Here is a 54,780-nt window from a genome sequence, read left to right as displayed (position 1 = left end):
CAGCGCCGGGGGAGGATTCAGTGAGGTCCGCTTGCCTTTTTCTCTATGATATGCTATAGTTTGTGTCAAATAAGCTCGAAAGGGCTGAACAGAGAAAGAGAGGCGTAAATATTGACCATTCGATACACACCCAGGGGGGTCTGCTCCCGGGCATTTGAGATCGAGGTGGAGGACGATACCATCCAATCCATCCAGGTGACCGGGGGCTGCGACGGCAACCTGAAGGGGCTGTCCTCCCTGCTGAAGGGGATGAGGGTGGAGGAGGCCATCCAGCGCATGGAGGGCATCCGCTGCGGCGGCAAGCCCACCTCCTGCCCCGACCAGCTGGCCCAGGCCCTGAAAACTGCCCTGTAAACGCAAAAAGCCCGGAACCAAGCGGTTCCGGGCTTAATTTTTATGCTTTTTTTCCGGCGGAAATATCTGGTCATACATGAGGGAGGTAACGACGAGGGCGATGAATCCGATCAGATCCAGAAGGGTCAGAAAGCCTGCCGGGAGATACTCCTCAATGTCGCCGTTGACGTAGCCGAGGACGCAGGAGAGCGGGAACATCGGATCCTCCTGGGCAAGGAGGTAGAGTGCCAGGCTAATGCAGACCACCCAGCCGCAGCACAGGAACAGGAGCGGCTTTTTGTGCAGGAGGAAGCACAGCCCGCCGCAGGCCAGGAAGGGGATAGCCAACAGCACGCCGGCGATGACATCGTTCCGGGCGGCGGCCATAACGATCAGTGCGAACAGTCCCAGAGCGGCCAGGGCCGTGCCGGCAGTCTGCCGGGAGAGGGACGGGAGCTGGGCCGGGGCAGGCAGAGGAGCGTCAGGCGGCGGTTCGGGCGCTTTTCCCAGCACCAGCCAGTCCAGCGACACCCCAAAGACCTTACACATCTTTACCAGCTTGTCCAAATCGGGCACCGAGGCGTCGGTCTCCCATTTGGACACCGACTGGCGAGAGACCTCCAGCAGGTCGGCCAGGTCCACCTGAGACAGGCTGTGGGCGGTGCGCTGCTCATAGATTCGGGAACCCAGAGACATAGGGTCACGTCCTTTCCGTTGGGATGCTGTCAGGATAGCAGACCAGCCTTAGAAAGTCTACCAAGCCGCCTTGGAACATGAGCAACCGCCGGTTGCGTCTAGGTCAACCGTGACCCCGCCCCGGGGATAAGGCTGATGAGCCAGGCGAAGGGGAGGGAGAGGAGGAAGAACACCAGGGCGAAGAGGGGGACGGAGAGCACCGGGGACAGGGAGAGGAGGGAGACCCCCAGCTTGGCAAAGATCAGCACCCACAGCTGATGGATGAGGTAGACGCCGAAGGCGCAGGTCCCCAGGCTGTAGACGGCCTTGCGGCGGGAGCGCTCCTCGCTGATGCCCAGCACGTAGCGGAACAGGGCGCAGAGGGCGGCGGCGGTGAGGAGGACGTTGGGGCTGGCATACTGCCGCAGGGAGGGGGCGCTGAAGGGGTCCGCCACGGACAGCACCAGCCCCAGGACCCCCAGGATGTAGAGGATGTACTCAGCGATCCGGCTGATCTCGAAGTGCCGGAGGTACCAGCCCCCCACATAGCACCCCACCCAGCCCAGCACCAGGTGGACCCGCAGCCGCTCCAGCAGGCCGGCGAGGGTGCTGTCGGGAAAGAAGGCGGACCAGGTGGGGAGCAGGGAGCCGAACAGCAGGCACAGCCCCAAAAAGTAGCGCAGCTCCCCCCGGCTGGCGGAGGCGGTGAAGCGGTGGATCACCGGGTGAACCAGATAGAGACCGATGAGGGGGTAGAGGACCCACAGGTGGAAGTAGGTGTCCCCCTTGACCGCCGATACCAGCAGGTCGGCCAGCCCGGCCAGAGTGAAGTTGCCGCCCCGCCCTGCCAGCAGGGGCGGAACGATGGCATACACCACCCCCCAGAAGATCAGCAGTCCGAAGGCGGGCAGGGCCAGCCCTGTCAGGGCGGCGGAAACCTGGGGCTTGCCCTCCTCCAGGGCGAACATCCCCCAGAGCATGAACAGAGCGGGGACGGTCCAGAGGGTGAGTCCCTCATAGACGGCCAGCACCTGCCAGCTGCCGGAGCGGGCCTCCGTCAGCTGTTGGCCCTGTTGAGCCAGCAGGAGCATGATGGCGCACAGCACCGTAAAGACCCGGAAAAAGCCGGGCCAGCCGGAATTTCGGTCTCCTTTAGCCATATCTCAATTCTCCTTAAACAGTTTTCCAAAGGCTCCCCCTCCGGGGGAGCTGAGAAGCTGTACCAAAAGCCTTCCCCTCATCCGCCCCCTGCGCTGACTGAGGATTGTCTCCTAATGCGCTTTTTTGTCGATCCACTCGGGGCGGAATTTGGAGTAGATGATCTTCTGCTCGCTGTACAGCCCGTAGTAGCCGGAGAGCATGAAGGAGATGCCGCAGGCCAGGGCATAGAGGGGCAGGCCCTGTCCGCCGAAGAGCTCAAAGGCCAGCAGGGTGGAGCTGAGGGGGCAGTTGGTGGCCCCGCAGAACACCGCCGCCATGCCCAGCGCCCCGGAGAAGCCGTGGGGCAGGCCCAGCAGGGGGCCGGCCCAGGTGCCGAAGGCGCAGCCGGTGAACAGGACGGGGACAATCTCGCCCCCCCGGAAGCCGGCCCCCAGAGTGAGGGCAGTGAACAGGACCTTCAGCAGGAAGGCCTCCGGAATGGTGTCTCCGGCCAGCAGCTGGCGGATGATGCCGTCCCCCGCCCCGTTGTAGGTCTGCTCCCCCACCAGCAGGGTGAGCCCCAGCACCAGGGCGCCCCCCGCCGCCCCGCGGATCAGGGGGTCGGGCAGGTATTTGGCGTAGAGCTTGGGGGCGGCGTGGATGACCGAGCAGAAGAAGATGGACAGCACCGCGCACAGCACCCCCATGGCGGAGACCTGGAGGATGGGCAGCGGCGCCAGCTCCAGGGCGTCGTGGACCGGGTAGCCGTGGATGGCGTGGATGTCGAAGGCGTGGGCCGTCAGGGCCGCCGAGTAGGAGGACAGCAGGCAGGGCACCAGGGCGGCATAGTACATCCGGCCCACTGTGACCACCTCCATAGCGAAGAGGGCGGCGGTGAGGGGAGTACCGAAGAGGGCGGAGAAGGCGGCGGCCATGCCGCACATGACGATAATCCGCTCGTCCTTCTCGTCCAGCCGCAGCTTCTTGCCCAGGTAGGCGGACAGGGAGCCGCCCAGCTGGAGGGCGGCCCCCTCCCGTCCGGCGGAGCCACCCGTCAGGTGGGTGAGAATGGTGGACAGGAAGATCAGCGGGGCGGTGCGCAGCTTAAGCCGCTCCGCGTCCCGCACCGCCACCAGTACCAGATTGGTCCCCCGGTCCTTCTCCATGCCGCAGGCCCGGTAGAGCAGAACAATGGCCGGCCCGGCCAGGGGCAGCAGCCAGATGATCCGGGGATGCTCTCCCCGCAGCTCAGTGGCCAGGTCGATGCCCAGGTGGAAGGCCACCGCCACCAGTCCCACAGCCACGCCCGCAAAACAGGAGTATAACAGCCATTTGACAAAGGCCTGACATGCGTCTAAGGTCTTTTCCAGCTTGCCGCTCTGCTTCAGCACAGCAAGTCCCCCTCTCCCCGGAGCCCGCCAGCTCCGTCTCTTGGAACAGGAGAATTATAACATATCCTCCGCCTCTTTGCACTCCCAAATTGCATTTATGCTGAAAACCGCGCCGACCCCTTGCTATTCCGGAGGTTTTATGCTATGATGCAGGCGTATCTGTGTATTTTCAGCCTTTAAAGGAGGTCATTTTCGTGGAGGACGGCCATTTATGGCTCATACTTTTTTTGGTCAGCCTGTGTATCAACATTGTACAGCTGCTGTGGCGGCCGGTTCTGAAGCTGCTGCACCGGAAGGACACGGTGTCGGAGGACAACATCATGGCCGTGGTGGAGGAGGGTGAGGAGTCAGGCGCCATCCAGAGCAAAGAGAAGGAATTTATTGAAAATGTCCTGGAGTTTGACAACATCACCGCCAAAGATGTAATGGTCCACCGCACCGACATGGTCACCCTCCCCCGGGACGCGGGGGAGGAGGAGGCTCTGGAGGCCATCCGGCAGTCGGGCCTGTCCCGGTTCCCGGTGTACGGAGAGGACGTGGACGATATTGTGGGCATTCTGTCCACCCGGGAGTACCTGCTCAACTTCCGGGAGAGCGCCCCCAAGCCCCTGAGCGAGCTGCTCCGCCCCGCCTACTTTGTCCCGGAGACGGTGGCCGCCGACGTGCTCTTCCGGGATATGCAGGGGAAAAAGACCCATCTGGCCCTGGTGGTGGACGAGTACGGCGGCACCAGCGGCCTGGTCACCCTGGAGGACCTCCTCGAGGAGCTGGTGGGCAATATCTATGACGAGTTCGACCCCCAGGAGGAGCAGGAGATCATCAAGCTGGAGGACGGCCGCTGGCGTGTTTCGGGCTCCGCCGACCTGGAGGAGCTGGCCGAGATGATGGAGCTGGAGCTCCCCGAGGACGAGGAGCGGGACTACGACACCCTGGGCGGGCTGGTATTCTCCCAGCTGTCCGTCATTCCAGAGGACGGCAGCCGCCCGGCGGTGGACGCCCTGGGCCTGCACATCCAGGTGGAGGAGCTGTGCGACCGCCGGGTGGAGTGGGCCCTGGTGGAGAAGCTGTCCCCCGAGCCAGAGAAAGAGAGCGAATAGGTACATAAAAAACCGCCCCCGCTGTGTTTTCCGGCGGGGGCGGTTTCTGTAGGGGCGGACATTGTCCGCCCGTCCTGTGGGGTACGGGCATTTTGCAGGGGCCTGGCAGGTCAACGGCGGGCGCGGTGGATTTGAGGCTGTAGGGCGCGACGACCCCGGCGCGCCGTCTTTGACAGAGACCTGGGCCGCGGGCCGCCGAGGTCGTCGGCCCCTACATGTGCGCTACCCCACCTCGATGGCGCTCACAGGGCAGGTGTCGGCGGCCTGCTGGACCACGTCCTCCAGCTCCGGGGGGACCTGGCGGGAGCAGACCCCGGCGGTGCCCCCCTCGGTGATGTGAAAGACGTCGGGGCAGGTGCTGACGCACAGCCCGCAGCTGATGCAGTCGGCGTTGACATGGACATTCATGGGGATACCTCCTAAAAATAAGCTGGCCTCCCTAGTGTGTCCATATCTGGCGGACATTACTCATAGGTCCCCAGGAACAGGGGCACGCCGGTGTCCAGGTCCACGATGCCGTAGAGGAAGGGCCGGTCCAGCACCAGGGTGACCCCCTCCTGGGGCGGCATACTGCCCCCGGAGGCGGCCACCACCGTGGCGGCGGCGGCCTTGGCGCCCTTCTCGTTTACCTCAATTTTTGTGGCGTGAATCACCTGAGAAATGTAATATCCGTCGGGCTTATCCCCCATTTTGGCAAAGTTGGCGGTTCCGGGGACAAAGGCGTCCTCCAGACCCAGTGCGGGCAGGATTTTTTCCAGGTTCCCCTTCCACTCCGACGTAAATTTGGGCATGGCGAAGTGGAGAAACAGGGCGTCCTCCCGGCTGTTGAGGAGCTGGGCCAGGGTATTCCCCTCCAAATTGTTCAGCCATTCTCCTAAATCCGGGGAATCCGGGTGCAAATCGGGCATGATTGCCACAAAGGCCAGCCGCCCGTCGTCATAGGGCAGGACCACCCCCTGGGCCCCCTTGTCCTGAATATAGGACAGCTCGGTGGAGCTCATGCTTAAGAAGTCCATCCGGCTGCCGGAGCCGTCAGCGTGGTAAAAATCCCGCTCATGGGTGGCGTGGGGGCTGAACTGGTGGAGCCATTTGTTTTTAAGATAGAGGGCGTTGACCAGCAAAAGGGCGGTATTTTCGTCAAAGGGCTGGTCAATTATGGAGGGAATCATCTTGTTGGTGTGCTTCGACACCCAGCGGTTCAGCTCCTTGACGATGGCGGGGTCGGACAACTGGGCGGCGAAGGCCTGAGCGTCAAAAATCCCCCGGCATTTGCCCACAAACTCATCCTTGATCTGGCCCTCCGGGTCCGCCCACAGGCTGTTGGCGATGGTGCATTTGGTGAAGCCGCCCAGGCCCTGATAGTCCTGGATCAGCTGAACGCAGGCCCCGTTCAGCTCGATCAGGTCCGTACCGCCCCCCAGGACCTCCTCAAACTGGGCCAGGGTGTTCCCGTCCGCCCCGTTGGCCGCCATGGACAGGGCCAGGGCCACGGAGAGCGGGGAGACCAGGGTGGAGGTCTTGTCCGCCTCCCGTGTCTTTTGCAGCAGAGCCAGGCCAAAGGCGGCCAGGGCCCCGTTGACCTCCTCGCTGTCGGAGGGGCTGGCGGACAGCTTGGACGCGGTGAGCTCCCTGGCGGCGGAGGACTGGGCGCAGCCGGACAGCAGGCCGAGGCCCAGAGTGCAGGCCAAAAGCAGAGACATGGTTCGTTTCATACAAAATTCCTCCTTATTTATTCATAGGTCCCCAGAAACAGGGGTACGCCGGTGTCCAGGTCCACAATGCCGTAGAGGAAGGGCCGGTCCAGAATCAGGGTGACCCCCTCCGGGGGCGGCGGAGCCGCGCTGGGGGTCATGGGCGCCACCGTGGCGGCGGCGGCCTCGGTGCCCTTCTCGTTTACCTCAATTTTTGCGGCGTGAATCACCTGAGAAATGTAATATCCGTCGGGATTATCCCCCATTTTGGCAAAGTTGGCGGCTTCGGGGACAAAGGCGTCCTCCAGGCCCAGGGCGGGCAGAATCTCTTCCAGATTGCCCTTCCACTCCGCCGTAAATTTGGGCATGGCGAAGTGGAGAAACAGGGCGTCCTCCCGGCTGTTGAGGAGCTGGGTCAGGGTATTCCCCTCCAAATTGTTCAGCCATTCCCCTAAATCCGGGGAATCCGGGTACAAATCGGGCATGATTGCCACAAAGGCCAGCCGCCCGTCGTCATAGGGCAGGACCACCCCCTGGGCCCCCTCGCCGCTGAGCCAGGACAATTCGGCGTCAAATTTTTGCAGGTACTCCACCCGGCTGTCGGGGCCGCCGGCGTGATGGAAGTCCATCTCGCGGGTGGAGAGAGGGCCGAACTCACTGAGCCACTTATTTTTAAGGTACAGGGCGTTCACCAGCAGGAGGGCGGTGTCCTGGTCGAAGGGCTCGGTGATGATCTGGGGGATCATCTTGTTGGTGTGCTCCGACACCCAGCCGTTGACGTCATCCACAGTCCGCGAATCAGACAGATCCGCCTCGTAGAGCTGGGCGCCGTAGCCCCCTCGGCATTTGGAGAGGAACTCCTCATAGATGCCGCCGTTATGGTCTTTCCACAGACTGTTGGCGATGTTAAACTGGGTGGAGCCGCCCAGAGCGTGGTAGTCTCCCACAAGCTGGGCCCAGGCGGCGTTGATCTCGTCTATGTCTGCCCCGCCGCCCAGCACCTCCTGGAACTGGGATAAGGTGTCCCCCTCCGCCCCGTTGGCCGCCATGGACAGGGTTAGAGCTACGGAGAGAGGGGAGACCAGAGTGGAGAGGGGGACGTGGTCCATCTCGCTCTCCATCGCCTTTACTCCGTTGGCCGCCCGGGTCTGCTTCAGCAGTTCCAGGCCGAAATCCGTCAGCGCTTCCTCCACCTGTGGGCTGGAGGCGGGAAGGAACGCCTGACTTACCAGATCAGCAAAGGGCTCCAGGGGCGGTGGGGTGAAGGAGCTGTCGCCAGGGCCGTGGGCGGGGTCAGGCATTTCGGAGCACCCGGACAGCAGGCCGAAACCTAGGGCGCAGACCAGGAGCAGAGACATGGTTCGTTTCATGGAAAATCCTCCTTTTCTAATGTGCCCCCTCCGGCCCTTCGGGCCACCTCCCCCACAAGGGGGGAGGCAGGCGCTCGGCGCCCCCCTTGCGGGGGAGCTGTCAGCCGCAGGTTGACTGAGGGGGCTCTACCATTATAGACGAAAAGAAAACCCTCTGGTTGCGCATTTTTGAAGAAAATTTGAAAATAATCGGGAGAATTTTTCTTGACGGCGGGAAATGGGGATGGTATAATATTGCTTCGTGGCGGTAGGGGCATTGCGCCCTTTTACCCGATGAAAATCCCCGGAGCGGGGAAGGAGGGGGAGCCAAAATGATTTCAGAACTGGGCGGCTCCAACAAGGTTGTGGGAGCCAAGCAGGCCAAACGGGCCCTGCGGGACGGCCGGGCCGGGCGGCTGTTTGTGGCTATGGACGCCGACCCCCGCCTGCTCCAGCCCCTGGTCCAGGAGGCGGTGAACCGGCAGGTGCCGGTGAGCCAGGTGTCCTCTATGAAGGAGCTGGGCGCCTCCTGCGGCATCGCCGTGGGGGCCGCGGTGGCGGTTTTATTGCGGTAGGAGCGGCCCGCGGGCGCACAATGTGCGCCCCTACAGACAGGAGCCTTATGTAGGGGCGGACATTGTCCGCCCGCACGATACACGCAGGAGGCCCAGGGAAACGGGCGGATGATATCCGCCCCTACAGACTGCCTCCGCAGATTTTTGGTTTTAACAAAAGAGGGATAATAAATCCCAAATTTGTTAAAATATATATTACGCCCCAAAACGGGGCAGAATTGAGGAAAGGAGGAAACCCATTCATGCCTACTTTTAACCAGCTGGTGCGCAAGGGCCGCACGATGGCGGCGTACAAGTCCACCTCCCCCGCTCTTCAGCACGGCCTGAACACCCTGAAGAACCGGAGCACCGACCTGCCCTCCCCCCAGAAGAGAGGCGTCTGCACCGCCGTGCGTACTTCCACCCCTAAGAAGCCCAACTCGGCTCTGCGTAAGATCGCCCGTGTGAAGCTGACCAACGGGATGGAGGTCACCGCCTATATCCCCGGCGTGGGCCACAATCTCCAGGAGCACAGCGTCGTGATGATCCGCGGCGGCCGTGTGAAGGACCTGCCCGGCGTGCGCTACCACATCATCCGCGGCACTCTGGACACCCAGGGCGTCAACGGCCGTATGCAGGCCCGCTCCAAGTACGGCGCCAAGCGGCCCAAAGGAGCCAAGAAGAAGTAATTTTTCTTCAAAAAATTATTTCTTGCAGGGCGGGACGACCCGGCCCGCCGTCCCACAGGCCATTGCCTGCCGGGAAAACCAAGCTTGCATTGTGCGTTTGCGCAAGGCAAAAGCCTTGCCCGACGTTTTACCATATATACACCCGTAGCGTTTTTGCAGGGCGGACACTGTCCGCCCGCAGACAGAGAGCGCTGGAGATGGACGGGCGCACAATGTGCGCCCAGCGGGTGCGATGGGGAAACCTCGGACAGGCATTACACGCAGTCCAAACGGAAAACCGTTTGGGGTACGAGTACCTATGATTTCTATTTTATAAGAAGGAGGGAAGCAAAGTGCCCAGAAGAGGAAATGTGCCCAAGCGGGAGATTTTACCTGACCCGCTTTACAACTCCGTCCTGGTTACCAAGCTCGTCAACAGCATCATGCTGGACGGCAAGAAGGGCGTCGCCCAGAAGGTCGTCTACGGGGCCTTTGACATCATCAAGGAAAAGACCGACAAGGAGCCTATGGAGGTCTATACTCAGGCCCTTGAGAACATCATGCCCTCCCTGGAAGTGAAGGCCCGCCGTGTGGGCGGCGCCACTTACCAGGTGCCTATCGAGGTCCGGCCCGAGCGCCGGCAGACCCTGGGTCTGCGCTGGCTGACCACCTACGCCCGTAACCGGGGCGAGAAGACCATGAAGGAGCGGCTGGCCGGCGAGATTATGGACGCCGCCAACAACACCGGCTCCGCCGTGAAGAAGCGCGAGGACACCCACAAGATGGCCGAGTCCAACAAGGCGTTTGCTCACTACCGCTGGTAATAAAGGAGATTCCGTATGCCTAGAAAAGTTTCTCTGGAGAATACCCGGAATATCGGTATTATGGCCCACATCGACGCGGGCAAGACGACTACCACCGAGCGTATCCTCTACTACACCGGCGTCAACTACAAGATCGGCGAGACCCACGAGGGCACCGCCACCATGGACTGGATGGCCCAGGAGCAGGAGCGGGGCATCACCATCACCTCCGCCGCCACCACCTGCTACTGGACGGGCACCAAGACCCAGTTCCCCCAGACCCGGATCAACATCATCGACACCCCAGGCCACGTGGACTTCACCGTTGAGGTGGAGCGCTCCCTGCGGGTGCTGGACGGCAGTGTGACCGTCATGTGCGCGAAGGGGGGCGTGGAGCCTCAGTCTGAGACAGTTTGGCGCCAGGCTGACCACTACAAGGTTCCCCGGATGATCTATGTCAACAAGATGGACATCATGGGCGCCGATTTCTTCCATGTGCTGGATATGATTCACGACCGGCTGAAGGCCAACGCCGTACCCATCCAGCTGCCCATCGGCTCCGAGGAGACCTTCAAGGGCATCATCGACCTGGTGGAGATGAAGGCTGATATCTACTACGACGACCTGGGCAAGGACCTGCGGGTGGAGCCCATCCCCGAGGATATGATGGAGCTGGCCCAGGAGTACCGCACCAAGCTGCTGGACGCCTGCGCCGACATCGACGAGGAGATCATGGAGCTGGTGCTGGAGGAGAAGGATGTCCCCCAGGATATGATCCGCCGGGCCATCCGCAGGGGCACCATCGACAACCTGATGGTTCCCGTGGTGTGCGGCACGTCCTATAAGAACAAGGGGGTCCAGAAGCTGCTGGACGCCATTGTGGACTATATGCCCTCCCCCACCGACATCCCCGCCATCCAGGGCGTCAACCCTGACACCGACGAGGAGGACTCCCGTCCCGCCGACGACAGCGCCCCCTTCTCCGCCCTGGCCTTCAAGATCGCTACCGACCCCTATGTGGGCCGTCTGTCCTTCGTCCGGGTCTACTCCGGCATGCTGAACACCGGCACCTCCGTGCTGAACAGCACCAAGAAGCAGAAGGAGCGCATCGGCCGTATCCTCCAGATGCACGCCAACCACCGGGAGGATATCGAGACCGTCTACTCCGGCGACATCGCCGCCGTCATCGGTCTGAAGAACTCCACCACCGGCGACACCCTCTGCGACGAGAAGCACCCCATTATCCTGGAGTCCATGGAGTTCCCAGAGCCCGTCATCCGGGTGGCTATCGAGCCCAAAACCAAGGCCGGCCAGGAGAAGATGGGCGTTGCCCTGATGAAGCTGGCCGAGGAGGACCCCACCTTCAAGACCTACACCGACGAGGAGACCGGCCAGACCATCATCGCCGGCATGGGCGAGCTCCATCTGGAGATCATCGTGGACCGGCTGCTCCGTGAGTACAAGGTGGAGGCCAACGTGGGCGCGCCTCAGGTGGCCTACAAGGAGACCATCACCAAGCAGGTGGAGCAGGACACCAAGTACGCCCGCCAGTCGGGCGGCAAGGGCCAGTACGGCCATGTCAAGATCCGTGTGGAGCCCAACGAGTCGGGTGCGGGCTACGTGTTCGAGAACGCCATCGTGGGCGGCGCCATCCCCAAGGAGTATATCCCCGCCGTGGATCAGGGCATCCAGGGGGCTATGCAGGCCGGCGTGCTGGCCGGCTACCCCGTGGTGGACGTGAAGGTCACCCTCTACGACGGCTCCTTCCACGAGGTGGACTCCTCTGAGATGGCCTTCAAAATCGCCGGGTCCATGGCCTTTAAGGAGGCCTGCCGCAAGGCCGGCCCCGTGCTGCTGGAGCCCATCATGAAGGTGGACGTCATCGTCCCGGACGACTATCTGGGCAACGTCATCGGCGACCTGAACAGCCGCCGGGGACAGATCCAGGGTCAGGAGAACCGCACCGGCGCCGTCCAGGTGGACAGCCTGGTGCCGCTGGCCAACATGTTCGGCTACGCCACCGACCTGCGGTCCTCTACTCAGGGCCGGGGCCAGTACTCCATGGAGCCCCACAGCTACGTGCAGATCCCCAAGAACATCGCCGAGAAGATTGTGGCCGAGCGCGGCCGCAATCAGGATTGATGCCTGTAGGGCGCGACGACCCCGGCGCGCCGCTCAGGCGGAGAGTGAGGCGGGCCGAGTCGTCCCGCCCTACGGCGGGGAATTCCCGCGCCTATGAAAAAATAGGGTTGCAATTACAGACGAAATAGGATAAAATATCCACAACACGTCTGTACCCCCCAACGAGCAAAGCATTAACTGAAATATAAGGAGGAAAATTCCAATGGCTAAGGCAAAATTTGAACGTACCAAGCCCCATGTAAACATCGGCACCATCGGCCACGTCGACCACGGCAAGACCACCCTGACTGCCGCCATCACCAAGTATCTGGCTCTGAAGGGCCAGGCCCAGTATGAGGACTACTCCAGCATCGACAAGGCTCCCGAGGAGCGCGAGCGCGGCATCACCATCAACACCGCCCACGTGGAGTATGAGACCGACGCCCGGCACTATGCCCACGTGGACTGCCCGGGCCACGCCGACTATATCAAGAACATGATCACCGGCGCCGCTCAGATGGACGGCGCGATCCTGGTCATCTCCGCCACTGACGGCGTTATGGCTCAGACCAAGGAGCACATCCTGCTGGCCCGCCAGGTGGGCGTGCCCGCCATCGTGGTCTTCCTGAACAAGTGCGACCAGATGGACGACCCCGACCTGCTGGAGCTGGTGGAGATGGAGGTCCGCGAGATCCTCAGCTTCTACGAGTTCCCCGGCGACGACATCCCCATCATCAAGGGCTCCGCCCTGAACGCCCTGACCTGCGAGTCCGGCGACGTGAACGACGCCGACTTCGCCTGCATCAAGGAGCTGATGGATAGCGTTGACAGCTATATCCCCAATCCTCCCCGCGACGACTCTATGCCCTTCCTTATGCCTGTGGAGGACGTGTTCACCATCTCCGGCCGCGGCACCGTGGCCACCGGCCGTGTGGAGCGCGGCCAGCTGAAGGCCGGCGAGACCGTCGACATCGTGGGCCTGCAGGAGGAGAAGAAGTCCACCGTCGTCACCTCCATGGAGATGTTCCGCAAGACTCTGGACTTCATCGAGGCTGGTGATAACGCCGGCTGCCTGCTGCGCGGCATTGCCAAGACCGACATCGAGCGCGGCCAGGTGCTGTGCAAGCCCGGCTCCATTAACCCCCACACCAAGTTTGTCGGCCAGGTTTACGTCCTGTCCAAGGACGAGGGCGGCCGTCACACCCCCTTCTTCAATAACTATCGTCCCCAGTTCTACTTCCGTACCACCGACGTGACCGGCATCATCTCCCTGCCCGAGGGCACTGAGATGTGCATGCCCGGCGACAACGTGGACATGAAGGTGGAGCTGATCACCCCCATCGCCATCGAGAAGGGCCTGCGCTTCGCCATCCGTGAGGGCGGCCGTACCGTGGGTTCCGGCGTCGTCATCGAGATCGACGAGTAATTTTACCCAATCAGAAAAGGACGGGCTTTGGCCCGTCCTTTTTCTGCGCCTGAGCCGTTGTAATATTTTACAAAAAAATATAGACAAAGTCTGCCGAATATGGTATATTTGAGAAGGGACATTAAGAGGACGTTAAGAAAAAGGAGGAATTACGATGGAGCCCAGGTTTTATAAGATCCCTGTCTGCGTAGGCGACGTATCACTGAATGTGGCCAAGGGCCACTTTGCCACCCGGAACAGCCATACAAACTACTTCATTGACGTAACCAGCCAGCAGTCCAGCATCCGTGACGCGGATGCTGTGGCCCAGCAGCTGGCCCAGCGCAGCCAGACCCAGTTCCTTATGGTGGATACCATCCTCTGCATGGACGGCACCAGAGTGATCGGGACCTGCCTGGCCCAGAAGCTGACTCAGGGCGGCTTCCGCTCCATCAACGCGGGGAAGGAAATCTACGTCCTCCGGGAAAATGTGGGCACCAGCGGAAAGCTCATCTTCCGGGACAACGCCCGCTTCATGCTGGAGGGGAAGAATGTGCTTCTCCTGCTGGCCTCCGTCACCACCGGCGGCACGGTGCGCAGGGGCATCGACTGCGTGAAGTATTACCAGGGCCAGGTGGCGGGCATCGCCGCTGTTTACAGCCACCAGAAGGAGATTGACGGCATCCCGGTGGTCTCGCTGTTCAATACCAACGATATCCCCGACTACGCCAGCTACCTGCCTGAGGAGTGCCCCATGTGCAGGGAAAAGCGGGAGTTGGACGCCGTGGTGGACAAATACGGATATTCCGCACTCTGATTAAACGGCAAGGGGCCCGCTGAGGCGGGCCCCTTGTTACGCATATTTGGATAAGTTGTCCCAATCAATATCGGCGTCGTCAATAAAACCGCTCTCTTCGGCGTCTTGAATTTCCCGCGCCTCCTCCGGTGTGACTTTAGTATAGTCAGGGTCCCAGGCGCGCACCAGCTTTTTGATAAACTCATAGGCAAAGCGCTGGTCACTTTCCGGCAGAATGTCCATCATGCGGGCCGCTTCCAATGTAAGATCAGACATATTAGGTTCACCTCACTTATAGATATCCCCGCGATTTCCAATTTCTATAATAAAAAGAATTTCAATTTCGTCCTGCGCGCTGTATCGGAAGAGTACACGCCATTCTCCGACACGCAGCCGCTTGCGGCCATCAGAATAGCCCTGCATGGGCTTCACGTCTCCCTCCGGAGGGGTGTGGGTCAGGCCCTGGATTGCGGAGCGGATGCGGGTCACCGATCTGCCGTCGAGCCTGCTCAAAAATTTTAAGGATTTTTTTGAGTATTTGATGATCATAAGGGACCTCCCACAGATGCTTTTCTTCATTTTAACAGATAGAGAGGCAAACTGCAAATAGATTTTGGCGAAGTGAGACCCCAAAATTTTCTTTAGCCAGGTAAAATTTAGGGGTTGACAACCGGAGGGGGAGCCGCTATAATAACCACAACAACCGAAGAGCAAGAAACCTGTGAGAAAGAGTAGTAGCCGGCGCGGCAAACCTGTCCCCTGCGGGGAACGTGAAGAGAGCCTTGGGTGGTGGGATCAAGGCGGGGAGCGGTCGGGCGAATGGACTTTCGAGGGCGGCTTGAACGGAGCGATCCAAGTAGATGCCGACGGGAACCCACCCGTTATCCACCGGGCACGCGTGATGGCGCGTGAAGCGAGCGGACGTTTTCCAAAACGTCAATTTGGGTGGTATCGCAGGAGTGCAGCTCTTGTCCCAGAAAATGGGATGAGGGGCTGTTTTTTTATTGCTCCAAATAAAAAAACGGCCTTGCGCTGAAACTCCAACAAGCCCGGGCCAACGGCAAGGCCCCACATCTGCCGCCTAAATAAAATGAATTGGAGGAACCCAAAATGAAAAAGACTAACAAAATGAACCGTATTCTGACCCTGGCCCTGTCTCTGGCAATGACCCTCTCCCTGGCCGCCTGCGGCGGGAACGGCACTACCACCACGCAAAAGCCCTCCATCGGCAATTCCGGCTCCGGCAGCGCGGCCCAGAGCGGAAGCGGTCTCCCCGCTGACGGCCTGCTGGGAGACCCCGGGTCCGACACTATTTACCATGTCGGCATCTGCAACTATGTGGACGATGCCTCTCTGAACCAGATCAACGAGAACATCCAGGCCCGCCTGGACGAGATCGGACAGGAGAAGAACGTGGCCTTTCAGGTTGACTACGACAACCCCAACGCCGACGCCGCCGTGATGAACCAGATCATCGCCAACTTCCAGGCCGACAAGGTGGACCTTATGGTAGGCATCGCCACCCCTGTGGCCATGGCCATGCAGGCCGCCACCGAGGACAGCGATATCCCCGTGGTATTCTCCGCCGTCTCCGACCCGGTGAGCGCCGAGCTGGTGGCCTCCCTGGACGCCCCCGGCGGCAACATCACCGGCACCTCCGACTATCTGGATACCAACTCCGTCATGAATCTGATCTTCGCCGTCAACCCGGATACGAAAAAGATCGGCCTGCTGTATAACGTGGGACAGGACTCCTCCGCCACCCCCATCGCCCACGCCAAGGAGTATTTGGATGCCAAGGGCATCGAGTATGTGGAGCGCACCGGCACCAACGCCGCCGAGGTCAAGCAGGCCGCCCAGGCCCTGGCGGCCGACGGGGTGGACGCCGTCTTTACCCCCACCGACAACACCATCATGGAGCACTATCTGTCCATCTATGAGATTTTTGTGGACGCGGGCATCCCCCACTACACCGGGGCCGACTCCTTCGCCCTCAATGGCGCTTTCCTGGGCTACGGCGTGGACTATGCCAACCTGGGCCGGGAGACCGCCGACATGATCGCCGAGATTCTCATTGACGGCAAGGAGCCCGGCGCCCTGGCCGTCAAGACCTTCGACAACGGCACCGCCACCGTCAACACCGAGACCTGCGAGGCCCTGGGCCTGGACTACGACGAGATTGCCAGGATTTTTGCCCCCCTGTGTACCAAGGTCCAGCCCATTACCACCGCGGAGGAGTTCGGGGATTTGCAGGGGTGAGGGCGCGTGTTCCTTTTTCTTGAAAGAAAAAGGAACCGAAAAAGAACTTTGCCTGCCTGCTCCTGAGATATGGAGCAGGCAGAAGCCCTGTGCAGCCAAGAGGAAAAATGAAATTTTTCCCAACGCTCTTTTTGCTTCTTTTTCTCACGAGAAAAAGAAGAGAATGAAAAAGGAGGAACCGCCATGAACCCATCCGCCCTGCTGGCTGTGAGCCAGACCGCCCTGGAGCTGGGGCTGATCTGCTCCCTCACCGTGTTGGCCCTGTTTTTGAGCTACTCCATGCTCAACGTCTGCGACCTGTCCACCGACGGCTGCTTCACCCTGGGGGCCGCCGTGGGGGCCGTGGTGGCCGCCTCCGGCCATCCCCTGCTGTCTATTCCCGCCGCCATGCTGGCGGGGATGGCCTCCGGCTTTGTCACCGCGATTCTTCAGACGAAAATGGGCATCGACAGCCTGCTGGCGGGCATTATTGTCAACACCGGGCTGTACTCGATCAATATTATGGTGATGGCGGGGGCCCCCAACATCAACCTGAACAAGAAGGACACCATATTCACCATGGCGAAGGACCTGCTGGCCGGGACTCCCCTGGCCGGCCAGCAGAATACCGTGATAGCCGCCGTCGCGGCGGCGCTGACGGTCCTCTTCCTGACCGTCTTTCTCAACACCCGGCTGGGGCTGGCAATCCGGGCCACCGGCAACAACCCGGACATGGTCCGCTCCTCCTCCATCAATCCGGCGTTCACCACTATTGTAGGCCTGTGCGTGGCCAACGCCTTTACCGGCCTGTCCGGCTGCCTGATGGCCCAGTCCCAGAAGCAGGCCGAGATTAACATCGGCACCGGCATGGTCACCATCGCCCTGGCCTCTCTGCTCATCGGCGCCACCCTCCTGGGCCGGGGGGGCATCTTCACCCGGGCGGCGGGCATGGTGCTGGGGGCGTTCATTTTCCGCTTCGTCTACGCCGTGGCCCTGCGGCTGGATATGCCCGCCTTCATGCTCAAGCTGGTGTCGTCGGTGATTGTGGCTCTGGCTATCGCGGCGCCCTATCTGAAGCAGCAATGGCCCACGATCCGCCGCCGGCTGTCCTACCGGCAGACCGCCGCCAGAAGGGGGGAGAACTGACATGCTGAACATCTCCCACATCTCCAAGACCTTCAACCCGGGCACCGTGAACGAGAAGCGGGCCATCTCGGACCTGTCCCTCCACCTGAACGCCGGCGACTTTGTCACCATCATCGGCTCCAACGGGGCGGGCAAATCCACCCTGTTCAACGCCGTCTGCGGGGACTTTCTCACCGACGCGGGCTCCATCGTCCTCAACGGCCAGGACATCACCTTTATGCCGGCCTTCCGGCGGGCCAAGCGCATCGGCCGGCTCTTTCAGGACCCCATGCGGGGCAGCGCCCCCGGCATGACCATCGAGGAGAACCTGGCCCTGGCCGCGGGGAGCGGTGGCTGGCTGTCCCACGTGACGGCGGGGGAGAAGAAGCGCTTCCGGGACCGGCTGGCCCTCCTTGATATGGGGCTGGAGGACCGGATGAAGCAGCCGGTGGGCCTGCTGTCCGGCGGACAGCGCCAGGCGCTCACCCTGCTCATGTCCACCATGAACCCGCCCAGGCTGCTGCTGCTGGACGAGCACACCGCCGCCCTGGACCCGGGCACGGCGGAGAAGGTGCTCAAGCTCACCCGGGACATCGTCTCTGAGCACAAAATCACCACCATGATGGTGACCCACAACATGAACCAGGCCCTGGAGCTGGGCAACCGCACCCTGATGATGGACGGCGGCAATATCGTGCTGGACATCAGCGGCAGGGAGCGGGAGGGCCTCACCGTGGTGGATCTGCTGAAAAAATTCAGGGCCGGCGCGGGTAAGGACCTGGACAACGACCGGATTCTGCTGTCGTGACCGGGATGTAGGGGCGGATATTATCCGCCCGTTCTTACAAAGTGCGTTTCGTAATTGTTCGGGCGGACAATGTCCGCCCCTGCAAGAAAAGCCGCCGCGAGCAAATCGCGGCGGCTTTTCTTCACTGGGCGGCGGGCTGCTGGTTGGAGAATCTGGTGTAGGCCTGGCTCACCTTGCTCTGAGGGGCCTGCTCCACCTGATACCAGCCCTTGGACTGGGACATCTTGAAAAGGTCGGTCTGAATCTGGTGGCTCTGGTTGAAGATTTTCAGAAAGTCATCCCGCAGGGGCAGGCTGACGCACTCCGAGGCGAAGGTGTCGTAGTTGGCGGACATCTTCTTCTCACTGCAAATAAAGTCGGTCATTCTCTCCTGATCGTTCATAGCGGCTCCTCCTTTTTTCAGCGCAGATGATTCAGCAGGGTGTTGTAATTCTGCAAATGCAGGCTGGCGCAGGACTGGAACTTGTTTTTCAGTTCCGGGTCCTGGCTCTCCTGGGCGGCGGACAGGTACTTGCAGTGGAGCACCTTCTCAAAGTCCAGCTGGTCGGACAGAGCGGACAGCTCCTTGGTGGTCAGATTGGGCATGACGATTACCTCCTTTTTGAAAGCGGGCAGGGCCCGCCGTTGGTGGATAGTCTGTCCCCGCCCCCAAAATTTATGAGAAAAATTTCTCTTCCTCTGAGATTTTACCCCCCTGTCATGGATATTACTTGATGAAAGGCCTTTCAAAACAGATTTCCAAGGAGGTGAGCGGCCTTGACAGACGAGGCATTTGCCCAGGCGGCCCGGACCCACGGCGACACTGTCTACCGCGTCGCCCTCCACGCCCTGAACAACCCCCACGACGCCGAGGACGTGATGCAGACCGTGCTTTTGAAGCTGTACGAGTGCAAAAAAGAGTTTGAGTCCGAGGAGCACATGAAGCACTGGCTGCTGCGGGTGGCGGTGAACGAGAGCCGGAGGGTGCTGCGGTCTCTGTGGCGGAGGAGCTCCGTCCCCCTGGAGGAGCGGCACGACACCGCCGCCCCGGAGGACCCGGCCAGGGCCGAGATGCTGGAGGCGGTGATGGCTCTGGAGCCCAAGTACCGGCTGGCCGTCTATCTCTACTACTACGAGGGGCTGTCCGTGGCCGAGACGGCCGCCGCCATGCGGGCCAACGTGTCTACCGTACAGACCTGGCTGCTCCGGGCAAGAGAGCGGCTGCGGAAGGAGCTTACCGAGAAAAAGGAGGAATCTGTCTATGTTCGACCCGAAATTGTACCGTGAAGCCTGCCGGGAGCTCACTGCTCCCGAGGATAAAATTGAGGAGATTATCGCTATGACTGAGAAAACCAATAAGAGACGCATCCGCCCCCTGCGCACCGCCCTCATCACCGCCGCCGCCGTCGCCATGATGGTGGTCAGCGTGGCCGCCGCTGATCCGGAGGGATTTGAGTCCTTCATTTTAGATATCGGCTCGATTGTCCGGGTGGACCGCTACCGCTCCGATGTGACCACCGAGGACGGCGAGACATTCTCCATGGTGGCGTCCCCCGATGCCAAGGTGGAGAATCGGGACGGCAGGGCCATTCTGGTGGTCAACGGCGAGGACGCGGCCGACATCACCGACGCCCTGGCCCAGGACCAGCACTATGTCTTTGAGGACTTTACCGAGGATACCAGAATTACCATCACTGTGGACGGCACCATTGAAAAGTGGACCCTGGTGAAGGAAGTGGGCATCGTGAAAGCGGACGGCAGCTATCACTGGTTTGGCAGCGATACCGTCACCAGCGAGGACGTGGACACCAATATGAACGGCGGCGTATTTTTCAACGCCGACATTTTCAAGGACAGTTCTGTGGATGTTGCAGATGTGGAAGTGACCACCGGCATGTATGTGACCGTGGACAAGGACTGTGAGAACAAGTAAAGAGGCAATGCGGGCCGGGTGACCGGCCCGCTGTTTTATCACAAAAGCCTTGACTATAATATATATCGTGGTATATACTATATACAAGGAGGTGGCTGATATGGAGACAGCAAAGATTTTTGAGAATGGAAGAAGTCAGGCGGTGCGCCTGCCTAAAAAGTATCGTTTTAGTGTAGACGAGGTTGTGGTTCAGCAGTTGGGGGACGCGATTCTCCTGGTCCCCAAGGAATCCCTGTGGAAGACTTTTTTGGAGGGGCTGGATGGATTCACCGGCGATATCTTTGAAAATGGACGCAATCAGGGGGCACAGAAGGAGAGAGAACCGCTGTGACTTATATGCTGGACACAAATATCTGCATTTATGTGATGAAGAAGAGACCGGAAAATGTGCTGCGGCGGTTTCAGAAAGAGCTTTACAGCGGATTGTGCATCTCTTCGATTACGCTGGCTGAGCTGGAATACGGTATGAAGCACAGCTCAGACCCCGTGAGAAATGAGCAGGCACTGCTTCGCTTTTTGGCTCCCATGAATATTCTGCCCTTTGGACTGGCGGCGGCATCGGAGTATGGGGAGATCAGAGCTTATTTGCAGAGTCAGGGGACGCCAATCGGACCGCTGGATATGCTGATTGCCGGACACGCCAGATCGGAGGGGATGATTCTGGTAACAAACAATGGAAAAGAATTTGAGCGGGTGCCTGACCTGGTACTTGAGAACTGGGCAGAATAGATTGACAGCGGTGGGCCGGGGGACCGTCCCGCCGCTTTTTCGTCCCGCCGCAGAGAAAAGGCCCCTTGGCCCTGCGGGGGGCGACGGGAGTTTGCTGTTCTTGATGAGTGAATATACTTGAACAGAAAGCAGAAATGTGCTATTCTAAAATACAGGAAAGAATGATTTTTCAGCGCTGACAAGCAGCAGCGGTCAGCCCTCATGACAGAGGGCAGCTCCTTGCCCTCTGATCTTCGGAAAGGGGGGCTGCCTGATGAGTACATCCGAAGTGTTACAGCTTTGTTTGGTTATCATTGGTATTTGCGGCCTGTTTATTCAGGGCAAAAAGAAGTGACCGCCGGCACCCTGACAAGTACGGCGATCACTTTCGTCAACTCTAAGGGCTGACCGTGTTTTGGCAGAGCCCTTTCTATGTCTTATTATAGCCGCCTGCGGGTTTGTTGTCAATATCTCCATTTCCTAAGCCGTTCTCTATTTCCGTACAGCCTTCCGCAGTATTTCTCCTTGTAATTTTTGAGCGGCTGTCTTATAATAGGGGCAGTGTGAAATTACCACCGGCGACAAATCTTACCGCAAAGGAGAATACTATGACAGCCAATGAAAAAAAGCAGCTAATGGCGATGGCCTGCAAGGTGCGCATGGGCGTCATCGAGGGCACCCATGGGGCCAAGGCCGGCCATCCCGGCGGGAGTCTTTCCGCCTCTGACCTGTTTGCCTACCTCTACTTCAAGGAACTGAACATCGACCCCAAGGACCCCAAGTGGGCCGATCGGGACCGCTTCGTTTTGTCCAAGGGCCATACCGCCCCGGGCCTGTACGCCGCTCTGGCTCTGCGGGGCTTCTTCCCAGTGGAGGATCTGCCCACCCTGCGGCACATTGACAGCTATCTCCAGGGCCACCCCAACATGAACACCGTCCCTGGCATCGACATGTCCACCGGCTCTCTGGGCCAGGGGGTCTCCTGCGCCGCCGGCATGGCCCTGGCCGCCCGGAGGATGGGCAAGACCTGCCGGGTGTATGCCCTGCTGGGCGACGGCGAGATTCAGGAGGGCCAGGTGTGGGAGGCCATGATGTTCGCCCACCACTACAAGCTGGACAACTTCTGCGCCATTGTGGACAACAACGGCCTGCAGATTGATGGTCCGGTGGATCAGGTCATGAGTCCCTATCCCATCCCCGACAAGCTGAGAGCTTTCGGCTTTGAGGTGGTGGAGATTGACGGCCACGACTTCGACCAGATCGAGGCGGCTTTTGAGAAGGCCAAGGCCACCAAGGGCGTCCCCACCGCCATTGTGATGAAGACCACCAAGGGCAAGGGGGTCAGCTTCATGGAGGGCCAGGCCGGCTGGCACGGCAAGGCCCCCAACGACGAGGAGTATGAGACCGCCATGAAGGAGCTCAAGGCTCAGCTGGCAGAAGTGGAGGCGATGTAAGATGGCGGATGTAAAAAAAATCGCGACCCGTGACAGCTACGGAAACGCTCTGGCCGCCCTGGGCGCGGAGCACGACGATCTGATCGTCTTTGACGCCGACCTGGCGGGCGCCACCAAAACCGGCACCTTTAAGAAGGCCTTCCCTGACCGGCACTTCAACTGCGGCATCGCCGAGGGCAACATGATCGCCGTGGCCGCCGGCGCCGCCGCCATGGGGCTGGTGCCCTTCGCCTCCAGCTTTGCCATGTTCGCTGCCGGGCGGGCATTCGAGCAGGTGCGCAATTCCATCGGCTACCCCCACCTGAACGTGAAGATCGGCGCCACCCACGGCGGCATCTCCGTGGGCGAGGACGGAGCCAGCCACCAGTGCTGTGAGGATTTCGCCCTGATGCGGTCCATCCCCGGCATGGTGGTCATGTCCCCCGCCGACGACGTGGAGGCCAAGGCCGCCGTCAAGGCCGCCTATGAGTATGAGGGGCCCGTCTACCTGCGCTTCGGCCGGCTGGCCGTGCCTGTGTTCCACGACGAGGCCAGCTTTAAGTTCGAGATCGGCAAGGGCGAGGTCCTTCAGGACGGCGGCGACGTAGCTATCATCGCCAACGGCCTGCTGGTGAATGAAGCCATGGAGGCGGGCAGGGCGCTGGCCGAGGCCGGCATCTCCGCCCGTGTCATCAACCTGTGCACCATTAAGCCCCTGGACGAGGAGCTGGTCCTGAAGGCCGCCCGGGAGTGCGGCAGGATTATCACCTGTGAGGAGCACTCCGTCATCGGCGGCCTGGGCGAGGCGGTCTGCGCCCTGCTCAGCGAGAAGTGTCCCACCCCCGTGCGCCGCATCGGCGTCAACGACGAGTTCGGCCACTCCGGCCCCGCCGCCGCCCTGCTTAAGCAGTTCGGTCTGTCCGCCGACCATATTGTGGAGGTCGCCAGAGACTTCTGCGGGAAGTAAATGAGAATACTCCGCTTGTCAGAGAGACAGGCGGAGTGTTTTTTGTGGAAAAATCCTATTTAATTTCCTGTTCCAGGCTGTCAAAGGCCGGTGCGGAGAAGAACTCTCCCAGAGTGATATCTAGACCGTCGCAAAGCTTTTTGATGGTGATGATAGATACATCTCTCCGTCTGCTGTCCAGCATACTATAAACCGTTGATGGGGTAACGCCGGATAATGTGGCAAGTTCATTTGCTTTCATATTGCGTGTGCGGCACAGATCTATAAAACGGTTTGCGACAGCATCTTTAACTGACAAGTGAACCACCTCAAAAATATACTATTTGCATTGCCGCATTTGCGTATACGCAGTTGCGTAAATTTGGAAAATGTGATATACTTCTGAACGGAGGTGGCATAGATGAAAAAAATTACCATCAGCTTGGAAGACTTTGTGTATCAGTTTTATCAGAAGGTGGGGGAGAGCGCGGGTGGACTTCCGGTAGAACAAGTTGCCGCAGATGCTTTGTTCAAATTGGCCGGAGAGCTTTCCATGAACGCGCTCCACAAAAAGGGTATGCAGGGATAGAAAAAGCAGGCCGTCTCAGAGGATGGCCTGCTTTTTTGCTCATGTCCGCAATAAGATAGGCTGGAGCTGACGGCCCTCCAGGGCCGCCTGGGCGGCGTCAGCCACCTGGGAGAAGTCGGACACCAGGGAGGTGGGCTTCTTCTCAAAGTCGTCCTGGCCGAAGGGGACAAAATAGATGTGCTTCCGGGCCAGCAGGGCGCCGATGCCGGCGGCGGAGGCGGCCAGGCCGTCGTTGGTGGAGGGGGCGATGAGGAGGGGGCGCTCATTGCGCAGGTGGGCCTTGGCTGCCATGGTGACGCTGGTGTCAGTGATGCCGGCGGCCAGCTTGCCCAGGGTGTTGCCCGTGCAGGGACAGATGATGAGCAGGTCCAGCAGCTTTTGGGGCCCGATGGGCTCCGCCCCCTGGACGGTGGAGATCACCCGGCAGTCGCAGATGCGCTCCATCTCCCGCATCAGGTCGTGGGCCCTGCCGAAGCGGGTGTCGGTGCTTGTCACGACCTCCGACACGATGGGCACCACCCGGGCAAACCGGGCCTTGACCTGCTCCAGGGCCTCCATGGCCCTGGCATGTGTACAAAAGGACCCGCATACCGCGAATCCAACGGTGTTGTTCTTCAATGAAAGCATTCCTTTCAGATATGAATGAGGAAAAACGAAGTTTTCCCAAAGTTTTTCTTTTGGTTCTTTTCTTTTAACAAAAAGAAAAGAACAGTGTCACAGTCCAATTTCCCGCAGCATATTGCAGATGGTGTCCCGGAGGGCGGCGCCCGCGGTCACCGGGGCCACCTTGCCGGGGAGGGAGAGGGCCCAGATTACCGTCAGTCCCAGCTCCACAGCGGCCCCCAACTCCACCCCGCCGGGCTTGGAGGCCAGATCCAGGATGAGGCAGTCGGGCTTGATGTCCTCCAGCTCCTCCCGGCCCAGCACCTGGGCGGGGACCGTGTTGACGATGAGGTCGTAGCCGCACAGCCAGCCCTTCAGATTGGACAGATGCTCCCCGCCGAAGCCCATGGCCTGAGCCCAGGCGAGCTGATCGTATTTTCGGGCGGCCACGCTCACCCGGGCCCCCAGAGCCTGAAAGCGCTGGGCGGTGAGCCGGCCCACCCGGCCGAAGCCGATGATCAGCACCCTGGAGCCGTGGATGGTGATGGGCAGGTGCTCCATAGCCAGCTGGACGGCCCCCTCCGCCGTGGGGACGGCGTTGGCCACCGCCAGCTCCTCCCGGGCGAAGTAATCGTGAATGGTGAGGCCCCGTTCCTGTGCCAGGGCCTGGACCTCCCGGTCCACCCGGCCGCCGCAGATGAACTGCCGGGGGGACAGCCGGTCCAGAATAGAGGCCAGGGGATACTCCGACCCGGCCAGCGGGGCGTTGAGCTGTCCGCCGCCGCCAGAGACGGGGAGGGGCAGGACGACGCAGTCCGCCTTGTCAACAAAACGCAGGGAGGCCTCGGCGGTGAGGCCGGGGCTGGGCTCCTGGGACTGGCCCAGGGCATAGGTATGGACAGTGTGGCCGTCCTCGGCCAGCAGCAGGGAGAGCTTCTCCTGCCGCAGGTCGCCGCCCACCACCCAGATATTCAGCTCGTGTTTCATAGAAGTACCTCCAGAACCACCGGCCGAGCGGCGGTGGGTTTCTACCCCATTGTATGGGGGCAGGGGGGAGGGGGTGCCACGCCGCCCCAAAATCATTTATCACAGCGTTCCCGGCAAAAAGACAGGCTACTTCTTCTCTTTTGCCATTGACACCCCATTTTCCCCGGGCTATAATAGAAAATTGCCCCACCTGTGTGGTGCGGGCAGTTTTATTTTTTGGAAGAAAGGGGCTCTTTTTGATGAGCGACCAGCGCGTGTATAACTTTTCCGCCGGCCCCTCCATGCTTCCTCTGCCCGCGCTGGAGCGCGCCGGAGCGGAGATCACCGACTACCGGGGCTCCGGTATGTCCGTGATGGAGATGAGCCACCGTTCCAAGGTCTTTATGGACATCTTCCATGAGACCCAGGACAAGCTGCGCCGGCTGATGAGCATCCCGGACGGCTATCACATCCTCTTCCTCCAGACCGGGGCCTCGGGCCAGTTTTCCGCCGTCCCCCTGAATCTGATTGGAAGAACAGGGAAGGCGGACTATGCGGTCACCGGCAATTTCTCCGGCCTGGCCTATCAGGAGGCTCAGAAATATGGACAGATCAGCATGGCTGCCGATACCTCCGACCGCGATCACAGCTATATTCCCCGCCAGGAGGAGCTGAAGCTGGATAAAGACGCCAGCTATTTCTATTACTGCGCCAACAACACCATCTACGGCACCGAGTGGGACTACGTCCCCGAGACAGGAGAGGTCCCCCTGGTGTGCGACATGTCCTCCAATATTCTGTCTATGCCGGTGGACGTGTCTAAATTCGGCGTCATCTACGCCGGAGCCCAGAAGAATATGGCCCCCGCCGGGCTGACGGTGGTCATCATCCGGGACGGCCTCCAGGGCCGCGAGCTGCCCTATACCCCCCTGATGATGAACTACAAGACCATGATCGACAAGGACTCCATGTATAACACCCCCCCCTGCTGGTGCATCTATATGCTGGGCCTCACCCTGGATTGGGTGGAGGCCAACGGCGGGGTGGCCGGGATGGAGAGGCTGAAATGGACCCGGGCCAATATGCTCTATGAGACGCTGGAGAGCTCCCGGCTGTTCCAGCTCCACGGAGAGAAGGGCTCCCGCTCCGGGATGAACGTCACCTTCCGCACCGGGGACGAGGCTCTGGACGCCAAATTTGTTCAGGAGGCCGCCGCCGCCGGCTTTGTCAACCTGAAGGGCCACCGGAAGGTGGGCGGAATGCGGGCCAGCATCTATAACGCCATGCCTGTGGAGGGTGTGGAAAAGCTGTGTGACTTCATCCAAAGCTTTGACAGGGCCAACTGACAAAAATGGATTAACCCATTGACAAAGTAGGAAATACGGCGTATACTTCTTTTCAATAACCTGTACGGGGGGTATCTGCATGCGCCAAAAGCAAAAGCTGCACCTGATGGTCATCACCGCCCTGTTCGCCGCATCCATCACTGTGATGACCGCCTATATGCTCCATATTCCCATTCCCACCGGAGGCTATATTCATCTGGGGGATGCCCTGATTTATCTGGCCGCCTGCCTGTTGCCCACCCCCTGCGCGGCGGCGGCCGCCGCCATCGGCGCCGGGCTGGCCGATCTGCTCACCGCCCCCGTGTGGGTGCTGCCCACCCTGATTATCAAGGCCGTGGTGGTGCTGTTTTTTACCAGCGGCGGCGAGAGGCTCCTGTGCCGCCGGAACCTGGCCGCGATGGTTGCCGCAGGACTGTTTTCCCCCTCGGCCTACGCTCTGGCCGGCTGCGCTATGGCCGGGACTATGGCCGCCTTCGTCCCCCAGTTTTTGGGCACCCTGGTCCAGGGGATCGGCAGCGGCGCCCTTTTCCTGGTCATCGCCCCGGCGCTGGACGGGGTCAAGCTGAAGGAGCGGGTGAGGGCCTAGACAATATTGCAGGGGCGGATTTTATCCGCCCTGCTGTAGGGCGTGACCACCGGGCACGCCGGGATGCAGAACCAGGGACAGGGCGCGCCGAGTCGTCGCGCCCTACCATTTCACAGAAATTCGAGGTAATTTCCATGTATCGTATCAAGACACTGAATAAGATTTCCTCTGTCGGTCTGGCCCGTCTGGACCCCACCCGGTTTCAGACGGGGGCGGAGGTGGAGAACGAGGACGGTGTTCTGGTCCGCTCCGCGCCCATGCACGACTATGCCTTTCCTGACTCCCTCCGGGCCATCGCCCGGGCGGGAGCGGGCACCAACAACATCCCCATTGATCGCTGCTCGGAGAATGGCATTGTGGTGTTCAACACCCCCGGCGCCAACGCCAACGCGGTGAAGGAGCTGGTCATCGCCGCCATGCTTATCGCGTCCCGGGACGTGCTGGGGGGCGCTGACTGGGTCCAGGAGCAGGCCCATACCCCCAAAGTGGACGTGGCCGCCGCAGTGGAGAAGGGCAAGTCGGCCTTCGCCGGTCCGGAGCTCTACCGCAAGACTCTGGGCGTCATCGGTCTGGGGGCCATCGGGGCCCTGGTGTGCAATATCGCCCTGGACCTGGGGATGGACGTCTACGGCTACGACCCCTTCCTGTCGGTGGACGCAGCCCTGCGGCTAGACCGGCACGTCCATGTGGTCCAGAATGTGGATGAGCTGTACAAGGTGTCTGACTACGTCACCCTCCACATCCCCTATACCAATGCCACCAGGGACTTTATCAACGCCGAGGCCATCGGCAAGATGAAGGGACAGGTGCGGGTGCTTAATCTGGCCCGGGGCGGGCTGGTCAACGACGATGACATGATCGCCGCCCTGGAGGCCGGCCGGGTGGCCAAATATGTCACCGACTTCCCTGACGATCAGATCACCACAGTGCGCAATGTGATCGCCCTGCCCCACCTGGGGGCCTCCACCCCGGAGAGCGAGGACAACTGCGCCGTGATGGCGGCGCGGCAGCTCCGGGACTACCTGATTAACGGCAATATCAAGAACTCGGTCAACCTGCCCGACGTCTGTCAGGACTGGAGCGGCATTGCCCGCCTGTGCCTGATCCACAAGAACGTCCCCGCCATGCTGACCAGGATCATGGGGGTCCTGTCCGACGACCACATCAACGTGGAGAATATGACCAACAAGTCCAAGAAGGACTACGCCTACACCATGGTGGACGTAAACACCCGCATCACCGACGAGGTGGCCGACGAACTGCGGGCGATCCCCAACATGATCCGGGTGCGGGTATTAAATCATTGACGAGGTGCCGCGATGGTATTTATCTCCTGGAATGTAAACGGCCTGCGGGCCTGCATGAAAAAGGGGTTTCTGGACTTTTATGAGGGACGGAAGCCCGACTTCCTCTGCCTTCAGGAGACCAAGATGGAGAAGGGACAGGCCGACGTCCCCTTGGGGGAGGGGGTGCTGGAGTTCTGGAACTCTGCGGAGAAGAAGGGCTACTCCGGAACGGCTGTTTTCACCCCACACGCTCCCGCCGCCGCCGCTTACGGCATGGATCGGGAGCCCCACGACCACGAGGGGCGGCTGATTACCCTGGAGTATGACAAGTTCTATCTGGTGTGCTGCTATACCCCCAACGCCCAGGACAGCTTGAAGCGGCTGGATTACAGGATGAGCTGGGAGGACGACCTGAGGGACTATCTCATGTCCCTGGACAGGGCCAAGCCGGTGGTCTACTGCGGGGATTTGAATGTGGCCCACCAGGAGATTGACCTGAAAAATCCGAAAACCAACCGGGGGAACCCCGGCTTCTCCGACCAGGAGCGGGAGAAGATGACCGCTCTGCTCTCCTCCGGCTTTACCGACACCTTCCGCGCCCTCTATCCCGACCGGGAGGGGGCCTACTCCTGGTGGTCCTACCGCTTCAGCGCCCGGAAGAACAACGCCGGGTGGCGCATCGACTACTTCATTGTGTCTGACCGTTTGAAGGACAAGATTCTCCGGGCGGAGATTTTGTCCGATGTGGAGGGCAGCGACCACTGCCCGGTGCTGCTGGAGCTGGATATTTGACCGCAGGGGCGGCCGGTGCATCGTTATAGGTTATCAAATGAACACGGCGCGCCGGGGTGGCCGCGCCCTATATTCTGACAGAAGGAAGGCGCGCTGTGATGAAGCTGTGCGAGCTGTTTGGCAAGGGACGGACGGTGTTCACCTGTGAGGTGTTCCCGCCCAAGAGGACCGCCCCGGTGGACAGCATCTATAAGACGCTGGACGGGATGAAGGACATCCGCTTTGACGCCATCAGCGTCACCTTCGGGGCGGGCGGCTCCACTGTGAACCAGAGTACCCAGGAGATCGCCTGTCTCATTGAGAACCAGTACCACACCCCCGCCATGGCGCACCTGACCTGTGTGGCCGCCGGCAGGGAGGAGGTGGACCGCATCCTGGACCAGCTGAAGGCCGGCGGGGTGGAGAACATCCTGGCCCTGCGGGGGGACGCAAATCCGGACTATCCTCCCAAGACCGACTTCAAATACGCCAGCGAGCTGGTGGCCTATATCCGGGAGCGGGGGGATTTCGGCGTTTCCGCCGCCTGCTACCCGGAGGGACACCTGGAGAGTCCCGATCTGGTCAGCGACGTCCGCCGCCTGAAGGAGAAGGTGGACGCCGGCGCCCAGCACCTGGTCAGCCAGCTGTTTTTTGACAACGGCGACTTCTTCCGCTTCCTGGAGCGGGCCCGCATCGCGGGGATTAACGTGCCCATTGAGGCGGGCATTATGCCGGTGCTCAGCGCCAAATCCATCCAGAGGATGGTGTCCCTGTGCGGGGCCAGCATGCCCGCCAAGCTCACCCGCATCCTGGCCCGGTACGGCGATCACCCGGACGCCCTGCGGGAGGCGGGGGTCGCCTATGCCATCGACCAGATCTCTGACCTCATCGCCGGCGGCGTGGACGGTATCCACCTGTATACCATGAACAATCCGGACGTGGCCCGGCAGATCGCCGGGAGTATCGACGCAATTCGGAAAATATAACGCAGGGGGCGGCCTCCGTGCCGCCCCCTTTTTGCCCGGTGGGGCGGCGCAGAGGCCGCCCCACTGCTGTTCACACCTTATTCACCAAAATTTAAGGAGTTTTTGGTCGTATTTCCCCCGCTGCTGTGCTACAATACCTCCTGTGAACGGAGGCCTTTTCATGAAAAGCAGACAGAAAATCTTCATTTTAACGGCGGTCGTCCTCCTGCTGGCGGGGGGCGGGTGGTTTTTATATACCAGCGGCTTTTTTCAGGCGGCCGGCTCCCTGGAGGGGCTCCGGGCCTATATCGCCGATTTTGCCCCCTATTCCCACCTGTTTTTCTTCCTGCTCCAGCTGCTGTCGGTGATCCTGGCCCCCATCCCCAGCAATATCACAGCCGCTGCGGGGGGACTCCTCTTTGGGACCTGGCCCGCCTTCCTGCTCACCTTTGGGGCGGTGGTGAGCGGCTCCCTGCTCACCTTCTCCCTGAGCCGGGTGCTGGGCCGGGATTTCGCCGACCGGCTTGTCAGCCGGAAGCTGTCGGAGAAGTATCAGTCCGTTCTGCGGGCCAAGGCCCCGGTCTTTCTGACGCTGGCCTTCCTCTTCCCCTTCTTTCCGGATGACATGCTGTGCATCCTGGCCGGGCTCACCGACCTGCCCTGGCGGCGCTTTGCCCTTATTGTCCTGCTGGCCCGGCCCTGGGGACTGCTGTTTGCCAGCGCGCTGGGCGGCTCCACCCTGGAGCTGCCGCTCTGGGTGATGCTCCCCATCGGACTGGCCGGGCTGACGCTCTTCCTGCTTGGGCTGAAATATGGGGACAGGCTGGAGGAAAATCTTCTGCGCTGTTTGAAAGAGCGAAAAACTGGGGAAACTGAGTAGGCAGAAAACCGTACACCCGCACCAAAATTTTCTTGTTTTTCTCTTTACAAACAGAAAAAGATGTGCTAGTATATAAGCATAACAATAATCAGTATTGTTAAGGGGAGAGGGTCTGTGGAGCGAGCCGTTCGGTACAGCAGAAAACGGGAGGCTATCCTGGCTGAAATCCAGGGGACCAGCTGCCATCCCTCCGCTGAGTGGCTCTATCAGCGGCTCAAGCCCCGGCATCCCGACCTGAGCCTGGGAACCGTCTATCGCAATCTGACCTTTTTTCAGGCGCAGGGCCAGATTAAAAGCGTGGGTGTGGTCCAGGGACAGGAGCGGTTTGACGCCGTCGTCACCCCACACAGTCACTTTGTTTGCAACTGCTGCGGCTCCGTTCTGGACCTGCCCGATTTTCAGCCGGGCGGAGACTTGGACCGGACCGTCAGCTGGCAATACGGGCTCACGGTGGAACGCCACGAGCTCACATTCTATGGTCTATGTTCCAGCTGTTCCAAACAACAAAATAACAAGGAGGAACCAAAATTATGAAGAAATTTGTTTGCAGTGTCTGCGGTTATGTCCATGAGGGCGACGCCGCCCCCGCCGAGTGCCCCATCTGCCACGCTCCCGCCGACAAGTTTGTCGAGCAGGGCGGCGAGATGAGCTGGGCCGCTGAGCACGTCGTGGGCGTGGCTCAGGGCGTGGACCCCGAGATCATCGAGGGCCTGCGCGCCAACTTCCAGGGCGAGTGCACCGAGGTCGGCATGTACCTGGCTATGGCCCGGGTCGCCCATCGCGAGGGCTATCCCGAGATCGGCGAGTACTGGCGCCGGGCCGCGCTGGAGGAGGCTGAGCACGCCGCCAAGTTCGCCGAGCTGCTGGGCGAGGTGCTGACCGACTCCACCAAGAAGAACCTGGAGCTGCGCGTCGAGGCCGAGAACGGCGCCACCGCCGGCAAGGTCGCCTTGGCCAAGAAGGCCAAGGAGCTGAATCTGGACGCCATCCACGACACTGTGCATGAAATGGCCCGCGATGAGGCCCGCCACGGCAAGGCCTTCAAGGGTCTGCTGGAGCGTTACTTCGGCTAAGCATGATTTCACCTTCCCGCCCAACTGGGCGGGAAGGTTATTTTAACAAATCTAGGAGGAATTTCTGATGGATAAGTACGTCTGCCCCTGCGGCTATGAGTACGACCCCGCCGCAGGCGACCCTGACAACGGCGTCGCCCCCGGCACCCCCTGGGGCCAGGTCCCCGACAGCTGGGTCTGCCCCATCTGCGGGATGGGCAAGGATGTCTTTGAGAAGGCGTAAACAGAGTATCCTTTTGAGGGAGACAGGGAGACCTGTCTCCCTCTTTTTCCGTTCGCGGGCCGCCGGCGGGGGCGCGGGGTAAAAAGAGGCGGATGATAGGAAAACTGCATATTTATGGCCTGTTTCAGGGCTGTAAATTGTGAAATCACCAGGGAGATTCGGGGTTGACAAGAAAAAAGCTGTATGGTATTATGCGCTTTGGAAATATGTTTCAATTGATTTTTTGCCGGATAGGTGGAGAAAAAACGTGGAATTTCAGGGTTAAAGGAGCGAAATATGGATCAGAAAGAAATTTTGAGCCGGGTGGAGCACACCCAGCTGAGCCCGACGGCCACCTGGGAGCAGATCAAGGCCGTCTGTGACGAGGGGAAGCAGTTCAACACCGCCACCGTATGTATTCCCCCACGCTATGTGAAGCGCGCCAGCGATTATGTGGGCAATGCCATAAAGATATGCACGGTGATCGGCTTCCCCAACGGCTACACCACCCCTGAGGTAAAGGTGTTTGAGGCGGAGGACGCCATCCGCAACGGCGCGGACGAGATCGACATGGTCATCAACCAGGGCCTGGCCAAGGAGGGCGACTGGGAGGGCCTGCTGGAGGAGATCAAGGCGGTGAAGGCCTCCTGTAAGGGCCGTATTCTGAAGGTCATTGTGGAGGCCTGCAACTTCAGCCAGGAGGAGAAGCTGGCTCTGTGCCGGGTGGTCTCCATGTCCGGGGCGGACTTTATCAAGACTTCCACCGGCTTCGCCTCTGGCGGGGCCACCGTGGAGGACGTGAGCCTTTTCCGGAGCCATATCAGCCCTGATATGCGCATCAAGGCCGCCGGCGGCATCCGTACGTTTGAGCAGGCCCAGGCCATGATCGAGGCCGGAGCCGACCGTCTGGGCGCCAGCGCCCTGGTGGGACTGGTGAGATGACGTTTTGAGGCATAAAATTCCCAGGCAGGCTCCCGCAGGGAAGCTGCCGCGCTGGGGGATGCAAATCATAAGCTGTCTGATTTGGGCGGCGCGGCTGTTCAGCTGCGCCGCCCTTTTTTGGCCCTTTATCTTTCACGTTGATGGAAAAATCTCCGGCGTTTTATAGTCGACGCACTTGAGAAGAGGTAAAAAGGAGGGGAGGAAAAATGGCGCGGGGCAAGGCGGAGGATGCAGGCTGGCTGACGCCCGCCAAAGACGACAACGCCGCCCTGTGCCATTTTGGCCGCCGAACTTTACCGATTTTCAAGTGTGTTGACTATAAGAAGAAAAGGAGAAAACCTTGCATCCCCTTGGAAACTCTGGTAGAATTGAGCTATGAACAGGAGGTTTTCAATATGGCAGGTAAGCTTATGAGGATCAAGAAAATCGTTGTGCCCTTCATGACCTTAGTTATCGTATTAGCAGGCTGTGCTGCAATGAGTAGTGATGAGACGTTTCAATCAATGCAGGAATCCCCGGACGCAGCCCAAGTAATAGGCGCAGATGGACAGCAGATTGTTACTGATGCTCCAGACAATTCGGGTGTTGGAGCAGCTGACAGTAATGAGGATCAGATAGCGGAATTAACGCATGAGGACCTAAACTCGACAATCCATGGGACGATAATACAGAAATCATCTATGGCGGCAGCTAAATCACATCTGCAATCAGTAAAGGCAGTTGGATAATACCAACTGCCTTTCTGCGTGTCAAAGAACCCTCGTCCCGCCGTGTATTTGCTTGATTACGGCGGGGCTCAAGCATTGTCAACACGGAGGGTAAAAGAGAGCTTTTTTCTGATTTACTTCTTCCGCGCCAGGAATGTCAGCGCGAACCACACTGCCAGATATAAGGTGATGGCGGCGCCGGCGGAGCCGCCCACATAGTAGGAGGTCATCAGCCCGGCGATTCCGGCCAGGACGGCCCCCAGCAGGGAGAACAGGTGGTACTGCCCCATGCTTCGGGCCGCGTTCCGGGCGGCGGCCCCGGGGAGGACCAGCAGGGAGTTGATTACCAGCAGCCCCACCCAGGTCATGGACAGGGTGACCACCACGGCGATGGCGATGGAGAATATGGTCTCCTGCCAAAAGACCCGGATGCCCCGGCTGTCGGCCAGGGCGGGGTGGACGGCGGAGAGCATGAGCTGGTTGAAGGACGCCGCCCACAGCCCGAGAACCAGCAGCAGGATCAGGGCGAGCACCCTGATTTTGGCGGGCTCCACCGACAGAATATCGCCGATGAGCAGGCTGTTGAACCGGGTGAAGGACCGCCCTCCCAGGGTGGACAGGAAGATGCCCAGGGCCACGGCGGTGGAGGAGAACACCCCGATCACCGTGTCGCTGGCCAGGGCGGAGCGGCGGCGCACCACGTTAAACAGCAGGGCGAAGAGGACGGCGAAGAGCACCGCAGCCCAGGTGGGCTCATGGAAGCCGCACAGGGCCCCGATGGCCATGCCGGTGAAGGCGGAGTGGCCCAGGGCGTCGGAGAAAAAGGACATCCGGCTGTGGACCACCATGGTGGACAAAAGCCCGAAGAGGGGGGTAATCACAAGCACCGCCAGCAGGGCGTGCTTCATGAAGAACATCTCCCCGGGCTGGGCCCACTCGAAGGGGAGCAGGTCCACCAGAGCATACCAGAGATTCATTCCGCGCCCCCCTTTCCCATCCGCAGGTGGAAGGTCTCATAGAATTCCGGGGAGGACAGCACCTCATCCGGCGTGCCGGACCTGAGCACCCGGCGGTTGAGGAGGATCACCTTGTCGGCAAACTGGCCCAGGGTGGCGAAGTCGTGGGTGGACAGAAAGATGGACAGGTCGTACTGGGTGCGCAGCTCGTCCAGCATCTCCAATAGCTGGTGCTCCCCCTCGATGTCCACCCCGGACAGGGGCTCGTCCAGGATGAGGATGTGGGGCACCGGCTCCAGGGCCAGGGCCAGCAGCACCCGCTGGAGCTGCCCCCCCGACAGCCCGCCCATGGGCCGGTCCAGGAGATCCTCCCCGTGGACCCGCCCAAGGCAGGCCGCCGCCCGGTCCCGGTATTTTTGAGGGATGGGGAGCCACACCGGCCACCTGGCGGTGGCGGCGGTGAAGAAGTCCAGCACCGACACCGGGTCCCCCCGGTCGAAGTGGGGGGCCTGGGGGACGTAGCCCACCAGGGGCCGGGTCCCGCCGGTCATCTCCCCGTCGGCCAGCCGGATGGCCGGTCCCCCGGCGGGGGAGAAGGTGATTTTACCTTTATAATTCATCTGGCCCAGGATGCTCCGGAAGAGGGTGGACTTCCCCGCCCCGTTGGGGCCGATCAGAGCCACAATCTCCCCGCAGTGGAGGTGGAAGGACACATCCTCCAGGATGGAGTCCCCCTCCAGCTTGACGGACAGGTCCTCAAGCTTCAGGCAGCAGGTCGCAGCGCACCCCGAGATTAGCTTTCCATGCTTGATCTTCCGCATCGAAGGAAATCACCTCCTCACCGGCGAATCCGTTGAGAATTGCCGCAAGATTACCGGTTATCCCGGTGTAGTATGTCTCCAGATCAACCTCCGGGCCGTCCATCAGCATGTTGAGCTGGACCACCTGGCAGCCCGTCTCCCGGGCGATGGCCTGGGCGGTGGCGTCGGAGCCGTTGACCTCGGTAAAAATCACCGGGATGCCGTACTCCTTTACCAGCCGGGTGATCTCCACGATCTCCTTCGCACTGGCCTCGCTGCCCGCCTCCTCTTCGATGGCGGCCAGCAGGGGGAGGCCAAAGGCTTCGGCGAAGTATTGAAAGCCGTCGTGGAAGGTGATAAGGCCGGGAATTTCAGGGGCCAATTCCCGCAGGGCTTGCTTTCCCTGTCCCGAGCACCGGCACAGCACCTCGACAATGCCGCTCCAGCCGGTCCCATACTCTTCTGAATGTTCCAAATCCGCCTGGACCAGTCCTATTACCAGGTTGTTGGCCATATGGAGCGCCCGGTTGGGGTCCATCCAGTAGTGGGGGTCCCAATGGCCGTGGTCATGGCCGTGCTCGTCCGCCTCCCCCTCCTCGTGGCGGTGGGAGAGGCTCTCCAGCAGCTCGATCCCCTCCGAGCAGTCGATCACCCGGGCGTCGGAGGTCTGGAGCGCGTCCTCCAGGAACTCCTCCAGCCCCGCCCCGTTGATGGCGATGACGTCTGCCCGCTCAATTTTCTTCATGTCCGCCATGGACAAGGTGTAGTTGTGGAGGCAGCTGACGGAGCCAGTGTCCAGCCGCTCCACCGCAACCCCCTCCACCCCCTCCGACAGGGCGGAGGCCAGCAGGTAGATGGGGTAGGTGGTGCATACCACCGTCAGCCGGGGGGCCTCCTCCGCCCTTGCCCCGCAGCCGGGGAGGGAGAGGAGAAGCGCCGCCAGAATGGAAATCAGAACGGTTTTTTTCATGAGCTTCCTCGCTGTTTCGTTGGGATTGCTCCAGTATATCGCAGTTTTTTCCATTTGTAAAGGAGCGGTTTGGAGATTTGCGGGAATCGATTTCGCGCAATGTAGGGCGCGACGACCCCGGCGCGCCGTCTGAATTGAATCAAAATTCCGGCGGGCCAAGTCGTCCCGCCCTGCAAATGCGGCTTAATTCGGCGGGATATTCTATCCCAGGTCCTCGATTTTCATCCGCTTCAGGTCCTCCGCTGTGTCCCGGCGGCCCTTGTAGTGCAGCCAGATGCCGCAAAAGACCGCAGTGGGGATGTTCATGACCAGGAACAGCACCCCGACAGCGATGAGAGTCCTGACGGGGAACTCGGTTTTCTCCGTCTCCCCTCTGGGGACGCCCTCCTGGGCGGGGACGTCAATGACCTCGCTCTTCTGAGCGGGGACGCTTTGCCCGTCGGGCCCCACGTAGCTGGCGCCGCCGCTTACCAGAGTATTGCCTCCTCCAACGGTCAAGGTACTGAACGCCGCCATGCTGAACACCATCACCAGGGACAGGCCCAGGGAGAGACAGGGCAGAATCAGCCCCAGCTTCAGGCTCTTTTTACACAGCCAGACCTGTAAGGCCACCAGCAGGGCGATGGGCAGAAAAAACATGAACAGTACAATGGGTATCATAACAATTGTGAATCCAAGGTTAGAAGCCATTACAATTCCTCCTTATTTCCGCGGGTCTTTTTATACTCCGCGATCAGCAGCTTCGCGGTGTCCAGGTCGATCTTTTCGTTCACCGCCAGCCGCTTCACCGTGGCGATGTAGGGGTCGGCGGCGGCGTCCTCGCTGAGGCGGATCTTCTGAATCAGCCGGTCCAGACGCAGGCGCACCGTGGGATAGGTCACCCCGTATTGCCCGGCCACCTCCTTTAGCGAGCCGGAGGCCAGAAGAAAGCGCCGGATAAAGGCCACGTCCTCCTCCTCCAGCCCGGCCATCCAGTCGGGCAGCAGCTCTATGGACATAGGCAGTCCTCCTTTTTATGTGTTACGGCTGTGCCCCGTCCAACCGACGGGGGATGAGTATATAATACACTTTAATTTTGTTAAAGTCAAGCTTTAATTTTATTTTTTATTTTGTTAAAAATATCCCGCCTCCCTGGAGGCGGGCGCAGGGCGCACATCGTGCGCCCCTACATAGCTTTGCGTAAAAAGGAGAATTTCGTCTCGGAGCAGACCACCGCCACAAAGATGAGGGCGAAGCCCAGAATCAGCCGTGGGGTGACGGGGTCGCCGTAGAAGAGGACGGAGAAGAGCACCCCGAACACCGACTCCAGGGACAGGATCACTGAGCCGGACACCGGGTCGGACCAGACCATGCCCACGTTCTGGAACAGCAGGGCCACGGTGGTGGCCATGACGCACAGATAGGCCAGAGGGATGAGGCAGGCCGGGTCAGCGAGGGCGGCGGCGGGGAACCTCTCAGTGAGCAGGCCTCCCACCCAGGCGAAGCCCCCGGCAAAGGCGAACTGAAGGGTGGTGAGCAGGGTGACGTCCTTTCCCGGGGATACCTTAGCTACCGCCACGATGTGGGCGGCGTAGAACACTGCGCACAGCAGGGTGAGGCCGTCGCCGGCGTTGACAGTGAAGCCGCCGTTGAGGGAAACCAGCCCCACCCCCGTGACGCACAGCAGGGCGGCGGCGATGTTGTATCGGTCGGGCCTTTTCCCCACCACTGCCCAGGTGAGAAAGGGGACCATCACGCAGTACACCGAGGTGAGAAAGGCGTTTTTGGAGGGGGTGGTGAGGGACAGGCCGTAAGTCTGGACGGAGTAGGCCAGGCAGAGGAAGCCGCCGATCACCGCCCCGCGCCACAGGCAGTCCGGAGTGAAGAGCCGCCACTTGTTCCAGCACACCAGGGCCAGCAGGACTGCCCCGGCGGTGAACCGGATGGCCAGCAGATAGAGCACCGGCATCACGTCCAGGGTGTTTTTCATGATGAAGAAGGAGGTACCCCAGATCAGGGCTGCGGCGAAGAGCATCGGCTTGGCCAGCCGCTTCATGGTTTCGGGTGTCATGGAAATCAACTCCGGATTGCAAAATGGAATAAGGTGTGGTAGGATGACGGATGCAGGGGGCGATGACCTCGGCGCCCCGTTTGCTGTGATGGCAGCGGGCCGAGTCGTCCCGCCCTACAAAGAGACGGGGAGGGGCATATGGATATCCTCACACGAGAATTTTACGCCCGGGACACCCTGACCGTGGCCCGGGACCTGCTGGGCCGGGAGCTTGTCCGGGTGCTGGCGGACGGGACGCTCCTGTCCTGCCGGATCACCGAGACCGAGGCCTACATCGGCCGGCTGGACAAGGCCTGCCACGCCTACGGCTATAAGCGGACCCCACGCACGGAGACCCTCTTCGCCCCGCCGGGGACGGCTTATGTCTACCTGATCTATGGTATGTACCACTGCCTGAACTTTGTCACCGAGGAGGAGGGGGAGCCCGCCGCTGTCCTCATCCGGGGGGCGGTCCCCGCCGCAAACGGAACTATGATAGCACAAAACCGCTTTGGATGCAAGCTGGAAAGGATGACGGCTTACCAGAGGAAGAACTTTCTCAACGGCCCCGGCAAGCTGTGTAAAGGACTAGTCCTTACCAGAGAGCAGAATGGCCTGGACCTGACCGGCCCGGGCGGCGGGCTGTACGTCCTCCCCGGCGTCCCGCCCGACCCCTCCGCCGTCCGGGCGGGCAGGCGGATTGGTATCGACTACGCCCAGGAGGCGGTGGACTTCCCCTGGCGGTTCTATCTGTGACAGGATGAAAAGCCCCCGGCGCGGCCGCGCCGGGGGTTTGATCTGTTCAAGGGAAGGTCATCTGTCGATATCCACCAGTATGTTGTCTGTTCCGTGCTCCTCGAACTCGGCGATGTAGGCGTCGATGCGGCTGGTGAGCTCGGCGTAGTTGCTCTCGTCGATGGGGGCGTCGTCCATATCCCGGCGGGCCAGGTCCTCGGCCAGGATATCGAAAAACACATTGTTCTCATACTCCACGATGGCCTCGTGGATGCCACCCTCCACAAAGGCCCGGGAGGGGACGATCTCCCCCTGATAGAGCTCGGCCAGCTGGGGCATGCCCTCCAGGGCGGCCCGGCCGAAGAGCAGGCTCTCCACCTGGTCATAGTCGGCGAAGCGCTGGTCCCCCCGGGTGGAGTTTAAAATCCAGTTGCCGATATAGACCAGATCCAGCAGCCGCCGGAACTGCTTTTTGCTCAATTCCAGATTCATGGAACAGTCCTCCTCTCCCAACAGGAGACAATGATACGCCCCCGCTGGCTGGGCGGGAGGCGGTATACCTTTCTAAAGCTATTATAGCGCCCAAATTCTATTTGTCAAATGGAGAAACACGGCAATTCCTCTTGTTTTTTCAGGCAAAATGACATACAATGAAGGAGCCCCTTTACAGAGGTCCCCAAACTGTGTATAATACCTCAGGCTGACGGCCCGCAGGGCCGTCAGAGCAGAAATTACACGGCGATTGGAGGCCCCCTATGGACAAGGAAGTGGTCATCTCCATCAAGGGGATACAGAAGTATGAGGGCGCGCTGCCCGATGTGATTGAGCTGGTCACTGCGGGCCGCCTGGCCCGGGACGGGGAGAGCTACACCCTGTCCTATCAGGAGAGCGAGCTCACCGGCCTGGAGGGCACCCTGACCACCATCCAGGTGGACGGGGGACAGGTCACCCTGATGCGGGTGGGGGAGTTCAACTCCCAGCTGGTGTTCCAGGAGGGGCGGCGGCACCTGTCGGTGTACAATACACCTTATGGCGCCATGTCGGTGGGGGTGCATACCCGCCACCTGCTGACTCAGCTCAGCGACCAGGGGGGCGACATCGAGGTGGACTACTCTATCGAGGTGGACCACGCTCTGGCCGGCCGGAATATCTTCCGTATCAACGTGAAGGAGGCGGAGGCCGGCCTGGGGAGCCTGAAGCAATAGACAATCCGTAAGGGCGCGACGACCCCGGTGCGCCGTCTGCAATATCCTAATACCCCGGCGGGCCGAGGTCGTCCCGCCCTACAACGGGTAAACATACAAAAACGAGGTGCGAACGATGACAAACATGATCCAGGCCGCCAAGGACCAGGTGGCCTCCCTGACCCAGACGGCCTATGAGAAGGCCGCCGCTGCGGGGGCCCTGCCCTATGGAGCGGAGGTGAAGGCCACCATTGAGATTCCCAAGGATACCTCCCACGGGGACTACGCCTCCTCCTTCGCCATGGCGGGGGCCAAAGCGCTGCACATGGCGCCCCGGCAGATCGCCCAGGTCATCGTGGATAACCTGGAGCTGGAGGGCAGCTACTTCAGCAGAGTGGAGATCGCAGGCCCCGGCTTTTTGAACTTCACCCTGGGCCCCAAATGGTACGGTGAGGTGCTGTCCGCTGTGGAGGCGGAGGGAGCGTCCTATGGCTCCGGCGGCGGGGGCGCGGGTAAAAGGGTGATGGTGGAGTTTGTCTCCGCCAACCCCACCGGCCCCATGCACATGGGCAACGCCCGGGGCGGCGTGCTGGGGGACACCCTGGCCAACGTCCTGGCCCGGGACGGCTGGAATGTGTGGAAGGAGTTCTATGTCAACGATGCGGGCAACCAGATCAACAAGTTCGCCCGGTCCATCTTCGCCCGGTACCAGCAGATTGTCTGGAAGGACGACACCCTCCCCTTCCCCGAGGACGGCTATCAGGGAGAGGACATCAAGGAGCTGGCCCAGGCCTATTATGACGAGTGCGGCGCCGACGACATCAATGAGCCGGAGCAGGATGTCCTCTTCGATATGGCCCAGTTCGGCCTGGAGCGCAACATCCCCAAGATGAAGGCGGACCTTCAAAAGTACGGCATCGAGTACGACCAGTGGTACATGGAGTCCTGGCTCCACGACCGGGGCTTTGTGGCCGACACGGTGGGCCTGCTGACCGAGAAGGGCTGGACCTATGAGAAGGACGGGGCTCTGTGGCTGAAGACCACCGAGCTGCTGAAGAAGAAGTATCTGGCCGAGGGCAGAAGTCAGGAGCAGGTGGACAAGCTGGACCTGAAGGACGACGTCCTCCGCCGGGCCAACGGCTTTTACACCTACTTCGCCGCCGATATCGCCTACCACCGGAACAAGCTGGAGGAGCGGAAATTCGACCTGGCCATCAACATCTGGGGGGCGGACCACCACGGCCACGTGGCCCGGCTCCAGGCCGCCCTGGACGGGCTGGGCCTGGACGGCTCTCACCGGCTGGTGATTGTGCTCATGCAGCTGGTGAACCTGCTCCAGGACGGCAAGCCGGTGCGCATGTCCAAGCGGACGGGGAAGGCCATCGCCCTCCACGACCTGCTGGACGAGATCAGTGTGGACGCCGCCCGGTACTACTTCAACAACCGGACCCCCTCCAGCCCCCTGGACTTCGACCTGGACCTGGCCGTCCGCCAGGACAGCGAGAACCCGGTGTACTACGTCCAGTACGCCCACGCCCGCATCTGCTCCCTCCTGGCCCGGCTGGCCGAGGAGGATGGGGCTGCCGTCCCCGCCGCCGGGGAGGTGGACGCCGCCCTGCTGGCGGCGGCGGAGGAGCTGGCCCTGGTGAAGGCCCTGGCCCAGTACCCCGAGGAGCTCCACCTGGCCGCCCGGGACTTCGATCCCAGCCGGATCAACCGCTACCTCACCGCCCTGGCGGGGGATTTTCACCGCTTCTACAACGCCTGCCGGCTGAAGGGGGAAGAGGAGGCCGTCTTGTCTGCCCGGCTGAAGCTGGCCGACACGGTCCGCTCCGTCCTGGAGAACGGCCTTAAGCTTCTGGGCGTGTCCGCGCCGGAGAAGATGTAAAACTCCTGTCCCGCCCGCAGGCGAAAAAGGCCCCTTTGGAAAGGGGCTGTCAGCGGTCGGCGGAGTGAGGATTGTGTTTCTGTTTGTAGGGCGCGACGACCTCGGCGCGCCGCCGAAATCAGGCAAATACAGGGCGGGCCGAGTCGTCCCGCCCCTACAGAGGCTCAAAACCCTCGTATGCTTCGCATATTTTGGCTTTGCCAAAATACAATCCTCCGCCCCCTTCGGGGGCACCTCCTTTCACTGCGCAGCCGTTGGCGGCTTTGCCGCCTTACGGATGCGGCGTCCCCCTTGCGGGGAAAAGGAGGCTTGCCCTGCGGGGGGACGAGAGATGGAGAAACGAAAATGGAACTTGATCTGACCACCCTGGAGCATATCCTGCGTACCCGCACTCCTGGCCTGATGGACTCCAAACGCTCCTATGCCGTGCTGGTTCCCCTGGTGGAGCGGGAGGGGGAGCTCCAGCTGCTCTATGAGGTCCGGGCCCGCACCCTGCGCCGCCAGCCGGGGGAGGTGTGCTTCCCCGGGGGCCGGATGGAGCCGGGGGAGACGGCGGAGGAGTGCGCCCTCCGGGAGACCTTTGAGGAGCTGGCCATTCCGCCTGAGCGGGTCAGGCTGCTGGGCCGGCTGGACTTCATCGCCCATCGGGCCAGCTTCCTCATGCAGCCCGTGCTGGGGGTGGTGGACAGCGGGGCGCTGGAGGCTATGCGCCCCGGTCCGGCGGAGGTGGAGGAGGTCTTTTTTGTCCCCCTGTCCCACCTGCTGGAGACGGAGTCCATCGAGTACGACTACGACCTGGTGCCCACTCCGGCGGATGGCTTTCCCTATGAGCTCATCGGCATCCCACGGGACTATAAGTGGCAGCTGGGGCATGAGAACGTCCCCGTCTACCTCTGGCAGGGGCGGGCCATCTGGGGCCTGACCGGGCGGATCACCCGGAATCTGATCCGGATATGCAAGGCCCCCGGCTGAAAACCGGGGGCCTTTGGCTTATTCCTTTTCGGCCTTCTCTTTGAGCGCCTTGATGGCGAAGTCCAGGGCGGGGATGCTCTTCGCGGTGCAATACTGCTTCATGTTTTCCAGTTCGCGGATGGCCTCTTTTGCGGTCATGGCACTCACACTCCTTTACAGCTGCTATTTTACCACACAATGGCAGGAGAATCAAGAAGAACAAATTTAATGATTCCCCCACTTTTTTTTCCAGCGCGGATATTGTATAATGTGGAGTAATTGCGGCAGAGCCGCAGAACAGAAAGGAGCTCCCATGAAGCAGTACGTCAGGACAAATAAAATTCTTCTGGGCCTGCTGGCCCTGTGTGTGGCGGTCAGCCTGGCTGTGACCGGCCGGAGATGGCAGGCGGAGGCGGGTAGCAAGACCTATGATATTGTTTTGGATTACAGCGAGATCGAGCTGCTGGCCGAGCAGAGCGAACACGACGTCTCCTGGTGGCTGGAGCAGTTCCGGGATATGGGCATTACCCAGGTGGGCCTGGCGGAGGAGAGCCTGTCCTCCCTGATGCTGAACCCGGCCTGCACCGTCACCGCCCTGCCTATGGAGACCGTCCTGCAGGACGCGGATTGGCGCACCGGCTGGCCGGACAGCTTTATCCGGCGGGTGGAGCAGCGGGGCTATGACCGCTTCGACGTGCTGGTGGAGGTGGAGGGAGAGGAGACCGTCCGCTTGGTGACCGGCGGGGTGGAGGGCCGCCTGGACCCGGACAGCTATCTGATTGAGACGCTGGAGGGGGGCGGCAGGGCGTATGTCTTTCTGGACGGCAAGGTCAACGACGCGCTGTTTCAGAGTGAGAGCTATGTCACCGTGATGAACAAGAGCTTTGTCCAGCGCTCTGAGATCAAGGCATCCAAACTGATGTATCTGGCGCTGGGCTTTATGCCGGAGAAGGTGGAGGCCGTTCAGGCCCTGGGGATGGAGATTGTTCCCCGGACCCTGGCCTACAACGGCCACAACGACGCCCGCTTTGCCCGGGACGTGATCCGGGGCTATGAGGCCTTCGGCATTATGCCGGAGTATATGATCGCCGGCGGTGAGGGGGTCATCGGCTATGACGAGCAGGACGATTTCGCCCTGAACTACTTCCGGGACAACGGGATTACCGTCGGCCTGATCGAGACCGCGGTTCAGCGGGAGAATATTGTCCAGTCGGGGGTGGAGGAGCTGGCCCGGGCTGTGGATTACAACACCGTTCGGGTGTTCTCGGTCTGGGACTATATCCAGTACCGCTACGCATACTACAACTATAAGGGTGCGGAGGAGATTGAAAATACCCTCTACCGGGCGGTCACCGAACGGAACATCCGGGTAATCTACTTCAAGCCCATCAAGGAGAGCGACAACCGCTTCGCCTATATCACCGACCCGGAGGTCTACCGGGACATGTTCGACAGCCTGGACCGCCGTCTGGCGGACCACGGCATCACCCGGGGCCGGGCCTCGGTGATGGAAAACGTCCAGGTGCCCAGGCTGGCCATGCTGGCGCTGGGTCTGGGGGCCGGACTGGGAGGCGTGCTGCTGCTGGCCGCCTGCCTGCCCATGAAGAAGAGGTGGACCCTGGGTCTGGCCGGGGCGGCCGGGGTGTGCGTGGGCGCCGCCTGGGCGGCGGCGCCCAACACCTTCCGCCTGCTGGCCAGCTTTGCCAGCGCGGTGGTCTTTGCCTGCCTGGCCTCGGCCTTCTTCCTGATGGCTGCCAGACAGACCAGCCAGGCCCTGCCCTGGAACGCCGGGCTGGGGAAAATTCTGCCCCGGGCGGGCGGGATTCTGGCTGTCTCGGTGCTCATCGCGCTGGCAGGCGCCATGATGACCGCCGCCCCCCTGTCCTCCACCGACTTTATGCTGGAGCTGGGGATTTTCCGGGGGGTGAAGGCGGCTCAGCTGCTGCCGCTGGCGGCCTTCTGCGGACTGTTTCTGGCCTATTTCGGTCTGTTTGAGAAGGACCGGAGGACCGATACCCTCCAGCTGAGGGATGTCACCGCCGTGCTGAGGTGGAACATCCCGGTGTGGAGCCTGATCGTTTTGGCGGTGCTGGCCCTGGCGGGGTACTACTATCTGGCCCGCACCGGCCACGAGACCGCGGTGTCCGTGTCCGACCTGGAGATTATCATGCGCAACGTGCTGGAGGAGCATCTGCTGGCGAGGCCCCGGACCAAGGAGTTCCTGGTGGCTTTCCCCGGCGTCATGCTGGCGGTCTACTGCGCCGTGCGCCGCCTCCCCCTTGGGACGGCGCTGTTCGGCCTGGCTGGCACCGTCGGCATGACCAGCGTGTGCAATACCTTTATGCACATCCGCACGCCGCTGTACCTGGGCTTCGCCCGCACCGCCGGCTCTCTGGCGCTGGGGCTCGCGGTAGGCGTGATTCTCACCGGCTGCTTTGAGCTGGCATACCGGCTGCTTCTCCAGACCCGAAAAAAATTAACTTGAGGCGGAACACAGACAGATGTATAACATACTGATATCGGGCTACTACGGCTTTAACAACATCGGGGACGAGTCTATTCTGCGTACCGTCATCGACAACCTGAGGGAGAAGCTCCCCAACGTGGACATCACCGTTCTGTCACGGTCGCCGGCCCAGACCAGCGAGAAATATGGGGTGAAGGCCGTCCGGCGGATGAATCTGTGGAGCATCCTGCGCTCCGTCCGGCACTGCGACATGCTTCTGTCGGGGGGCGGGAGCCTGCTCCAGGATGCCACCAGCGGCCGCAGCATTCTCTACTACCTGTTTATCCTCCGGCTGGCCCAGCTGCTGGGCAAGCGGACCTTCATCTACAGCCAGGGCATCGGCCCCATCGCCAACCCCTGGAACCGGCGGCTCACCGCCGCGGTGCTCCGCCGGACCGACGGCATCGTGGTCCGGGACGCCGGGAGCCGGGACCTGCTGCTGGAGATCGGCGTGCCTGCGGAGCGAATCCACGTCACCGCCGACCCGGTGATCCGGGTGAAAAAGCCGGACACGGCCCTGGGCCTGGAGATTCTGGCCCGGGAGGGCTGTCCGAAGGTCCCCGGGCGGCTGACGGTGGGGTGGGCGGTGAAGGCCCGGAGGTCCGACGGAGATTTCCTGCGGGAGGTGGGCAAATGCGTCCTCTGGCTCCGGGAGGAGTACGGCGCGGATTCGGTGCTGATTCCCTTCTTCCACGACGAGGACGTGGGGATGTGCGAGGCGGTGGCCGCCGGCCTGGACGGCCGGGCGGGCTGCCTGCGGCGCAAGTATCTGTCGGAGGAGACCCTGTCCATCATCGGCTCCATGGACGTGATGGTAGGGGTCCGGCTGCACGCCCTCATCTACGCCGCCGTCATGGGGGTGCCCATGATCGGCGTCAGCTATGACCCAAAGGTGGATTTCTTTCTCGCCTCCATCTGTCAGCCCACTCCCTTCACGGTGGAGGACTTTACCCTGGAGCGCTTCCAGGCGGTTTTCCGGGAGACCATGAAGAACCGGGATGAGATCCGGGAGACCACGTCCCAGTGTTTGGAAGAGCTAATTTCCAAACTGGACCAGAACGAGGAGCTCATTCGAGCCATTATGGAGCAAGTGAAGTGAAAAAGAATCAAACCGTCCATGTGATCGGCGCGGTGACGCTGGTGACCCTGTTCGCCAAGCTGCTGGGCATCGTCCGGGAGTCCCTGCAGGCCCGGGCCTTCGGCACTCTGGTCGTTGCCGACCTGTATACCACCGCCAACAACAACACCATATATCTCTTCACCACCGTGGCCTACGCCTTGTGCGTGGCCGCCGTGCCCATCCTGACCCCCCGCCTGCGCCAGAACCGGGAGGAGGGCTGCCGGGCGGCCAGCAACCTGATTACCATCATGGTGCTGGTGAGCGGGGCGGCGGCGGCGGCCTGGATCGGAGTTACCTTCACGCCGCTGATGGACAGCCTCTGGAGTGGCGCCCCGGAGGAGACTGCCCTGCTGGCCCGGTATATGCGCCTGATGGCCCTCACCCTGCCGGTGATTGTCCTTACCTACCTGCTGGTGGCCCTGTTCCAGTCTTTGGAGCACTTTGTCCTCCAGGGCAGCATGTCCATCCCCTATAACCTGGCGCTGATTCTGTTCCTGGCCCTCTTCGCCGGGAGGCTGGGGGTGGGGGGCTATGTGGCGGCGGTGGCTCTGGCCTGGCTCTTGCAGCTGGCCATGACCGTCCCCTACGGCCTGAAGGAGCGCTGCCGCCTGCGCCCGGTGCTGGACCTGCGGGCGGACTATGTGAAAACCTTCTTCAGGACCGCCGTGGTGACGGTGCTGACCACCTCCATCTTCCTGTTCTGCTACCTCCAGGATTCGGGGATGACGGCCCAGCTGGCCGACAGCCCGGTGAGCGCCTTCTACTATGCGGATAAGCTCTTTACCCCCCTGACCACCACCCTGATCTACTCCATCAGCACGGTGCTGTTCCCCAAGTTCAGCGAGGAGTACGCCTCCGCCGGCCGGGACGCCTATCTGCGCTATATCTGGAACGTGCTGCGATCCACCCTGCTGCTCATCCTGCCCATCTCGGTGGTTCTGGCGGCCTTCGGCACCCCCATTGTCCGGGTGCTCTTTGAGGGGGGCAGCTTCGATGCCGCCTCCAGCGCCTCCACAGGGGCCATCTTTACCATCTACGCCCTGTCTATGGCGGGCTTCTGCGCCCTGGACCTGCTGAGCAAGGCCTACTACACCATGGAGAAAACCCTGCCCCCCCTGCTGGTCAACGGCGGCATCCTGGTGTGCAACTGGTGTCTGAACCGGCTGCTGGGCCCCCGCTGGGGGGGAGCCGGCCTGGCCGCCGCCACGGCGCTCTCCATCACCGCCGGCGGCATCGTTCTGGCCTGTGTACTGCTCCGGGGGGCGGGGAGGATCCACATCCTGCCCCTGATCAAGAGTGCCGCCGCTGCCGCGTTCACTGGCGGGGCGCTTTGGTTCTTCACCGGCCTGGCCCTGAACGGCCTGGAGAGCAAGCTTATGCTGGTGGTTAAATGTGTGGCGCTGGGCGGAGGGGCTGCGGCGGTGTACGCCGTGCTGATGCTCCTCACCCGGCAGGAGGACTTTCTGGAGCTGATAAAGCGCTGGAAAAAGGGTGATTGACGTGGGAGAGAGACCGAATAACCGAAGAGATACAGCGATTGATCTGTGCAAGGTGCTGGCCATCTGCGCGGTGGTGTGCATCCACTGCAGCGCTGGACACCTGGTGGGGCGGCAGGTGGGCTCCCTTCAGTGGCTGTCCGCCTGCTTCTGGGGTGTTGTCTCCCGCTGGGCGGTGGCGGTCTTTGTGCTGTGCAGCGGAGCGGTGATGAACGCTCCGGAGCGGGAGCTGCCGCTGAAAAAGCTGTTTTCCCGGTATCTGCTGCGGCTGGCCCTGGCCCTGTCCGTATGGGCCGGGCTGTACGAGGGGATGCGCCTGTACTTCCTCCGGGGCTCCGCCCCGCTGAGTGAGCTGGTTGTCCAGTGCGCGAAGAACTGGCTGACCGGAAACACCTGGTATCACCTGTACTACTTCTATTTTGCCATCGCCCTCTATCTGGCCCTGCCTCTGACCCGGCTGATTGCCCGGCACGCCTCCCGGCAGGAGCTGCGGTATATCCTGGCCCTGTGGCTGCTGTCCGGAGGTGTATTTTCCTTCCTCCAGTGCTTTCCTCCCTTCAACCAGCTGAACTCCTTCCTGCTGCAATACAGCTTGTCCCCCATCGTTCTGGTGCCCGGGCTGGGCCTGCTGGGGTGGTATCTGCACCAGAGCCCGCCCAAGGGCTGGACGGAGGGCCTGATCCTGTTTCTGGCGGGCTTCGGGGCCACTTTTGCGGGGACCTGGCGGCACAGCGTGGCGGCGGGCGCCCTGGACGGGCTGTACCTGTCGGGCTTTTCTCCATTTGTCCTGCTGATGGCCGCGGGGATCTTCCGGCTGTGCCAGCGGTGGGCGGACTGCCCGGCCTCTCCCCGGGGGGAGAGAGCCTCGGGGCTGCTCCAGTTCCTCTCCCGGGGCTCCTTCTGCGTCTTTCTGATCCACCCCTTTTTCCAGGGGCTGGCCAGACAGGCCTGGTTTGAGTCCCTGCCGTCCTACTGGGCCATTCCGGCCCAGGCCGCGCTGCTGCTGTCACTCAGCTATGGGGCCTATTGGTTTTTGCGCCGGATTCCGGCGGTGAATCGCTGGCTGATCTAAAGAACTCCATAATTTTCCATTTTACTTATCTTAATTGCCCATTGAAAGCGGAGTGCTCTTCTGCTATACTGGCAGAGGAGCACATTTTTACAGCATTGACAAAGGAGCGTCCCATGAAACATACCATTTCTTTCACCCGCAGAGCCGCGGCTCTGGCCCTGGCCCTGTTGCTGTCTCTCCCCACGGTCTACGCCGCGGCGGGGGAGCAGAAGATTCAGACCTCCACTCAGATTGTGGACGGCCTGACCTATCGAAATACTGTCACCGTCAACGACGGAAGCCGGGTGGAGAGCTTCTCTATGGAGCTGTCGCCTGACAGTGATGTCTGGCCCATCCTGGTCCAGGGCGACGCTACCATCTATGGCGGCGCCAGCATTAAGAGCGCGGTAGCCAGCGTGCAGGACCAGGGCTATCACGTGCTGGGAGCCATCAATTCCGATTTCTTCTTTATGTCTGAGGGCGTGCCCATCGGCATGGTGGTAGAGGACGGGGTGTATAAGTCCAGCAACACAGGGGAGAACGCCTTGGTCATCGCCGATGGCTGGGCCTCCATTCTGGAGGAGCCGGAGGTGGACATGTGGCTGGAGAACGAGGAGACCGGCTATACCTTGACCGGCCTGTCCTTCAACAAGCCGCGGGTGGACGGGGGAGGCCCCGTTCTTTACAACCACTACTACTCTAATGTGTCCACCCGCACCAGCACCCCCGGCTGGTACATACGGCTGAGGCAGCTCCCCGACTCATGGAGCGGTGAACTGGCTGAGCTGGAGGTGGACAGCGAGCTGGAGCTGGAGGTGGTGGAGCTGCTTCTGTCCAGCGAGCCTCTGGCCATCGGGCGGGACGAGTACATCCTCACCGCCGGCGGGGAGGAGAACCGCACCGACGTGTTTACCGCCTTCCAGGTAGGGGACCGGGTCTCTCTGACCACCTCCTGCGACGACCGCCTCCTGTCCCGGGCCCAGTGGGTCTGCGGCGTGGGGGACATCATGGTGGAGGATGGCGAGATGACCGACAGCTCCCGCTGGACCTACGCCAAGGACGGCCGCCAGCCCCGCACTGCCCTGGGCCTGAAGCGGGACGGAACCATGGTGCTCTACGCTGTGGACGGCCGGCAGACGGGTCACTCTGTGGGCCTGACCCAGAAGAACCTGGCCGATGAGCTGTTCCGCCAGGGCTGCGAAACGGTGGTGAACCTGGACGGCGGCGGCTCCACCTCCCTGTCCGTGTGGATACCGGGGCAGAGCGGCCCCGCGATGCAGAACAAGCCCTCGGGGGGCAGCGCCCGGCGCTGCGCCTCCTATCTGATGCTGGTCACTGACGAGACTGGGGACGGCCGGGCCAGCCGGCTGGTCCTGGAGGAGGAGGGCCAGGTGGTGCTCTCCGGCTCCTCCCTGAGCCTGCCCCAGGTCCGGGCGGTGGATGACGGCCTGAACCCGGTGTCCGCCGACCTGTCCAGGCTGAGCTATACCTCCCTGGAGGACCTGGGGAGAATCAGAGACGGAGTATACACCGCCGGACCCTGGGAGGGGACCGATACCCTGGAGCTGTCCACCGGCAGGCTCTGGGGAACAGCCCAGATCCACGTGGTGGAAAGCCTGACCGAGCTGAAGGTGACCCGGCAGGGGGAGAGCGCCGCCCTCAATACCCTGACGGTGAAGCCGGATGAGGAGATCCAGCTGGCCGTGTCGGGCAGCTACTGGGGCCGGACGGCCCTGTGGGACCTGGCCCCCGTCTCCTTTAAGGTGACGGGGGATGTGGGCACGGTGGACGAGGACGGACTCTTTACCGTCTCCCACAGCCCCGGGGAGGGGTCCATCATTGTGTCCGCCGGAGGGCTGACCCAGACCATCAAGGTCACCCCCACCAACGTCCACTGGGACGTCCCCGAGGGGGACTGGGCCTATGAGGCGGTGGAGTACTGCTATGAGAAGGGCATCGTCACCGGCGTCACCCCCACCCTCTTCGGGCGGGATCTGATTGTCAGCCGGGCGGACTTTATGGTCATGCTCCACAACGCTATGGGCAGGCCCGCCCCCGCAGCCCCCTGCACCTTCACCGATGTGGACGTAAACAGCGACTACTACACCGCCCTGTCCTGGGCCCAGCACGTGGGACTGGCCAACGGTGTGGGAGACGGCCTGTTTGCTCCCGAGGGCAGCCTCTCCCGGGAGCAGGCCTTCACCCTGTTTGAGCGCTTCCTGCCCATCTTTGGGACGAACTGCCCCAGCGGGAACCTGGACGTTTTGAACCAGTTTGCCGACCGGGACCAGATCGCCGACTTCGCCCGGTCCGCCACCGCCACCGTGGTGGAGCAGAAGCTGGTGCTGGGCGACGGCCTGTCCATCAACCCCAAGGGGACCCTGACCCGGGCGGAGATGGCGGTGATTCTCCAGCGGGTGCTGGAACACACCCCCGTCACCGGAGAGCCCTCCACACCGGACGAGCCGGTCTCCGGGAATCCTGACCCGTCGGTGGACTATCAGATGGCCCTGGATCAGAGCAAGCTCACCTTGGCCTCCGGCGGCAGCGCCACCCTGAATGCCGTCATCCTGCCCAGGGTGAGCGGGGCCAAGCCGGCCTGGAGCAGCAGCGACCCCACCGCTGCTACGGTGTCCCCCAGCGGGATGGTCACCAACCTCCACCCCGGGGCAAGGGAGAAAACCGTCACGATTACCGCCAAATGGAACGGCTTGACCGCCAGCTGCGCCGTCACCTGTCAGCCCGCCCGGCGGGTGGGCACGGTGAAGGCCGAGACCGGACTGCGGGTCCGCTCCGGCCCCGACACCACCTACAGCATCGTGGGCGCCCTGCGGGACAAGGAGCAGGTAGTGGTCCTGGATGTGCTGCCGGAGTGGTATCAGATTCTCTTCCGCAACGCCAGCGGCCAGGCCGCCATCGGATATGTCTCCGCCGATTACCTCACCATAGAGGGATAGCAGAATTACAGCGGCCCGCCCCAACTGGGGCGGGCCGCTGAGTCTGTTGAAATTGTGGCATTTTCGGGAGTGCGTTCCCGTAAGCCTCCTTTTCCCCGCAAGGGGGACGGGAGTTTTGAGCTCTCTGTAGGGCGGGACGACTCGGCCCGCCGTGTATTTGCTCGATTCCGCCGGCGCGCCGAGGTCGTCGCGCCCTACAAACAGAAACGCAATCCTCAGTCAGCCTGCGGCTGACAGCCCCTTTCCAAAGAGGCCTTTTCCCTATCTCTTCTGGTCTCCCTCAGAGGGGAAAGCTTTCTCCTTTAGCGGACAGTGGGCGCAGGAGGCGGCCAGAGCCAGCACTGCCAGAGTCAGGATGCGCCGCCAGGGGCTGGCCGTCCAGATCAGACAGCACACCCCACGGGCGATGGCCCACAGGCAGCCAGCCCAGAGGAGGATGACGGCGGTTCTCATATTAGTACTCCTTCCCAGCCGCGATCCGGCAGGAAATGAGATAGGACACCCCTAAAGCCGCCAGCCCTGCCAGAGGCAGCAGGACCGCGCCGCCCGCCAGAGCGGTGGGGGCCAGGAGGTCCATCCCCTTCGGCATGGACATGTCCAGCACACCGGCCTTGGCCAGCAGCACCACAGCAATGGTGGGGATAAAGACAATGGCGTAGAGAAAGGGCCGGGCCCGCTCCGGCCCCAGCTTGTAGCTCAGGGGCAGGAGGATGGTGGGAATCAGCAGGCCAATGGTGGTGGACACCATCAGGGTGACAAACATCTCCAGAGGGTCCGACTGATGGGTCAGATAGAGCAGGGCGGTGCCCGCCAGCCCTGCCGCTACGGTGAGCAGCGTCAGCGCCAGCACGAAGAGATACCGGGCCCTCACTACCCCGCTCCGCCCCAGGGGGAGGGACATGGCGTAGCGGTCCCACTTGGCCAGTTCATCGTAGGCGAAGGCGGAGATGGGCAGCGTGGCCAGAACGACCTGGATAAAGGCGATGATAAAGCCGTAGTCAAATAAGTCCAGATAGGCGAGAACGATGTAAAGGACAACAAGCGTCAGGTAGGACATCAGGGTCTTGCGCATGACAAGGAAGTCCTTGGTAATCAGTCCGATCATTTTGCTTCTCCTTTCCCCACAAAGAGCATGATATCCTCCAGGGTGGTTCGCTCCACCAGAAGCATGGGGTATTTTCGGGCGAAGGCGGAGCGGTCGGCCACCAGGGCCTCGCAGCCGAAGGTCCCCTTCCGAGTGCGCAGGATGTCCCGGGGGTCGATGGCCTCCAGCTGGGCGGCGGTACAGCCTACCCGGCCGTAGGAGTCCAGGATGGCGTCCTTGGCGTCGGACAGCACTACCTCCCCCTGGTGGATGTAGGCGATGTAGTCGGCCACCTTCTCCAAATCGGAGGTGATGTGGCTGGACATGAGGATCGCGTGGTCCTCGTCCTGAATGAAGCCCAAAAATTCGTCCAGGATTTCGTCCCGGATTACCGGGTCCAGCCCGGCGGTGGCCTCGTCCAGGATGAGCAGCTTAGGATGGTGGGCCAGGGCGGCGGACAGGGACAGCTTCATCTTCATCCCCCGGGAGAACTCCTTGATGAGCTTCTTCTCCGGGAGCCCGAATTTGTCCAGATAGGACCGGAACAGGTCGCTATCCCAGTTTTTGTAGGCAGGGGCCAGAATTTTTTCCACGTCCCGGGGGCGGAGGGTGTCGTGGAAAAAGCACTCGTCCAGGACGATGCCTACGTCCTGCTTGGCCAGCTTCTCCTCCCGGATGTTGTCATGACCCAGGACGGTGATCTCACCCGCGTCCCGGCGGATCAGGTTCAGGATGCACTTGATGGTGGTGGTCTTGCCTGCGCCGTTCTCCCCGATGAGCCCCAGGATGGAGCCGCCAGGCAGGGTCAGGTTGATATTGTTCAGGGAAAAATCCCCGTAGGACTTGTACAGTCCCTTGATTTCAATACAATTTTTCATAATTCCTCACCTTTGTAGAGTATGTCAAGCATTTCGTGGAGCGCCTCCAGCGGGAAGGCCCCCTTC

At 61.4% G+C, this 54,780-nt stretch carries 64 protein-coding genes (2 of these 64 cut by a window edge); 40 read left to right on the top strand and 24 right to left on the bottom strand.

Translation table 11 applies throughout. From position 1 onward, the window contains the following. Both spo0A and D1641_RS02555 read left to right on the top strand, forming a co-directional pair. Positions 1-24: the 3' end of a sporulation transcription factor Spo0A gene (spo0A, locus tag D1641_RS02560; RefSeq protein ID WP_160662828.1), read on the top strand. The gene continues 741 nt to the left of window position 1, outside the view; the window shows 24 of its 765 coding nt (coding positions 742-765); the start codon falls outside the window, past its left edge; the stop codon is at positions 22-24. Positions 25-111: 87 nt separating this feature from the next. Beyond that, positions 112-354, top strand: coding sequence for a TIGR03905 family TSCPD domain-containing protein (locus tag D1641_RS02555; RefSeq protein ID WP_160662827.1), 243 nt, complete (start codon positions 112-114; stop codon positions 352-354). A 33-nt stretch (positions 355-387) separates the two neighbouring features. Here D1641_RS02555 and D1641_RS02550 read toward each other — a convergent pair whose 3' ends face one another. The 3 genes from D1641_RS02550 to D1641_RS02540 all read right to left on the bottom strand — a co-directional run bounded on the left by D1641_RS02550 (position 388) and on the right by D1641_RS02540 (position 3,539). Beyond that, positions 388-1,029, bottom strand: a complete 642-nt coding sequence (locus tag D1641_RS02550) for a helix-turn-helix transcriptional regulator (RefSeq protein ID WP_160662826.1) — start codon at positions 1,027-1,029, stop codon at positions 388-390. Positions 1,030-1,127: 98 nt separating this feature from the next. Beyond that, positions 1,128-2,168 (bottom strand): acyltransferase, encoded by a 1,041-nt coding sequence (locus D1641_RS02545; protein WP_160662825.1) that lies wholly within the window; start codon positions 2,166-2,168, stop codon positions 1,128-1,130. A gap of 111 nt (positions 2,169-2,279) precedes the next feature. After that, on the bottom strand, positions 2,280-3,539 hold the full coding sequence (locus D1641_RS02540) for a chloride channel protein (RefSeq protein WP_347707368.1): 1,260 nt from the start codon (positions 3,537-3,539) through the stop codon (positions 2,280-2,282). Between the two features lie 194 nt (positions 3,540-3,733). Between D1641_RS02540 and D1641_RS02535 the strand changes: the two genes are divergently transcribed. Next, positions 3,734-4,636 (top strand): hemolysin family protein, encoded by a 903-nt coding sequence (locus D1641_RS02535; protein WP_347707367.1) that lies wholly within the window; start codon positions 3,734-3,736, stop codon positions 4,634-4,636. 222 nt (positions 4,637-4,858) lie between these two features. On the opposite strand, the gene D1641_RS02530 is transcribed toward D1641_RS02535, so the two are convergent. The 3 genes from D1641_RS02530 to D1641_RS02520 are packed head-to-tail and all read right to left on the bottom strand — an operon-like array spanning position 4,859 to position 7,697. Beyond that, the gene (locus tag D1641_RS02530; protein WP_160662824.1) at positions 4,859-5,044 is read right to left on the bottom strand and encodes a ferredoxin; all 186 of its coding nucleotides are present in this window, start codon (positions 5,042-5,044) and stop codon (positions 4,859-4,861) included. A gap of 56 nt (positions 5,045-5,100) precedes the next feature. Continuing rightward, positions 5,101-6,348, bottom strand: coding sequence for a serpin family protein (locus tag D1641_RS02525; protein WP_160662823.1), 1,248 nt, complete (start codon positions 6,346-6,348; stop codon positions 5,101-5,103). A 17-nt stretch (positions 6,349-6,365) separates the two neighbouring features. Beyond that, entirely contained in the window at positions 6,366-7,697 is a 1,332-nt protein-coding gene (locus D1641_RS02520; protein WP_160662822.1) for a serpin family protein, read from the bottom strand. A 311-nt stretch (positions 7,698-8,008) separates the two neighbouring features. On the opposite strand from D1641_RS02520, the gene D1641_RS02515 reads away from it, so the two are divergent. From D1641_RS02515 to D1641_RS02490, 6 genes are all read left to right on the top strand, one after another. Next, on the top strand, positions 8,009-8,251 hold the full coding sequence (locus D1641_RS02515) for a ribosomal L7Ae/L30e/S12e/Gadd45 family protein (RefSeq protein ID WP_160662821.1): 243 nt from the start codon (positions 8,009-8,011) through the stop codon (positions 8,249-8,251). Between the two features lie 242 nt (positions 8,252-8,493). After that, complete coding sequence (gene rpsL, locus D1641_RS02510) at positions 8,494-8,919, top strand: 30S ribosomal protein S12 (protein ID WP_023346006.1); 426 nt, start codon at positions 8,494-8,496, stop codon at positions 8,917-8,919. 332 nt (positions 8,920-9,251) lie between these two features. Next, positions 9,252-9,722, top strand: coding sequence for a 30S ribosomal protein S7 (gene rpsG / locus D1641_RS02505; RefSeq protein ID WP_160662820.1), 471 nt, complete (start codon positions 9,252-9,254; stop codon positions 9,720-9,722). A 15-nt stretch (positions 9,723-9,737) separates the two neighbouring features. Next, the gene (gene fusA, locus D1641_RS02500; RefSeq protein ID WP_160662819.1) at positions 9,738-11,843 is read left to right on the top strand and encodes an elongation factor G; all 2,106 of its coding nucleotides are present in this window, start codon (positions 9,738-9,740) and stop codon (positions 11,841-11,843) included. Between the two features lie 202 nt (positions 11,844-12,045). Further along, the gene (gene tuf / locus D1641_RS02495; RefSeq protein WP_160662818.1) at positions 12,046-13,248 is read left to right on the top strand and encodes an elongation factor Tu; all 1,203 of its coding nucleotides are present in this window, start codon (positions 12,046-12,048) and stop codon (positions 13,246-13,248) included. Positions 13,249-13,402: 154 nt separating this feature from the next. Further along, entirely contained in the window at positions 13,403-14,044 is a 642-nt protein-coding gene (locus tag D1641_RS02490; protein WP_160662817.1) for an orotate phosphoribosyltransferase, read from the top strand. A gap of 36 nt (positions 14,045-14,080) precedes the next feature. On the opposite strand, the gene D1641_RS02485 is transcribed toward D1641_RS02490, so the two are convergent. Together D1641_RS02485 and D1641_RS02480 are read right to left on the bottom strand one after the other, a co-directional pair. Continuing rightward, complete coding sequence (locus tag D1641_RS02485; RefSeq protein ID WP_243149227.1) at positions 14,081-14,269, bottom strand: hypothetical protein; 189 nt, start codon at positions 14,267-14,269, stop codon at positions 14,081-14,083. Between the two features lie 42 nt (positions 14,270-14,311). Continuing rightward, a complete protein-coding gene (locus D1641_RS02480) occupies positions 14,312-14,572 on the bottom strand; it encodes a type II toxin-antitoxin system RelE/ParE family toxin (RefSeq protein ID WP_160662815.1) in 261 nt (86 codons plus the stop codon). Positions 14,573-15,133: 561 nt separating this feature from the next. Here D1641_RS02480 and D1641_RS02475 point away from each other — a divergent pair. The 4 genes from D1641_RS02475 to D1641_RS02460 are packed head-to-tail and all read left to right on the top strand — an operon-like array spanning position 15,134 to position 18,194. Next, positions 15,134-16,282, top strand: coding sequence for an ABC transporter substrate-binding protein (locus D1641_RS02475; protein WP_243149226.1), 1,149 nt, complete (start codon positions 15,134-15,136; stop codon positions 16,280-16,282). 19 nt (positions 16,283-16,301) lie between these two features. Continuing rightward, positions 16,302-16,469 carry a hypothetical protein gene (locus D1641_RS02470; protein WP_160662814.1) on the top strand — a complete coding sequence of 56 codons (168 nt, stop codon included), beginning with the start codon at positions 16,302-16,304 and terminating at the stop codon, positions 16,467-16,469. Then, positions 16,466-17,407, top strand: coding sequence for an ABC transporter permease (locus tag D1641_RS02465; RefSeq protein ID WP_160662813.1), 942 nt, complete (start codon positions 16,466-16,468; stop codon positions 17,405-17,407). The genes D1641_RS02470 and D1641_RS02465 overlap by 4 nt, the downstream gene beginning before the upstream one ends. A 1-nt stretch (position 17,408) precedes the next feature. Next, entirely contained in the window at positions 17,409-18,194 is a 786-nt protein-coding gene (locus tag D1641_RS02460; RefSeq protein WP_160662812.1) for an ABC transporter ATP-binding protein, read from the top strand. 121 nt (positions 18,195-18,315) lie between these two features. Here the strand turns inward: D1641_RS02460 and D1641_RS02455 are convergent, their stop codons facing one another. Together D1641_RS02455 and D1641_RS02450 are read right to left on the bottom strand one after the other, a co-directional pair. Then, entirely contained in the window at positions 18,316-18,576 is a 261-nt protein-coding gene (locus D1641_RS02455) for a spore coat protein (protein ID WP_160662811.1), read from the bottom strand. Positions 18,577-18,593: 17 nt separating this feature from the next. Further along, positions 18,594-18,779 carry a spore coat protein gene (locus tag D1641_RS02450; RefSeq protein ID WP_160662810.1) on the bottom strand — a complete coding sequence of 62 codons (186 nt, stop codon included), beginning with the start codon at positions 18,777-18,779 and terminating at the stop codon, positions 18,594-18,596. 171 nt (positions 18,780-18,950) lie between these two features. Between D1641_RS02450 and D1641_RS02445 the strand changes: the two genes are divergently transcribed. The 6 genes from D1641_RS02445 to D1641_RS02420 all read left to right on the top strand — a co-directional run bounded on the left by D1641_RS02445 (position 18,951) and on the right by D1641_RS02420 (position 23,214). Then, on the top strand, positions 18,951-19,460 hold the full coding sequence (locus D1641_RS02445) for a sigma-70 family RNA polymerase sigma factor (RefSeq protein WP_160662809.1): 510 nt from the start codon (positions 18,951-18,953) through the stop codon (positions 19,458-19,460). Next, the gene (locus D1641_RS02440) at positions 19,435-20,106 is read left to right on the top strand and encodes a hypothetical protein (protein ID WP_160662808.1); all 672 of its coding nucleotides are present in this window, start codon (positions 19,435-19,437) and stop codon (positions 20,104-20,106) included. The genes D1641_RS02445 and D1641_RS02440 overlap by 26 nt, the downstream gene beginning before the upstream one ends. Positions 20,107-20,206: 100 nt before the next feature. After that, positions 20,207-20,437: a type II toxin-antitoxin system VapB family antitoxin gene (gene vapB / locus D1641_RS02435; RefSeq protein WP_160662807.1), complete on the top strand. Its 231-nt coding sequence runs from the start codon at positions 20,207-20,209 to the stop codon at positions 20,435-20,437. A gap of 5 nt (positions 20,438-20,442) precedes the next feature. Further along, entirely contained in the window at positions 20,443-20,835 is a 393-nt protein-coding gene (locus D1641_RS02430; protein ID WP_201757210.1) for a type II toxin-antitoxin system VapC family toxin, read from the top strand. A 587-nt stretch (positions 20,836-21,422) separates the two neighbouring features. Then, a complete protein-coding gene (locus D1641_RS02425) occupies positions 21,423-22,268 on the top strand; it encodes a transketolase (protein ID WP_160662805.1) in 846 nt (281 codons plus the stop codon). Between the two features lies 1 nt (position 22,269). Further along, a complete protein-coding gene (locus D1641_RS02420; RefSeq protein ID WP_160662804.1) occupies positions 22,270-23,214 on the top strand; it encodes a transketolase family protein in 945 nt (314 codons plus the stop codon). A gap of 55 nt (positions 23,215-23,269) precedes the next feature. On the opposite strand, the gene D1641_RS02415 is transcribed toward D1641_RS02420, so the two are convergent. After that, on the bottom strand, positions 23,270-23,521 hold the full coding sequence (locus D1641_RS02415; protein WP_347707366.1) for a helix-turn-helix transcriptional regulator: 252 nt from the start codon (positions 23,519-23,521) through the stop codon (positions 23,270-23,272). A gap of 93 nt (positions 23,522-23,614) precedes the next feature. On the opposite strand from D1641_RS02415, the gene D1641_RS02410 reads away from it, so the two are divergent. Beyond that, complete coding sequence (locus tag D1641_RS02410) at positions 23,615-23,782, top strand: hypothetical protein (RefSeq protein WP_160662802.1); 168 nt, start codon at positions 23,615-23,617, stop codon at positions 23,780-23,782. A gap of 39 nt (positions 23,783-23,821) precedes the next feature. On the opposite strand, the gene D1641_RS02405 is transcribed toward D1641_RS02410, so the two are convergent. Further along, positions 23,822-24,400, bottom strand: a complete 579-nt coding sequence (locus tag D1641_RS02405; RefSeq protein ID WP_160662801.1) for a dipicolinate synthase subunit B — start codon at positions 24,398-24,400, stop codon at positions 23,822-23,824. 96 nt (positions 24,401-24,496) lie between these two features. Next, positions 24,497-25,372 (bottom strand): dipicolinate synthase subunit DpsA, encoded by an 876-nt coding sequence (gene dpsA, locus D1641_RS02400; RefSeq protein ID WP_160662800.1) that lies wholly within the window; start codon positions 25,370-25,372, stop codon positions 24,497-24,499. 239 nt (positions 25,373-25,611) lie between these two features. On the opposite strand from dpsA, the gene serC reads away from it, so the two are divergent. The 11 genes from serC (at position 25,612) to D1641_RS02345 (ending at position 34,130) form a co-directional block, all read left to right on the top strand. After that, entirely contained in the window at positions 25,612-26,697 is a 1,086-nt protein-coding gene (gene serC / locus D1641_RS02395; protein WP_160662799.1) for a 3-phosphoserine/phosphohydroxythreonine transaminase, read from the top strand. A gap of 79 nt (positions 26,698-26,776) precedes the next feature. Continuing rightward, the gene (locus tag D1641_RS02390; protein ID WP_160662798.1) at positions 26,777-27,283 is read left to right on the top strand and encodes a TIGR04002 family protein; all 507 of its coding nucleotides are present in this window, start codon (positions 26,777-26,779) and stop codon (positions 27,281-27,283) included. A gap of 134 nt (positions 27,284-27,417) precedes the next feature. Then, positions 27,418-28,590, top strand: a complete 1,173-nt coding sequence (locus D1641_RS02385; RefSeq protein ID WP_160662797.1) for a phosphoglycerate dehydrogenase — start codon at positions 27,418-27,420, stop codon at positions 28,588-28,590. Positions 28,591-28,602: 12 nt separating this feature from the next. Further along, positions 28,603-29,361 (top strand): exodeoxyribonuclease III, encoded by a 759-nt coding sequence (locus D1641_RS02380; protein ID WP_160662796.1) that lies wholly within the window; start codon positions 28,603-28,605, stop codon positions 29,359-29,361. Positions 29,362-29,459: 98 nt separating this feature from the next. After that, a complete protein-coding gene (gene metF / locus D1641_RS02375; protein ID WP_160662838.1) occupies positions 29,460-30,326 on the top strand; it encodes a methylenetetrahydrofolate reductase [NAD(P)H] in 867 nt (288 codons plus the stop codon). Between the two features lie 160 nt (positions 30,327-30,486). Beyond that, positions 30,487-31,185: a VTT domain-containing protein gene (locus tag D1641_RS02370; protein WP_160662795.1), complete on the top strand. Its 699-nt coding sequence runs from the start codon at positions 30,487-30,489 to the stop codon at positions 31,183-31,185. A 114-nt stretch (positions 31,186-31,299) separates the two neighbouring features. Then, positions 31,300-31,719, top strand: coding sequence for a transcriptional repressor (locus D1641_RS02365; RefSeq protein WP_160662794.1), 420 nt, complete (start codon positions 31,300-31,302; stop codon positions 31,717-31,719). Further along, positions 31,716-32,258: an NADH peroxidase gene (locus tag D1641_RS02360; RefSeq protein ID WP_160662793.1), complete on the top strand. Its 543-nt coding sequence runs from the start codon at positions 31,716-31,718 to the stop codon at positions 32,256-32,258. The genes D1641_RS02365 and D1641_RS02360 overlap by 4 nt, the downstream gene beginning before the upstream one ends. Positions 32,259-32,325: 67 nt before the next feature. After that, on the top strand, positions 32,326-32,481 hold the full coding sequence (locus tag D1641_RS02355) for a rubredoxin (protein WP_160662792.1): 156 nt from the start codon (positions 32,326-32,328) through the stop codon (positions 32,479-32,481). A gap of 276 nt (positions 32,482-32,757) precedes the next feature. Continuing rightward, the gene (gene deoC, locus D1641_RS02350; RefSeq protein ID WP_160662791.1) at positions 32,758-33,402 is read left to right on the top strand and encodes a deoxyribose-phosphate aldolase; all 645 of its coding nucleotides are present in this window, start codon (positions 32,758-32,760) and stop codon (positions 33,400-33,402) included. Positions 33,403-33,608: 206 nt separating this feature from the next. Further along, positions 33,609-34,130 (top strand): hypothetical protein, encoded by a 522-nt coding sequence (locus tag D1641_RS02345; protein ID WP_160662790.1) that lies wholly within the window; start codon positions 33,609-33,611, stop codon positions 34,128-34,130. Positions 34,131-34,243: 113 nt separating this feature from the next. Here D1641_RS02345 and D1641_RS02340 read toward each other — a convergent pair whose 3' ends face one another. From D1641_RS02340 to D1641_RS02315, 6 genes are all read right to left on the bottom strand, one after another. Next, entirely contained in the window at positions 34,244-35,086 is an 843-nt protein-coding gene (locus D1641_RS02340) for a metal ABC transporter permease (protein WP_160662789.1), read from the bottom strand. Further along, the gene (locus tag D1641_RS02335) at positions 35,083-35,886 is read right to left on the bottom strand and encodes a metal ABC transporter ATP-binding protein (RefSeq protein ID WP_201757206.1); all 804 of its coding nucleotides are present in this window, start codon (positions 35,884-35,886) and stop codon (positions 35,083-35,085) included. The genes D1641_RS02340 and D1641_RS02335 overlap by 4 nt, the downstream gene beginning before the upstream one ends. Beyond that, positions 35,822-36,835 carry a metal ABC transporter substrate-binding protein gene (locus tag D1641_RS02330; RefSeq protein ID WP_160662788.1) on the bottom strand — a complete coding sequence of 338 codons (1,014 nt, stop codon included), beginning with the start codon at positions 36,833-36,835 and terminating at the stop codon, positions 35,822-35,824. The genes D1641_RS02335 and D1641_RS02330 overlap by 65 nt, the downstream gene beginning before the upstream one ends. A 201-nt stretch (positions 36,836-37,036) precedes the next feature. Then, positions 37,037-37,525: a hypothetical protein gene (locus D1641_RS02325; protein ID WP_160662787.1), complete on the bottom strand. Its 489-nt coding sequence runs from the start codon at positions 37,523-37,525 to the stop codon at positions 37,037-37,039. Next, positions 37,525-37,833: a DUF2089 family protein gene (locus D1641_RS02320; RefSeq protein ID WP_160662786.1), complete on the bottom strand. Its 309-nt coding sequence runs from the start codon at positions 37,831-37,833 to the stop codon at positions 37,525-37,527. The genes D1641_RS02325 and D1641_RS02320 overlap by 1 nt, the downstream gene beginning before the upstream one ends. A 167-nt stretch (positions 37,834-38,000) precedes the next feature. After that, positions 38,001-38,885, bottom strand: coding sequence for a DMT family transporter (locus tag D1641_RS02315; protein ID WP_243149225.1), 885 nt, complete (start codon positions 38,883-38,885; stop codon positions 38,001-38,003). Positions 38,886-39,023: 138 nt separating this feature from the next. Between D1641_RS02315 and D1641_RS02310 the strand changes: the two genes are divergently transcribed. Further along, positions 39,024-39,620: a DNA-3-methyladenine glycosylase gene (locus D1641_RS02310; protein WP_160662785.1), complete on the top strand. Its 597-nt coding sequence runs from the start codon at positions 39,024-39,026 to the stop codon at positions 39,618-39,620. Positions 39,621-39,677: 57 nt separating this feature from the next. On the opposite strand, the gene D1641_RS02305 is transcribed toward D1641_RS02310, so the two are convergent. Beyond that, positions 39,678-40,091 carry a hypothetical protein gene (locus D1641_RS02305; protein ID WP_160662784.1) on the bottom strand — a complete coding sequence of 138 codons (414 nt, stop codon included), beginning with the start codon at positions 40,089-40,091 and terminating at the stop codon, positions 39,678-39,680. A 263-nt stretch (positions 40,092-40,354) separates the two neighbouring features. Between D1641_RS02305 and D1641_RS02300 the strand changes: the two genes are divergently transcribed. From D1641_RS02300 to D1641_RS02265, 8 genes are all read left to right on the top strand, one after another. Beyond that, positions 40,355-40,804 carry a DUF1934 domain-containing protein gene (locus D1641_RS02300; protein WP_160662783.1) on the top strand — a complete coding sequence of 150 codons (450 nt, stop codon included), beginning with the start codon at positions 40,355-40,357 and terminating at the stop codon, positions 40,802-40,804. Between the two features lie 115 nt (positions 40,805-40,919). Further along, complete coding sequence (gene argS / locus D1641_RS02295) at positions 40,920-42,671, top strand: arginine--tRNA ligase (protein WP_160662782.1); 1,752 nt, start codon at positions 40,920-40,922, stop codon at positions 42,669-42,671. 345 nt (positions 42,672-43,016) lie between these two features. Continuing rightward, positions 43,017-43,643 carry a CoA pyrophosphatase gene (locus D1641_RS02290; protein WP_160662781.1) on the top strand — a complete coding sequence of 209 codons (627 nt, stop codon included), beginning with the start codon at positions 43,017-43,019 and terminating at the stop codon, positions 43,641-43,643. 292 nt (positions 43,644-43,935) lie between these two features. Further along, a complete protein-coding gene (locus tag D1641_RS02285; RefSeq protein ID WP_160662780.1) occupies positions 43,936-46,107 on the top strand; it encodes a DUF5693 family protein in 2,172 nt (723 codons plus the stop codon). Positions 46,108-46,123: 16 nt separating this feature from the next. Next, positions 46,124-47,227: a polysaccharide pyruvyl transferase CsaB gene (gene csaB / locus D1641_RS02280; RefSeq protein ID WP_160662779.1), complete on the top strand. Its 1,104-nt coding sequence runs from the start codon at positions 46,124-46,126 to the stop codon at positions 47,225-47,227. Beyond that, complete coding sequence (locus D1641_RS02275; RefSeq protein WP_160662778.1) at positions 47,224-48,747, top strand: lipid II flippase MurJ; 1,524 nt, start codon at positions 47,224-47,226, stop codon at positions 48,745-48,747. The genes csaB and D1641_RS02275 overlap by 4 nt, the downstream gene beginning before the upstream one ends. Before the next feature lies 1 nt (position 48,748). After that, positions 48,749-49,816 (top strand): acyltransferase family protein, encoded by a 1,068-nt coding sequence (locus tag D1641_RS02270; RefSeq protein WP_160662777.1) that lies wholly within the window; start codon positions 48,749-48,751, stop codon positions 49,814-49,816. A 113-nt stretch (positions 49,817-49,929) separates the two neighbouring features. Then, on the top strand, positions 49,930-52,752 hold the full coding sequence (locus tag D1641_RS02265) for a phosphodiester glycosidase family protein (RefSeq protein WP_160662776.1): 2,823 nt from the start codon (positions 49,930-49,932) through the stop codon (positions 52,750-52,752). Between the two features lie 261 nt (positions 52,753-53,013). Here D1641_RS02265 and D1641_RS02260 read toward each other — a convergent pair whose 3' ends face one another. The 4 genes in view from D1641_RS02260 to D1641_RS02245 are tightly spaced (at most 1 nt apart) and all read right to left on the bottom strand, a layout consistent with a single transcriptional unit that may run on beyond the window. Further along, positions 53,014-53,205 carry a hypothetical protein gene (locus D1641_RS02260; protein ID WP_160662775.1) on the bottom strand — a complete coding sequence of 64 codons (192 nt, stop codon included), beginning with the start codon at positions 53,203-53,205 and terminating at the stop codon, positions 53,014-53,016. 1 nt (position 53,206) lies between these two features. After that, a complete protein-coding gene (locus D1641_RS02255; RefSeq protein WP_160662774.1) occupies positions 53,207-53,857 on the bottom strand; it encodes an ABC-2 transporter permease in 651 nt (216 codons plus the stop codon). Beyond that, entirely contained in the window at positions 53,854-54,714 is an 861-nt protein-coding gene (locus D1641_RS02250) for an ABC transporter ATP-binding protein (protein ID WP_160662773.1), read from the bottom strand. Before D1641_RS02250 ends, D1641_RS02255 begins: the two co-directional genes overlap by 4 nt. Next, positions 54,711-54,780, bottom strand: the final stretch of a protein-coding gene (locus D1641_RS02245; RefSeq protein WP_160662772.1) for a GntR family transcriptional regulator. Its footprint extends 311 nt past the window's final position; 70 of the gene's 381 nt are visible here — the last part of the coding sequence; its start codon lies beyond the right edge, outside the window; it ends in the stop codon at positions 54,711-54,713. The genes D1641_RS02250 and D1641_RS02245 overlap by 4 nt, the downstream gene beginning before the upstream one ends.

The organism is Colidextribacter sp. OB.20 (assembly GCF_009911595.1).
GTDB lineage: Bacteria > Bacillota > Clostridia > Oscillospirales > Oscillospiraceae > Lawsonibacter.
Note: the sequence above shows the minus strand (reverse complement) of the source record. Positions and strands in the feature narration are given on the sequence as shown.

Excerpts from the sequence above, each read along its gene's own strand:
- D1641_RS02485 (WP_243149227.1), bottom strand. The coding sequence starts at position 14,269 with ATGATGGACATTCTGCCGGAAAGTGACCAGCGCTTTGCCTATGAGTTT.
- D1641_RS02455 (WP_160662811.1), bottom strand. The coding sequence starts at position 18,576 with ATGAACGATCAGGAGAGAATGACCGACTTTATTTGCAGTGAGAAGAAG.
- D1641_RS02430 (WP_201757210.1), top strand. The coding sequence starts at position 20,443 with ATGCTGGACACAAATATCTGCATTTATGTGATGAAGAAGAGACCGGAA.
- D1641_RS02290 (WP_160662781.1), top strand. The coding sequence starts at position 43,017 with ATGGAACTTGATCTGACCACCCTGGAGCATATCCTGCGTACCCGCACT.
- D1641_RS02530 (WP_160662824.1), bottom strand. The coding sequence starts at position 5,044 with ATGAATGTCCATGTCAACGCCGACTGCATCAGCTGCGGGCTGTGCGTC.
- D1641_RS02300 (WP_160662783.1), top strand. The coding sequence starts at position 40,355 with ATGGACAAGGAAGTGGTCATCTCCATCAAGGGGATACAGAAGTATGAG.
- argS (WP_160662782.1), top strand. The coding sequence starts at position 40,920 with ATGACAAACATGATCCAGGCCGCCAAGGACCAGGTGGCCTCCCTGACC.
- D1641_RS02520 (WP_160662822.1), bottom strand. The coding sequence starts at position 7,697 with ATGAAACGAACCATGTCTCTGCTCCTGGTCTGCGCCCTAGGTTTCGGC.
- D1641_RS02325 (WP_160662787.1), bottom strand. The coding sequence starts at position 37,525 with ATGGCTTCTAACCTTGGATTCACAATTGTTATGATACCCATTGTACTG.
- D1641_RS02460 (WP_160662812.1), top strand. The coding sequence starts at position 17,409 with ATGCTGAACATCTCCCACATCTCCAAGACCTTCAACCCGGGCACCGTG.
- D1641_RS02310 (WP_160662785.1), top strand. The coding sequence starts at position 39,024 with ATGGATATCCTCACACGAGAATTTTACGCCCGGGACACCCTGACCGTG.
- D1641_RS02305 (WP_160662784.1), bottom strand. The coding sequence starts at position 40,091 with ATGAATCTGGAATTGAGCAAAAAGCAGTTCCGGCGGCTGCTGGATCTG.
- D1641_RS02370 (WP_160662795.1), top strand. The coding sequence starts at position 30,487 with ATGAAAAGCAGACAGAAAATCTTCATTTTAACGGCGGTCGTCCTCCTG.
- D1641_RS02250 (WP_160662773.1), bottom strand. The coding sequence starts at position 54,714 with ATGAAAAATTGTATTGAAATCAAGGGACTGTACAAGTCCTACGGGGAT.
- D1641_RS02490 (WP_160662817.1), top strand. The coding sequence starts at position 13,403 with ATGGAGCCCAGGTTTTATAAGATCCCTGTCTGCGTAGGCGACGTATCA.
- D1641_RS02525 (WP_160662823.1), bottom strand. The coding sequence starts at position 6,348 with ATGAAACGAACCATGTCTCTGCTTTTGGCCTGCACTCTGGGCCTCGGC.
- D1641_RS02380 (WP_160662796.1), top strand. The coding sequence starts at position 28,603 with ATGGTATTTATCTCCTGGAATGTAAACGGCCTGCGGGCCTGCATGAAA.
- D1641_RS02390 (WP_160662798.1), top strand. The coding sequence starts at position 26,777 with ATGCGCCAAAAGCAAAAGCTGCACCTGATGGTCATCACCGCCCTGTTC.
- D1641_RS02465 (WP_160662813.1), top strand. The coding sequence starts at position 16,466 with ATGAACCCATCCGCCCTGCTGGCTGTGAGCCAGACCGCCCTGGAGCTG.
- metF (WP_160662838.1), top strand. The coding sequence starts at position 29,460 with ATGAAGCTGTGCGAGCTGTTTGGCAAGGGACGGACGGTGTTCACCTGT.
- D1641_RS02330 (WP_160662788.1), bottom strand. The coding sequence starts at position 36,835 with ATGAAAAAAACCGTTCTGATTTCCATTCTGGCGGCGCTTCTCCTCTCC.
- D1641_RS02355 (WP_160662792.1), top strand. The coding sequence starts at position 32,326 with ATGGATAAGTACGTCTGCCCCTGCGGCTATGAGTACGACCCCGCCGCA.
- D1641_RS02335 (WP_201757206.1), bottom strand. The coding sequence starts at position 35,886 with ATGCGGAAGATCAAGCATGGAAAGCTAATCTCGGGGTGCGCTGCGACC.
- D1641_RS02545 (WP_160662825.1), bottom strand. The coding sequence starts at position 2,168 with ATGGCTAAAGGAGACCGAAATTCCGGCTGGCCCGGCTTTTTCCGGGTC.
- D1641_RS02425 (WP_160662805.1), top strand. The coding sequence starts at position 21,423 with ATGACAGCCAATGAAAAAAAGCAGCTAATGGCGATGGCCTGCAAGGTG.
- D1641_RS02360 (WP_160662793.1), top strand. The coding sequence starts at position 31,716 with ATGAAGAAATTTGTTTGCAGTGTCTGCGGTTATGTCCATGAGGGCGAC.
- D1641_RS02345 (WP_160662790.1), top strand. The coding sequence starts at position 33,609 with ATGGCGCGGGGCAAGGCGGAGGATGCAGGCTGGCTGACGCCCGCCAAA.
- vapB (WP_160662807.1), top strand. The coding sequence starts at position 20,207 with ATGGAGACAGCAAAGATTTTTGAGAATGGAAGAAGTCAGGCGGTGCGC.
- D1641_RS02260 (WP_160662775.1), bottom strand. The coding sequence starts at position 53,205 with ATGAGAACCGCCGTCATCCTCCTCTGGGCTGGCTGCCTGTGGGCCATC.
- dpsA (WP_160662800.1), bottom strand. The coding sequence starts at position 25,372 with ATGAAACACGAGCTGAATATCTGGGTGGTGGGCGGCGACCTGCGGCAG.
- csaB (WP_160662779.1), top strand. The coding sequence starts at position 46,124 with ATGTATAACATACTGATATCGGGCTACTACGGCTTTAACAACATCGGG.
- D1641_RS02550 (WP_160662826.1), bottom strand. The coding sequence starts at position 1,029 with ATGTCTCTGGGTTCCCGAATCTATGAGCAGCGCACCGCCCACAGCCTG.
- D1641_RS02515 (WP_160662821.1), top strand. The coding sequence starts at position 8,009 with ATGATTTCAGAACTGGGCGGCTCCAACAAGGTTGTGGGAGCCAAGCAG.
- D1641_RS02420 (WP_160662804.1), top strand. The coding sequence starts at position 22,270 with ATGGCGGATGTAAAAAAAATCGCGACCCGTGACAGCTACGGAAACGCT.
- rpsL (WP_023346006.1), top strand. The coding sequence starts at position 8,494 with ATGCCTACTTTTAACCAGCTGGTGCGCAAGGGCCGCACGATGGCGGCG.
- D1641_RS02440 (WP_160662808.1), top strand. The coding sequence starts at position 19,435 with ATGTTCGACCCGAAATTGTACCGTGAAGCCTGCCGGGAGCTCACTGCT.
- D1641_RS02475 (WP_243149226.1), top strand. The coding sequence starts at position 15,134 with ATGAAAAAGACTAACAAAATGAACCGTATTCTGACCCTGGCCCTGTCT.
- D1641_RS02480 (WP_160662815.1), bottom strand. The coding sequence starts at position 14,572 with ATGATCATCAAATACTCAAAAAAATCCTTAAAATTTTTGAGCAGGCTC.
- D1641_RS02265 (WP_160662776.1), top strand. The coding sequence starts at position 49,930 with ATGAAACATACCATTTCTTTCACCCGCAGAGCCGCGGCTCTGGCCCTG.
- D1641_RS02385 (WP_160662797.1), top strand. The coding sequence starts at position 27,418 with ATGTATCGTATCAAGACACTGAATAAGATTTCCTCTGTCGGTCTGGCC.
- D1641_RS02410 (WP_160662802.1), top strand. The coding sequence starts at position 23,615 with ATGAAAAAAATTACCATCAGCTTGGAAGACTTTGTGTATCAGTTTTAT.
- tuf (WP_160662818.1), top strand. The coding sequence starts at position 12,046 with ATGGCTAAGGCAAAATTTGAACGTACCAAGCCCCATGTAAACATCGGC.
- D1641_RS02285 (WP_160662780.1), top strand. The coding sequence starts at position 43,936 with ATGAAGCAGTACGTCAGGACAAATAAAATTCTTCTGGGCCTGCTGGCC.
- D1641_RS02315 (WP_243149225.1), bottom strand. The coding sequence starts at position 38,885 with ATGACACCCGAAACCATGAAGCGGCTGGCCAAGCCGATGCTCTTCGCC.
- D1641_RS02320 (WP_160662786.1), bottom strand. The coding sequence starts at position 37,833 with ATGTCCATAGAGCTGCTGCCCGACTGGATGGCCGGGCTGGAGGAGGAG.
- D1641_RS02340 (WP_160662789.1), bottom strand. The coding sequence starts at position 35,086 with ATGAATCTCTGGTATGCTCTGGTGGACCTGCTCCCCTTCGAGTGGGCC.
- deoC (WP_160662791.1), top strand. The coding sequence starts at position 32,758 with ATGGATCAGAAAGAAATTTTGAGCCGGGTGGAGCACACCCAGCTGAGC.
- D1641_RS02450 (WP_160662810.1), bottom strand. The coding sequence starts at position 18,779 with ATGCCCAATCTGACCACCAAGGAGCTGTCCGCTCTGTCCGACCAGCTG.
- D1641_RS02255 (WP_160662774.1), bottom strand. The coding sequence starts at position 53,857 with ATGATCGGACTGATTACCAAGGACTTCCTTGTCATGCGCAAGACCCTG.
- fusA (WP_160662819.1), top strand. The coding sequence starts at position 9,738 with ATGCCTAGAAAAGTTTCTCTGGAGAATACCCGGAATATCGGTATTATG.
- serC (WP_160662799.1), top strand. The coding sequence starts at position 25,612 with ATGAGCGACCAGCGCGTGTATAACTTTTCCGCCGGCCCCTCCATGCTT.